The 56,067-nt window shown below is 60.0% G+C and carries 54 protein-coding genes, 3 tRNA genes and 3 pseudogenes (1 of these 60 only partly in view); 38 read left to right on the plus strand and 22 right to left on the minus strand.

Features of this window, described 5'->3' with window-relative positions; translation table 11 throughout:
• Positions 1–70 precede the first annotated feature (70 nt).
• Positions 71–199 (minus strand): annotated as a pseudogene (locus BM317_RS30985) (metal ABC transporter ATP-binding protein); the annotation flags it as partial.
• Between the two features lie 30 nt (positions 200–229).
• Positions 230–2,026, minus strand: coding sequence for a methyl-accepting chemotaxis protein (locus BM317_RS05410; RefSeq protein WP_092164309.1), 1,797 nt, complete (start codon positions 2,024–2,026; stop codon positions 230–232).
• Positions 2,027–2,234: 208 nt separating this feature from the next.
• Between BM317_RS05410 and BM317_RS05415 the strand changes: the two genes are divergently transcribed.
• The 24 genes and pseudogenes from BM317_RS05415 (at position 2,235) to nudC (ending at position 32,920) form a co-directional block, all read left to right on the plus strand.
• Entirely contained in the window at positions 2,235–4,358 is a 2,124-nt protein-coding gene (locus tag BM317_RS05415) for a TonB-dependent siderophore receptor (protein WP_092473384.1), read from the plus strand.
• A gap of 721 nt (positions 4,359–5,079) precedes the next feature.
• Positions 5,080–6,489 carry a circularly permuted type 2 ATP-grasp protein gene (locus BM317_RS05420; protein WP_092164313.1) on the plus strand — a complete coding sequence of 470 codons (1,410 nt, stop codon included), beginning with the start codon at positions 5,080–5,082 and terminating at the stop codon, positions 6,487–6,489.
• A 3-nt stretch (positions 6,490–6,492) separates the two neighbouring features.
• On the plus strand, positions 6,493–7,443 hold the full coding sequence (locus BM317_RS05425; RefSeq protein ID WP_003201699.1) for an alpha-E domain-containing protein: 951 nt from the start codon (positions 6,493–6,495) through the stop codon (positions 7,441–7,443).
• The gene (locus BM317_RS05430; protein ID WP_092164314.1) at positions 7,440–8,237 is read left to right on the plus strand and encodes a transglutaminase family protein; all 798 of its coding nucleotides are present in this window, start codon (positions 7,440–7,442) and stop codon (positions 8,235–8,237) included. The genes BM317_RS05425 and BM317_RS05430 overlap by 4 nt, the downstream gene beginning before the upstream one ends.
• A 738-nt stretch (positions 8,238–8,975) precedes the next feature.
• Positions 8,976–9,146: pseudogene (locus BM317_RS30990) on the plus strand (transposase); the annotation flags it as partial.
• Between the two features lie 191 nt (positions 9,147–9,337).
• Positions 9,338–10,942, plus strand: a complete 1,605-nt coding sequence (locus BM317_RS05440) for a ShlB/FhaC/HecB family hemolysin secretion/activation protein (RefSeq protein WP_092473389.1) — start codon at positions 9,338–9,340, stop codon at positions 10,940–10,942.
• A gap of 17 nt (positions 10,943–10,959) precedes the next feature.
• On the plus strand, positions 10,960–12,759 hold the full coding sequence (locus BM317_RS05445; protein WP_092473391.1) for a DUF2341 domain-containing protein: 1,800 nt from the start codon (positions 10,960–10,962) through the stop codon (positions 12,757–12,759).
• A gap of 10 nt (positions 12,760–12,769) precedes the next feature.
• A complete protein-coding gene (locus BM317_RS05450) occupies positions 12,770–13,195 on the plus strand; it encodes an ExbD/TolR family protein (protein ID WP_003201710.1) in 426 nt (141 codons plus the stop codon).
• A gap of 2 nt (positions 13,196–13,197) precedes the next feature.
• Positions 13,198–13,902 carry an energy transducer TonB family protein gene (locus tag BM317_RS05455; RefSeq protein ID WP_092473393.1) on the plus strand — a complete coding sequence of 235 codons (705 nt, stop codon included), beginning with the start codon at positions 13,198–13,200 and terminating at the stop codon, positions 13,900–13,902.
• 39 nt (positions 13,903–13,941) lie between these two features.
• The gene (locus BM317_RS05460) at positions 13,942–15,633 is read left to right on the plus strand and encodes a putative porin (RefSeq protein WP_092164333.1); all 1,692 of its coding nucleotides are present in this window, start codon (positions 13,942–13,944) and stop codon (positions 15,631–15,633) included.
• 15 nt (positions 15,634–15,648) lie between these two features.
• Positions 15,649–16,296 (plus strand): DNA repair protein, encoded by a 648-nt coding sequence (locus tag BM317_RS05465; protein WP_092164334.1) that lies wholly within the window; start codon positions 15,649–15,651, stop codon positions 16,294–16,296.
• A gap of 22 nt (positions 16,297–16,318) precedes the next feature.
• The gene (locus BM317_RS05470) at positions 16,319–16,798 is read left to right on the plus strand and encodes a YbjN domain-containing protein (protein WP_092473395.1); all 480 of its coding nucleotides are present in this window, start codon (positions 16,319–16,321) and stop codon (positions 16,796–16,798) included.
• Positions 16,795–17,739, plus strand: a complete 945-nt coding sequence (locus tag BM317_RS05475; RefSeq protein WP_092473397.1) for a peptidylprolyl isomerase — start codon at positions 16,795–16,797, stop codon at positions 17,737–17,739. Before BM317_RS05470 ends, BM317_RS05475 begins: the two co-directional genes overlap by 4 nt.
• A 211-nt stretch (positions 17,740–17,950) precedes the next feature.
• Positions 17,951–18,931, plus strand: a complete 981-nt coding sequence (locus BM317_RS05480; protein ID WP_092473399.1) for a LysR family transcriptional regulator — start codon at positions 17,951–17,953, stop codon at positions 18,929–18,931.
• Positions 18,932–19,159: 228 nt separating this feature from the next.
• Positions 19,160–19,657 carry a GNAT family N-acetyltransferase gene (locus BM317_RS05485; protein WP_092473401.1) on the plus strand — a complete coding sequence of 166 codons (498 nt, stop codon included), beginning with the start codon at positions 19,160–19,162 and terminating at the stop codon, positions 19,655–19,657.
• A gap of 97 nt (positions 19,658–19,754) precedes the next feature.
• The gene (locus tag BM317_RS05490) at positions 19,755–20,249 is read left to right on the plus strand and encodes a hypothetical protein (protein ID WP_092164342.1); all 495 of its coding nucleotides are present in this window, start codon (positions 19,755–19,757) and stop codon (positions 20,247–20,249) included.
• A 92-nt stretch (positions 20,250–20,341) separates the two neighbouring features.
• A complete protein-coding gene (locus tag BM317_RS05495) occupies positions 20,342–21,013 on the plus strand; it encodes a DUF3313 domain-containing protein (RefSeq protein WP_092164343.1) in 672 nt (223 codons plus the stop codon).
• Between the two features lie 117 nt (positions 21,014–21,130).
• Positions 21,131–21,631 (plus strand): thiol peroxidase, encoded by a 501-nt coding sequence (gene tpx / locus BM317_RS05500; RefSeq protein WP_018602018.1) that lies wholly within the window; start codon positions 21,131–21,133, stop codon positions 21,629–21,631.
• 191 nt (positions 21,632–21,822) lie between these two features.
• Entirely contained in the window at positions 21,823–23,136 is a 1,314-nt protein-coding gene (locus tag BM317_RS05505) for an MdtA/MuxA family multidrug efflux RND transporter periplasmic adaptor subunit (protein WP_092473403.1), read from the plus strand.
• Positions 23,133–26,228, plus strand: coding sequence for an MdtB/MuxB family multidrug efflux RND transporter permease subunit (locus BM317_RS05510; protein ID WP_092473405.1), 3,096 nt, complete (start codon positions 23,133–23,135; stop codon positions 26,226–26,228). The genes BM317_RS05505 and BM317_RS05510 overlap by 4 nt, the downstream gene beginning before the upstream one ends.
• A gap of 199 nt (positions 26,229–26,427) precedes the next feature.
• On the plus strand, positions 26,428–29,532 hold the full coding sequence (locus BM317_RS05515; protein ID WP_092473407.1) for an efflux RND transporter permease subunit: 3,105 nt from the start codon (positions 26,428–26,430) through the stop codon (positions 29,530–29,532).
• Complete coding sequence (locus tag BM317_RS05520) at positions 29,529–31,004, plus strand: efflux transporter outer membrane subunit (RefSeq protein ID WP_092473409.1); 1,476 nt, start codon at positions 29,529–29,531, stop codon at positions 31,002–31,004. The genes BM317_RS05515 and BM317_RS05520 overlap by 4 nt, the downstream gene beginning before the upstream one ends.
• 266 nt (positions 31,005–31,270) lie before the next feature.
• Complete coding sequence (locus BM317_RS05525) at positions 31,271–32,083, plus strand: crotonase/enoyl-CoA hydratase family protein (RefSeq protein WP_092164352.1); 813 nt, start codon at positions 31,271–31,273, stop codon at positions 32,081–32,083.
• A 6-nt stretch (positions 32,084–32,089) separates the two neighbouring features.
• Positions 32,090–32,920 (plus strand): NAD(+) diphosphatase, encoded by an 831-nt coding sequence (nudC, locus tag BM317_RS05530; RefSeq protein ID WP_092473411.1) that lies wholly within the window; start codon positions 32,090–32,092, stop codon positions 32,918–32,920.
• Here the strand turns inward: nudC and BM317_RS05535 are convergent.
• Positions 32,888–33,667, minus strand: a complete 780-nt coding sequence (locus tag BM317_RS05535) for a TSUP family transporter (protein WP_092164354.1) — start codon at positions 33,665–33,667, stop codon at positions 32,888–32,890. The two genes, nudC and BM317_RS05535, sit on opposite strands and share 33 nt — an antisense overlap.
• Before the next feature lie 391 nt (positions 33,668–34,058).
• Between BM317_RS05535 and BM317_RS05540 the strand changes: the two genes are divergently transcribed.
• Positions 34,059–34,132: transfer RNA gene (locus tag BM317_RS05540), tRNA-Cys, on the plus strand.
• A gap of 194 nt (positions 34,133–34,326) precedes the next feature.
• Positions 34,327–34,413, plus strand: a tRNA-Leu gene (locus tag BM317_RS05545).
• A 98-nt stretch (positions 34,414–34,511) separates the two neighbouring features.
• Here the strand turns inward: BM317_RS05545 and BM317_RS05550 are convergent.
• The 6 genes and pseudogenes from BM317_RS05550 to BM317_RS05575 form a co-directional block, all read right to left on the minus strand.
• Positions 34,512–35,525 (minus strand): annotated as a pseudogene (locus tag BM317_RS05550) (tyrosine-type recombinase/integrase); the annotation flags it as partial.
• 1 nt (position 35,526) lies between these two features.
• Positions 35,527–35,733 carry a DUF4224 domain-containing protein gene (locus BM317_RS05555; RefSeq protein WP_092473413.1) on the minus strand — a complete coding sequence of 69 codons (207 nt, stop codon included), beginning with the start codon at positions 35,731–35,733 and terminating at the stop codon, positions 35,527–35,529.
• Positions 35,734–35,768: 35 nt separating this feature from the next.
• Positions 35,769–35,975, minus strand: a complete 207-nt coding sequence (locus BM317_RS05560) for a hypothetical protein (protein ID WP_092473415.1) — start codon at positions 35,973–35,975, stop codon at positions 35,769–35,771.
• A gap of 37 nt (positions 35,976–36,012) precedes the next feature.
• Positions 36,013–36,297 carry a hypothetical protein gene (locus tag BM317_RS05565; RefSeq protein ID WP_139236015.1) on the minus strand — a complete coding sequence of 95 codons (285 nt, stop codon included), beginning with the start codon at positions 36,295–36,297 and terminating at the stop codon, positions 36,013–36,015.
• Positions 36,298–36,341: 44 nt separating this feature from the next.
• Positions 36,342–36,626, minus strand: a complete 285-nt coding sequence (locus tag BM317_RS05570; protein WP_218190544.1) for a hypothetical protein — start codon at positions 36,624–36,626, stop codon at positions 36,342–36,344.
• A 49-nt stretch (positions 36,627–36,675) separates the two neighbouring features.
• Positions 36,676–37,359 (minus strand): hypothetical protein, encoded by a 684-nt coding sequence (locus BM317_RS05575; RefSeq protein WP_092473419.1) that lies wholly within the window; start codon positions 37,357–37,359, stop codon positions 36,676–36,678.
• 87 nt (positions 37,360–37,446) lie between these two features.
• Between BM317_RS05575 and BM317_RS05580 the strand changes: the two genes are divergently transcribed.
• Positions 37,447–37,947: a hypothetical protein gene (locus BM317_RS05580; RefSeq protein ID WP_139236016.1), complete on the plus strand. Its 501-nt coding sequence runs from the start codon at positions 37,447–37,449 to the stop codon at positions 37,945–37,947.
• Positions 37,948–37,982: 35 nt separating this feature from the next.
• Here the strand turns inward: BM317_RS05580 and BM317_RS05585 are convergent, their stop codons facing one another.
• The 3 genes from BM317_RS05585 to BM317_RS05595 form a co-directional block, all read right to left on the minus strand.
• On the minus strand, positions 37,983–38,585 hold the full coding sequence (locus tag BM317_RS05585) for a phiTE_072 family protein (protein WP_092473423.1): 603 nt from the start codon (positions 38,583–38,585) through the stop codon (positions 37,983–37,985).
• 236 nt (positions 38,586–38,821) lie between these two features.
• Positions 38,822–39,745, minus strand: coding sequence for a DNA cytosine methyltransferase (locus tag BM317_RS05590; protein WP_092473425.1), 924 nt, complete (start codon positions 39,743–39,745; stop codon positions 38,822–38,824).
• Between the two features lie 46 nt (positions 39,746–39,791).
• Positions 39,792–40,568 carry a DUF2786 domain-containing protein gene (locus BM317_RS05595; RefSeq protein WP_092473427.1) on the minus strand — a complete coding sequence of 259 codons (777 nt, stop codon included), beginning with the start codon at positions 40,566–40,568 and terminating at the stop codon, positions 39,792–39,794.
• Positions 40,569–40,766: 198 nt separating this feature from the next.
• Between BM317_RS05595 and BM317_RS05600 the strand changes: the two genes are divergently transcribed.
• Together BM317_RS05600 and BM317_RS05605 are read left to right on the plus strand one after the other, a co-directional pair.
• Entirely contained in the window at positions 40,767–41,954 is a 1,188-nt protein-coding gene (locus BM317_RS05600; protein ID WP_092473429.1) for an AAA family ATPase, read from the plus strand.
• Positions 41,951–42,511, plus strand: coding sequence for a DUF4276 family protein (locus tag BM317_RS05605; RefSeq protein WP_092473431.1), 561 nt, complete (start codon positions 41,951–41,953; stop codon positions 42,509–42,511). Before BM317_RS05600 ends, BM317_RS05605 begins: the two co-directional genes overlap by 4 nt.
• 8 nt (positions 42,512–42,519) lie before the next feature.
• Here BM317_RS05605 and BM317_RS05610 read toward each other — a convergent pair whose 3' ends face one another.
• A complete protein-coding gene (locus BM317_RS05610) occupies positions 42,520–42,822 on the minus strand; it encodes a hypothetical protein (RefSeq protein ID WP_092473433.1) in 303 nt (100 codons plus the stop codon).
• A 451-nt stretch (positions 42,823–43,273) separates the two neighbouring features.
• On the opposite strand from BM317_RS05610, the gene BM317_RS29895 reads away from it, so the two are divergent.
• Together BM317_RS29895 and BM317_RS05620 are read left to right on the plus strand one after the other, a co-directional pair.
• Positions 43,274–43,585: a hypothetical protein gene (locus BM317_RS29895; protein ID WP_139236017.1), complete on the plus strand. Its 312-nt coding sequence runs from the start codon at positions 43,274–43,276 to the stop codon at positions 43,583–43,585.
• The gene (locus BM317_RS05620) at positions 43,582–43,839 is read left to right on the plus strand and encodes a hypothetical protein (protein ID WP_092473437.1); all 258 of its coding nucleotides are present in this window, start codon (positions 43,582–43,584) and stop codon (positions 43,837–43,839) included. Before BM317_RS29895 ends, BM317_RS05620 begins: the two co-directional genes overlap by 4 nt.
• 529 nt (positions 43,840–44,368) lie before the next feature.
• Here the strand turns inward: BM317_RS05620 and BM317_RS05625 are convergent.
• A complete protein-coding gene (locus tag BM317_RS05625; RefSeq protein WP_092473439.1) occupies positions 44,369–44,731 on the minus strand; it encodes an NUDIX hydrolase in 363 nt (120 codons plus the stop codon).
• A 282-nt stretch (positions 44,732–45,013) separates the two neighbouring features.
• Between BM317_RS05625 and BM317_RS05630 the strand changes: the two genes are divergently transcribed.
• Both BM317_RS05630 and BM317_RS05635 read left to right on the plus strand, forming a co-directional pair.
• Complete coding sequence (locus tag BM317_RS05630; RefSeq protein WP_060742221.1) at positions 45,014–45,199, plus strand: hypothetical protein; 186 nt, start codon at positions 45,014–45,016, stop codon at positions 45,197–45,199.
• 86 nt (positions 45,200–45,285) lie between these two features.
• Positions 45,286–45,513 carry a PLD nuclease N-terminal domain-containing protein gene (locus BM317_RS05635; protein WP_047698619.1) on the plus strand — a complete coding sequence of 76 codons (228 nt, stop codon included), beginning with the start codon at positions 45,286–45,288 and terminating at the stop codon, positions 45,511–45,513.
• 33 nt (positions 45,514–45,546) lie between these two features.
• On the opposite strand, the gene BM317_RS05640 is transcribed toward BM317_RS05635, so the two are convergent.
• From BM317_RS05640 to BM317_RS05650, 3 genes are all read right to left on the minus strand, one after another.
• Entirely contained in the window at positions 45,547–45,972 is a 426-nt protein-coding gene (locus BM317_RS05640; protein ID WP_092473441.1) for a hypothetical protein, read from the minus strand.
• Between the two features lie 118 nt (positions 45,973–46,090).
• Complete coding sequence (locus BM317_RS05645; RefSeq protein ID WP_092164357.1) at positions 46,091–46,321, minus strand: hypothetical protein; 231 nt, start codon at positions 46,319–46,321, stop codon at positions 46,091–46,093.
• A 148-nt stretch (positions 46,322–46,469) separates the two neighbouring features.
• Positions 46,470–46,724, minus strand: a complete 255-nt coding sequence (locus tag BM317_RS05650) for a DUF6555 family protein (RefSeq protein WP_060742222.1) — start codon at positions 46,722–46,724, stop codon at positions 46,470–46,472.
• Positions 46,725–46,964: 240 nt separating this feature from the next.
• On the opposite strand from BM317_RS05650, the gene BM317_RS05655 reads away from it, so the two are divergent.
• Together BM317_RS05655 and BM317_RS30995 are read left to right on the plus strand one after the other, a co-directional pair.
• On the plus strand, positions 46,965–47,864 hold the full coding sequence (locus BM317_RS05655; protein ID WP_092164358.1) for a polysaccharide deacetylase family protein: 900 nt from the start codon (positions 46,965–46,967) through the stop codon (positions 47,862–47,864).
• 101 nt (positions 47,865–47,965) lie between these two features.
• Positions 47,966–48,157, plus strand: a complete 192-nt coding sequence (locus BM317_RS30995) for a DUF2188 domain-containing protein (protein WP_092473443.1) — start codon at positions 47,966–47,968, stop codon at positions 48,155–48,157.
• A gap of 188 nt (positions 48,158–48,345) precedes the next feature.
• Here BM317_RS30995 and BM317_RS05665 read toward each other — a convergent pair whose 3' ends face one another.
• The 3 genes from BM317_RS05665 to BM317_RS05675 all read right to left on the minus strand — a co-directional run bounded on the left by BM317_RS05665 (position 48,346) and on the right by BM317_RS05675 (position 51,471).
• Complete coding sequence (locus tag BM317_RS05665) at positions 48,346–50,142, minus strand: DAHL domain-containing protein (RefSeq protein ID WP_092473445.1); 1,797 nt, start codon at positions 50,140–50,142, stop codon at positions 48,346–48,348.
• A 262-nt stretch (positions 50,143–50,404) separates the two neighbouring features.
• Positions 50,405–51,259 (minus strand): prohibitin family protein, encoded by an 855-nt coding sequence (locus BM317_RS05670; RefSeq protein WP_092164360.1) that lies wholly within the window; start codon positions 51,257–51,259, stop codon positions 50,405–50,407.
• A gap of 124 nt (positions 51,260–51,383) precedes the next feature.
• A tRNA-Ser gene (locus tag BM317_RS05675) sits at positions 51,384–51,471 on the minus strand.
• Between the two features lie 124 nt (positions 51,472–51,595).
• On the opposite strand from BM317_RS05675, the gene BM317_RS05680 reads away from it, so the two are divergent.
• Together BM317_RS05680 and BM317_RS05685 are read left to right on the plus strand one after the other, a co-directional pair.
• On the plus strand, positions 51,596–52,267 hold the full coding sequence (locus BM317_RS05680) for a Bax inhibitor-1/YccA family protein (protein WP_025213780.1): 672 nt from the start codon (positions 51,596–51,598) through the stop codon (positions 52,265–52,267).
• Between the two features lie 382 nt (positions 52,268–52,649).
• Complete coding sequence (locus tag BM317_RS05685; RefSeq protein ID WP_092473447.1) at positions 52,650–53,999, plus strand: hypothetical protein; 1,350 nt, start codon at positions 52,650–52,652, stop codon at positions 53,997–53,999.
• Between the two features lie 41 nt (positions 54,000–54,040).
• On the opposite strand, the gene BM317_RS05690 is transcribed toward BM317_RS05685, so the two are convergent.
• On the minus strand, positions 54,041–54,478 hold the full coding sequence (locus BM317_RS05690) for an Lrp/AsnC family transcriptional regulator (protein ID WP_092473449.1): 438 nt from the start codon (positions 54,476–54,478) through the stop codon (positions 54,041–54,043).
• Between the two features lie 132 nt (positions 54,479–54,610).
• On the opposite strand from BM317_RS05690, the gene BM317_RS05695 reads away from it, so the two are divergent.
• Entirely contained in the window at positions 54,611–55,504 is an 894-nt protein-coding gene (locus tag BM317_RS05695; RefSeq protein WP_092164368.1) for a DMT family transporter, read from the plus strand.
• A gap of 15 nt (positions 55,505–55,519) precedes the next feature.
• On the opposite strand, the gene BM317_RS05700 is transcribed toward BM317_RS05695, so the two are convergent.
• Positions 55,520–56,067, minus strand: partial view of an NADP-dependent glyceraldehyde-3-phosphate dehydrogenase gene (locus BM317_RS05700; RefSeq protein ID WP_092473451.1) — the final stretch only. Its footprint extends 1,078 nt past the window's final position; 548 of the gene's 1,626 nt are visible here — the last part of the coding sequence; its start codon lies beyond the right edge, outside the window — the gene reads right to left on this strand; the stop codon is at positions 55,520–55,522.

Here is a 56,067-nt window from a genome sequence, read left to right on the forward strand (position 1 = left end):
ACGCCAGGAGGCCCGTTACGGCGGCAAGGGTGGGCCCAAGTGCTGTTGAATTGAGCTAAACCCAACCCCCCTGTGGGAGCGGGCTTGCTCGCGAAAGCGGAGTGTCAGTTGACGATGATGTCGCCTGATCCAACGCCATCGCGAGCAAGCTCGCTCCCACAGTTGTTTTTGGGGGGCTCAGAATTTGTATGCGCCACAAGGTAGTTGTCTGGCTTGATTCCGCTGTTGATCACTCCGCCAACAACACCGCCGCATCGAAGCCCACCCGCAAGTTGCCCCAATGGCGGCCGCCGAAGAAGAACGGTATGTCGATCTCGGTCATGATTTCCCCGGTATCGCGCAGGTAGGTCTGCAGCAGGAAGCGCTGGACGTTGCCCGCCGCGCGCAGGCCGATCGGGTCGTTGAAGATTCGCTTGTTGCGGCACACCGGCAAATCCACCGCCCGGTCGCCGGTTGGCGGCTTGGAGACCCAACTGTTGTTCACCGGGCAGTAGCCCTTGCTGTCGACAATGAACGAAACCTTGCCACCCGGCGTGCTGCGGGTGAGTTTGTCGCATTCTTCCTGGCAGACCTGGGCAAAGCGTTCGGTGTAGCTGGCCATGTACTGCTTGGGATCGGTACCGGGAATCAGTTGGTAATTCTGATCGAACAGGTTCAGGCCTTCGCGTTGCAGCGCCTCCAGGCGGACCTGGAGCGTGTCGCGGCACTCGCTGGCGCGGGTAATGGCGGCATCCAGCTTGCCGTGGCCGAGCACGAACCGGCCCAGCAGCGCCTGGACCTTTTCGGCCACGCCGGACAGGTCGCGGGTGGCCGTTGCCGAATGCTGCATGCGCTGGTCGATCAACTGGCTGTCGGCGTGAATCTGGGTCACCCGGTCGTTGATCCCGGTGTTGCTGTCGGCGAACTGCTGGATGTGGGTCGCGATGTCCGCCAGCTTGCCGTTGGTGGATTCGAAGTCGACGATCATGCTTTCGAAATGGCCGGAGGCGCGTTCCACCACTTTCTGGGTTTCCCGGGCGCTGTGGCTGATCTGCGTGGTCTGCTCGTGGGTGGAGCTGACTTCCTCGAGCATGGCGTCGATGTTGCGCGAGATATCGTCGGTGGCCCGGCTGACATTCTGCGCCAAGGTGCGCACTTCATCGGCCACCACCGCGAAGCCACGGCCACTTTCGCCGGCCCGGGCAGCTTCGATGGCGGCATTGAGGGCCAGCAGGTTGGTCTGGGCAGAGATCTGCTGGATCAACCCGACAATCGACTTGATGCTCGAGGAACGTTGGTTCAAGGCAGTTACCAGGGTGGCAAATTCACCGAGGTTGCTGGAAATCTCACTGATATTCCCGGTTACTTCCAGTAGCTCGGCGTAGGAGTCGCGGGCCATGCTCAGATTCTGGGCGGTGGTGCTGGAGATGCCCTGGGTCTGGCGCGAGACTTCTTCGATGCGGCCCACGGCGGTGTTGCTCTGGTCCATCACTTCCTTGGCGAAGCGGGCCTGGTGGGTGGCGCTGTCGCTGGAGTCGCTGATGTTCTTCAGCGAGCGGGCCGACTCGACGGCGATGTGCACAGTCAGCGCCTGGACATTGCTGATGATCTCCCTCTGCTTGGCCAGGAATCGGTTGCAGGTGCCGGCCAGCACGCGGATCTCGTCGTGGGTCACCAGTGGCAGGTCCTTGGACAGGTCGCCTTCGCCTTTGGCGATCTCTTCCAGGGCCTTGGTCATGGCGGTGACGGGGCGCACGATGAGGTGGCGGAAATACCAGACCATGAAGCTGATCATGCCCAGCGTCAGGACCGCGCCGAAGAGCAGGGCATGGGTAAGACTGTCGAGCCGGCCTTCGATCTGCCCCAGCAAGGCACCGTCCAATTGCGCGTTGCGCAACAGCAGCAGGATCTCGGCGCGGGCGCTGACGGCCACCCAGTACAGCAAGCCACTGACCAGCACCAACAGGAAAAGACTCGAGAGCTTTTTGGTGAGGGTATCGAAAAACTGCATTTCGATAGACTCGTACAAGTCCTTTAACGTCTGCATGCCGCTGCTCCTGGGCAAAAAAATCTCTTAATGGAATACATTCGACCGCGAGCGGCAAAGCTTTAGGGCGGCGGGGCGATTTGATATCACCTGTGGGAGCAAGCCCCACAGAGGTTTGGGGTGATCATCACTTGATACAAAAGATTTACTGGGAATGATTCTCAAAGTATATTTGCTCTCATTAACGTCCCTTCCATGAGTGCGCGTCTTGAATCGTTCCACCCCCCTCGCAAATCGCAACGTCTTCATCAAGTGTGTGTTGCCAACCCTGTCCTGCTGTTTCATTGCAAGCCCGTTGTGGGCGCAGGACGCTGTCGAACTGCCGGCCACGGATATCCAGGGCAGTCGTGTCACTCAGGACGAGGGTTATACGACGTCGCAAGCCAGCACGGCGAGCAAGAGCGATGTACCGATCAAGGAAGAGGCGCAGTCGATCAACGTGGTGACCCAGCAGACCCTGGCGGACTACCAGGTGCGCTCGTTGAACGACGCGATGAAGTTCGTCAGCGGCGTCAGCCAGGGCAATACCCTGGGCGGCTCGAGGGACTCGTTGGTCAAGCGCGGGTTCGGCACCAACGACGACGGCTCGATCCTGCGCGACGGCGTGCGTTCGAACCTGGGCCACAACTTCAGCGCCACCACCGATCGCGTCGAAGTGCTCAAGGGCCCGGCCTCGATGCTGTACGGCGCGCTGGAACCCGGCGGCCTGATCAACGTCATCAGCAAGAAACCGGAATATACCCCAAGCACCACGCTGAGCGGCTCGGCCTACAGCGAAGGTGGCGGCACCATGGCCCTGGACACCACCGGGCCGCTGGGCGATACCGGCCTGGCCTATCGCCTGATTGCCGAGCGCGGCCACGAGGACTACTGGCGCAACTACGGCGTCAATGAGAGCACGCTGGTGGCGCCGTCCCTGGCTTGGACGGGTGAGCGGGCCTCGTTGAACCTGAGTTATGAGTACAACGAATATTCCAATCCGTTTGACCGGGGTACGGTGTTCACCAACGGGCATCCGGCTGACATCGATTACGACAAGCGTCTTGATGAGCCTTGGGCCAAGAGCGTGGGGATTCGCGAAACGGCGACGGCGCGGTTTGAGTATGAGCTGAGTGAGACGTGGAAAACGCGGGTTACCTATGGTTGGAACAATGATCGGTACAGTCTTTCGATTGCGCAGCCGAGTCTGTCGAAAACCGGTGTTTTTCAGCGAGCCGCCAATGGCGCTCATTACGACGACGAAACTCGTTATGCCAGTTGGGATTTCATCGGCAAGCAGGAGTTGTTCGGCCAGCGTCATGACCTGTTGGTTGGCGTCGATAATCAAGTGTCCGATCAGTTTCGTGGCAAGACCTACCGTGGGGATGCGCAAGGAGGGTTCGACATCACTGCGCCGGTTTATGGTGGGTTGGCAGAACCCAGCAAGCTGAATGCAAAACAGAGCAACCTGAGTAACCAACTGACCTCCAGCTCCATTTATCTCAAGGACAACTGGCATCTGGATGATCGCTGGATACTGGTCTTCGGTGGTCGCTACCAGCATTACGACCAATTCGCCGAACAAGGCATGATCAAGCGAGAGGGGGTTCGCGACGATAATGGCGACGCCTTCGTTCCATTCCTCGGATTGGTTTATAAAGCTGCCGAGACCCTTTCTCTTTATGGTAATTACAGCCGTTCATTCAAGCCCAACGATACCGTCGACGACAACCTCAGCACCTTCAAACCGGAAGAAGGGCGTAGCTATGAAGTGGGTGCCAAATACGACCCGATGCCTGGGCTGAATATCAACCTCGCCTTGTTCGATATCGTCAAAAAGAATGTAGTAACAACCACTGTAGTCGGCGGAAAGAACATCGCAGAAGCCGCTGGCAAGGTGGGCTCCCAAGGCCTGGAGCTCGACATCACCGGCCGCCTGGCCGACCGTTGGGACTTGATCGGCACTTACGCCTACACCCACACAGAAATATTGGACGATCCGGACGACGAAGGTCATCGCCTACCCGACGCTCCCAAACACACCGCGAGCTTGTACCTCACTCACCACCTGAACATTCCAGCCGAATTCGGCGCCTGGTACGCCGGTGCCGGTGCGCGTTACGTCGGCGAACGCGCCGCCAACAAGGCCAACGAATTCTGGCTCAGCAGCTACACCGTCGCCGACGCCTTCCTGCGCTGGGAGGCGCCGGTGATGGGGCACAAGACCTCGTTGCAGTTGAACGTGGACAATCTGTTCGACAAACAGTACTACCCGTCCTCCACCGGCAGCCAGTTGCAGGTCAACGTCGGCGAGCCGCGTACCGCCAAGCTGAGCGCCAGCGTGACGTTCTGATTCTGCTGCACTGAAACACAAAAATGCCCGGGTCCTGCGTCCCGGGCATTTTTTGTACGCCAGCCAGAGGCAACCTGTCCGCGACCTTGAGGGAAGTGGTCTACGCTTCGTGCACAGGCATCTGATTGTTTCGGGGCACCCGCGACAGGTCCCGAGGACGTAGGCCTTTGGAAATCGCCAATGGTTCGATCACCGCCCGGTCCTGGATGAGCTGAGGTGAACGGCCTGGCTGCTTCAAGGTGGGGCGAGGGTATGAATCCGGGCATATTCCTGCAACGTTGCAGTGCGTTCAGGTTTGCGCCACTTGGAGTTGTTCGCGGCGCCTGAAGGATCAGCCGCGGATGAATGAGTAAAAACTTCCCTCTTGTGGGGCATCGTTGTCCCATTTCACCCGCTCAAGGGCGGCTCAAACCAGTGCTCGAGACAAAAGGGCGCCAGCATTGATGTTCATTCATGTCGCCAGATCGAAAAATAATTTCGCCTTTTTGCGGTTTTGCAATACTTCTTCTATCCAGTACGTGCCACCGTCACGCTTAGGCACACCCTTTGCTAAGTATTGAAAACCCGACCTTTCAGGCCAGGACACACCATCCATGAAGAGCAACAGAGGGCAATCCCAGGACCGCACGCAATCAAGCAGGGTTTAAAGCAAGGCAAGGCCGAACCGTCGGAATGACGAAGTGATAAGAAATGCCGTGTAGAACGCGGCTGGGAGTTGGCTATGCCCCACGCTTTTTTTAATGAAATGTATGACGCAAAGGGTGACTGCCGCCCGCATTACCAAGCCTTCTCGCGCTGGCTGGCGGACACCCCGCTTGAACTGCTGGAGCAACGCCGCCGCGAAGCCGACCTGCTGTTCCATCGGGCCGGCATCACCTTCACCCTCTACGGGGACGAGCAGGGCACCGAGCGCCTGATCCCCTTCGATATCATTCCCCGCAGCATCAAGGCCAGTGAATGGCAGATGGTCGAGCGTGGCTGCATCCAGCGGGTCCAGGCCCTGAACATGTTCCTGGCCGACATCTACCATGGGCAGCGCATCCTCAAGGAAGGGATCATCCCGCCCGAGCAGGTGCTCGCCAACGAGGGCTACCAGATCGCGATGCAGGGCCTGAACCTGCACCGGGGCATTTACGCCCATATTGCCGGTGTCGACCTGGTTCGCGACGGTGACGGCAGTTACTACGTGCTGGAAGACAACCTGCGTACGCCCAGCGGCGTGAGCTACATGCTCGAAGACCGCAAGATGATGATGCGCCTGTTCCCCGAGCTCTTCGCCGCCCAGCGCGTGGCCCCCATCGATCATTACCCGAACCTGCTGCTCGACACCCTCAAGAGCTCCAGCCCCCTGGAAAACCCCACCGCCGTGGTGCTGACGCCGGGACGTTTCAACAGTGCCTATTTCGAGCACGCCTTCCTGGCCCGTGAAATGGGCGTGGAACTGGTGGAGGGGGCCGATCTGTTCGTGCGGGATGACCACGTGTACATGCGCACCACCGCCGGCCCTCGACAGGTGGACGTGATTTACCGTCGCCTTGACGACGCCTACCTCGACCCGCTGTCGTTCAACCCCGATTCGATGCTGGGCGTGCCCGGGCTGATCGCTGTTTACCGCGCGGGCAACGTGGTGCTGGCGAACGCGGTCGGCACAGGCGTGGCCGACGACAAGTCGATCTACCCCTACGTCGACGAAATGATCCGCTTCTACCTCACCGAAGAACCGATCCTGAAGAACGTGCCCACCTGGCAGTGTCGCAAGCCCCAGGACCTGTCCCATGTGCTGGCCAACCTGCCGGATCTGGTGGTCAAGGAAACCCAGGGCTCCGGCGGCTACGGCATGCTGGTCGGGCCGGCCGCCAGTGCAGCGGAGATCGAAGATTTCCGCGCACGCCTCAAGGCCCGTCCCGAAGCCTATATCGCCCAGCCGACCTTGAGCCTGTCCACGTGCCCGACCTTTGTCGAGAGCGGCATCGCGCCGCGCCACATCGACCTGCGACCGTTCGTACTGTCGGGCAAGGAAACGCGCCTGGTGCCCGGCGGGCTGACTCGCGTGGCGCTGCGCGAAGGCTCGCTGGTGGTGAACTCGTCCCAGGGCGGCGGCACCAAAGACACTTGGGTAGTGGAGGACTAAGACATGCTTTCAAGAACTGCTTCGGACCTCTATTGGATGTCCCGCTACCTGGAGCGCGCCGAGAACCTGGCGCGCATGCTCGAAGTCAGCTATTCGCTCTCGCTGATGCCCCAGGCCGGACGCAGCGATGGTCATGCCGAGTTGGCGATGTCGCTGCTGGCGGCCGGTACGCTGGACGACTACAACGCCCGTTATGACGCGCTCAACACCGAGCGCATGCTGCATTTCTTCGCCTTGGACGAAACCAACCCCGGCAGTATCTATAGCTGCCTGCGAGCTGCGCGGACCAATGCCCATGCCGTGCGCGGGCGCATCACCGCTGACATGTGGGAAAACATCAACGCCACCTGGCTGGAAATGCGCAACATCGCCAGCAACGGCCTGGGGCGCTACGGTATCAGCCATTTCTGCGAATGGGTCAAGGAGCGTTCGCACCTGTTCCGTGGCGCGACATCGGGCACCATCATGCGCAACGATGCCTACTGTTTCATCCGCCTGGGGACCTTTATCGAACGGGCCGACAACACCCTGCGCCTGCTGGATGCTCGCTATGAAATGTTCGGCGAGGAATCGGAAGAGGTCAGCGACAACTCGGCCCGCGGCTATTACCAGTGGAGTGCCTTGTTGCGCGCGCTGTCTTCGTTCGAGGCGTTCAACGAGATCTACCGCAACGCGCCCAACGCCGAGCAAGTGTCCGAGATGTTGCTGTTGCGGGCCGACGTCCCACGCTCGCTGCATGCCTGTATCGAGGAACTGGACCATATCCTCGCCAGCTTGCCGGGCAACAACGGCCGGCCGGCGCAGCGCCTGGCCGCCGAGCTGAATGCGCGCCTGCGCTATTCCGGAATCGACGAAATCCTGGCGTCGGGCCTGCACCAATGGTTGACCGACCTGATTGGTCAGATCCGCCACTTGGGTCAGACCGTCCATGAGTCTTACCTGGAGGTCGTATGAAACTGTCCATACGCCACGACACGACTTACAGCTACGCCGATGAAGTCTGCACCAGTATCCAGTTCCTGCGCCTCACGCCCCGGGACACTCAGCGCCAGCGCATCTTGCAATGGCATCTGGAACTGCCGCGACTGGTGCGCAGCCAGATTGACCCCTATGGCAACATCCTCCACGTGATGACCATGGACGAGCCCCACGGTGCCTTGGTGCTGACGGCTTATGGCGAGGTGGAAATCCATCCGTCCATCGCGATGGAACCGGACCCTCAGTCACCGTTGCCGTTTCTGCGCACCAGCCGCCTCACCCAGGCGGATGAGACCCTCAGCGCCTTCGCCGTGGAACAATGCGCTGGCCGGCGTGATCGTTCAGCCTTGACCGACCTGATGAACGGCCTGGCCGAGCGGATGCCCTACAGCCCAGGCACGACAGCGGTCAACAGCACCGCCGCCGAGGCGTTTGCCGGTGGAACGGGGGTTTGCCAGGACCATACCCACGCCTTCCTGGCCTGCGCACGCAGCCTGGGTATTCCAGCGCGCTATGTTTCCGGCTATCTGTGCACCGAAGATGAAAGCCACCTGGCAAGCCACGCCTGGGCCGAAGCCTGGCTGGACGATGGCTGGTACAGCTTCGACGTGACCAACCGCCTGACTCTTCCCGATCGCCACCTGAAACTGGCGATCGGCCTGGATTACCTCGACGCCTGTCCGGTACGCGGCATGCGCCGGGGTGGCGGGGCGGAACAGATGCAGGCGCGGGTGCAGGTGAGTTCGATGGTGCAGGTGCAACACCAATAAAGGCACCAGGCCTACTCGCCAACACCCGAGCTCCCACACTGGAATGGGGTGGACACACACCCTGTGTCCACCCGAGAACCCCGGTGGGAGCCGAGCCTGCTCGCGATGACGGCTGCCCAGCTGACATCCCCGCCAACTGACCCACCGCCATCGCGAGCAAGCTCGCTCCCACACTGGAATGGGGGTGGGGTGGACGCAAACCCTGTTTCCACCCGAGAACCCTTGTGGGAGCCGAGCTTGCTCGCGATGACGGCTGCCCAGCCGACATCCCCGCCAACTGACCCACCGCCATCGCGAGCAAGCTCGCTCCCACAAAAAGCTCACTCCCTCCTTACCCTCAAAAATGAAGCTTTCATGACAAAAGTTCGGTAGCACATCGCCATTCCCGTCATGCCTGTGTGACGTGTTCGAGGGGACCTTTCAGGTCGTTTGGAGCCGGGGCGCGAAGCCGGGAGTGAGGCGATGGGGACTATGGAACGTTATTCGAAAGTGGGCATGCAGGAGCTTGACCAACGGCTGTCGAAGATCGTCGAGGCGGCGCGCAAGCAGCCGGTCTCGGTGTATCGCTACGGCGCGCCGTGGGTCTGGATCGTTTCCCAGGATGACTGGCAGGGCGCGCTCAAGGAAGTGTCCAGCTACATTCCGCAAGGCCATTCACTGGTCTTGCTGCGTCCGCAGATCGACGACCTGCTGGATGACCATCGCGATGTGCTGCAGGGCCTCAACGCCGGTGCCCAGATGCTGATCGCACCGCAAACCGCCATGCACATCCTCTTGCTGCAATTGCTCTATTCGGTGCCCAGCGAGCAGCAACTCTACGAACAACTCAATTACAACCTGCTGTTCCGCTGGTTCGTCGGCCTGGACCTGAACCAAAAGGTCTGGAGCTTCAACGTCCTGAGCAAAGACCTCGCCACGCTGCTGGGCGATGCGCGGGCGGTGGGGCTCATCCAGAAAATCATCGGTGAAGTGTTCTGTGGCGCCTTGCTGCAAATGCCGGAGTTCTCCTTGAACTTCGCGCTGCTGCACACCTGGCTGGCCCGGCACGCCACGACATCGACCATAAGTAATTGAGCCGTACTTTGAATTCAGGGGGTGGTGTGGAGCATTTCTTCAAATCGCGGCCGGCGCTGTGGGGCTGGCTGTTGCTGGCGGTCGGGGGGCCTTCGGCCGTTGCCGCCGAAGGCGGGCAGGAGGCCGACGCGGCGCCGACGCGCCTGGTGGACGTGAACGAGTATTTCGTGCGCGGCAACACCGTGCTCGATGCCCGGGCCATCGAGGAAGCGGTGTACCCGTTCCTGGGGCCGCAAAAGGCCTTGAGCGACATCGAAGGCGCCCGGGAAGCCTTGCAAAAAGCCTATCAGGCCCGTGGTTATCAATCGGTATTCGTCGAGCTGCCAGAGCAGAAAGTCGAAGACGGCATCGTCTACCTGCAGGTCAGCGAGACCAAGATCGGTCGGGTACGCGTGGTAGGGGCCAAGCACTATTCGCCCGTTGAAATCCGTGACGACGTGCCGGCGCTGAAGGAAGGCGAGGTACCCGATTTCGCCCGTGTCCAGGCAGAGCTGGCGCAGTTGAACAAGACCCCGGGACGCCAGGTCATGCCGCTGGTGCGCGAAGGCCAGCGACCCGGGACCATGGACGTGGATTTGCAAGTCCAAGACCAGGACCCCTGGCAAGCCAGCCTGGGGCTGAACAACGACTACAGTGCCGACACCGAAAAGCTGCGCACGGTCGCCAGCCTGGGCTACAACAACCTCTGGCAACTGGGCCACAGCGTTTCGCTGACTTTCTTCACCGCGCCCCAGGACACCGAAAACGCCAAGGTCTGGTCGGGTTCCTACACCGCACCGCTGAGCGAACGCTGGAGTGTGCAGTTCTCGGGGTACCAATCCGACAGCAACGTGGCGACCGTCGGCGGCAGTAACGTGTTGGGCAAAGGACATTCCTACGGGGTATCGGCGATCTACAGCCTGCCGTCCACGGGGGCATGGGCCAACAGCTTTTCGGTCGGGGTGGATTTCAAGGACTTCGAGGAAGAGTTGAACCTGGGCGGTGCCAGCGACAAGGCGCCGCTCAAGTACGCGCCGTTCACCTTCGCCTATAACGGCTTTCGCTACACCGAAAACAGCCAGTTGGGCCTCGGCCTGAGCCTGGTGGCGGGTACCCGGAGCCTGCTGGGCTATGGCAGCTCCGACGAAGAGTTCGACTACAAGCGCTATCGCGCCAGCCCCAGCTTCGCGGTGCTCAAGGGCGACGGCAATTACACCTTCATCTTCGGCAACGACTGGCAGACCGCCTCCAAGGCCGCCTTCCAACTGGCCTCCGGGCCGCTGGTTTCCAACGAGCAATTCTCCGCCGGTGGCGCCACCTCGGTGCGCGGTTACCTGGCCGCCGAGCGCACCGGCGACGACGGCTACCTGCTGTCCCAGGAGCTGCGCACCCCGTCCCTGGCCAAGTTCCTCGGCAGTTATGTCCAGGAGTGGCGCTTCTATGCCTTCGCCGAAGGCGCGCAGCTGTATTTGCGTGACGAACTGCCCGACCAGGAAGCCGACTACAGCCTCGCCAGTGTCGGCCTCGGTACCCGCGCGAGCCTGAGCAAATGGCTGTCCGGCAGCCTCGACTGGGGCTATCCGCTGCTCGAAGGGCCGAACACCTCGAAACAGGAATCGCGCCTGCACTTCAACCTGCAAGCGACGTTTTGAACCCAGGAGTCATGTCCATGCAACGCTTATTGTTATCCCTGTTGATCTGCCTGGGGCTGGTGCTTCCGGCGACCGCCAACGCCTGGTGGCAGGACGACTGGCACTATCGCAAACAGATTTCGGTGGACACCACGCCCCAGGGCGCCGCCATCGCCCAGGCCTTGGGCCGCACCGCGTTGCTGGTGCGCTTGCACACCGGCAACTTCACCTTCGACGGGGTCAAGGACGACGGCTCGGACTTGCGTTTCGTCAGTGCCGACGACAAGACCGTGCTCAATCACCAGATCGAAAGCTTCGACCCGCTGATGGGCATGGCGCTGATCTGGGTCGACGTGCCGAGCGTGGAGGGCGGTCAGCGCCAGGACGTGTGGATGTATTACGGCAACCAGAAGGCGCCGGCCACGAGCAGCGGCCAGTTGACCTTCGACCCGGACTACACCGCCCTGTACCACTTCGATGGCGCCACTGGCGTACCGCCCCGGGATACCACGGCCTACGGCAACAATGCCCAGGGCGCGACCGGCGTGAGCATCGACGGCGTGATCGGACGGGCCTTGCAGTTCAATGGCCAGCCGTTGTTGTTGCCGGCCAGTCCGTCGTTGCAACACAGCGCCGGCGCGGCGTTCACCTTCAGCACCTGGCTGCGCCAGGACCAGGCCAGTGGCGAACAGGTGATCCTGGCCCGTCGCGAAGCCGCCACCAGCCTGTTGGTTGGGGTCAACCAGGGTGTGCCGTTCGTAGCGATCAATGACCAGCGCGCGGTCTCGACACAGCCGCTGAACCCCGGTCAGTGGCAGCACCTGGCGTTGACCGCCTCGGGCGACCGGGTCGTGCTGTACGTCAACGGGCGTGAGACCGCGAGCCTGGCAGTGGCGATGCCCGCGTTCAATTCGCCGATCGCCCTGGGTGCCGATGTCTCCGCCGGAGCCTTCGCGCCTTTCAGCGGCGCCATGGACGAAGCGCGCCTGTCCAAGGTCGCTCGCCCGGCGCCGTTGCTGTTGGCCGACGCCAATGCCCAGGGCGCCGAATCGAAACTGGTGGCCTACGGCGTCGATGAAGAGCAGTCCGGCTTCGGTTTCGGCAGCCTGGGGTTCCTGCTCAACGCCGTGCCGCTCGACGCTTGGGTGATCATCGGGGTGCTGGTGCTGATGATGTTCCAGTCGTGGATCATCATGATCCGCAAGAACCGCATGGTCAGCCGTCTCAGCGCGGCCAACGAAGCCTTCCGTGAACAATTCGCCAGGATCGGCACGCGCCTGGAAATGTTCGCCGACGACCGGGACCTCGCCCAGCGCCTGCAACATTCATCGCTGTGGCGCTTGTACTTGGTGGCCGTCAAGGAAATCCGCACCCGTCGCGAGCAAGGCGCCGACACTTCGTCGGTGTCGGCGGCCACCATCGAAGCGATCCGCTGTTCCATGGATGGCGTGCGCACCCGGGAAAACCAGCAGCTCAGCTCGAAGCTCTCGACCCTGTCCAATGCCATTGCCGGTGGCCCGTACATCGGCCTGCTTGGCACCGTGCTGGGGATCATGGTGGTGTTCCTCGGCACAGCCATGGCCGGCGACGTGAACATCAACGCTATCGCCCCGGGCATGGCCGCGGCATTGCTCGCCACTGCCATGGGCCTGTTCGTCGCGATCCCGGCGTTGTTTGGCTACAACCGCCTGATCACGCGCAATAAGGAAGTCAGCGCCGACATGCGGGTCTTCGTCGACGAGTTCATCACGCGCCTGGCGGAGATGCACGGCGAAGGCCAGTCCGGTGAAGCGGCCCATCGCCGCAATCATCACGCCCCATCGTCCGTACCGGCCTGAGGAAATTGCCATGGCTAGCGTAAACGCTTCACACGATGACGACGATGACGCGGCGGTCGACAGCATCAACATCACGCCGCTGGTGGATGTGCTCATGGTAGTGCTGGTGATGTTCATCCTCACGGCCACGGCCCAGGTGTCAGGTATCCAGATCAACTTGCCCAAGGCCAGTGCCTCGGTGTCGTTGTCCGAGGCCAAGACCAAGGCGATTTCGGTGAACGACGGTGGGCAGGTATTCCTCGATGCCTACCCGGTGACCCTGGCCGAGCTGGAAGAGCGCCTGCGCATCGAAAAGGCGCAGAGCCCGGACTTCCCGGTGATCGTGCGCGGCGACGCGACGGTGCAGTACCAGAAAGTCATTGAAGTGCTGGATCTGTTGCGGCGCCTGGAACTGTCCCAGGTCGGTCTCGTGACCGGCAAACCGAGTCAGGGCTGATCATGACCGCCAGACTTCCCATCGATCCGCCCCCGGTGAAGACTTCGCCGCTGCGCCTGCTCAAGTGGGCCGCCGGCCTGCTGCTGGGGGCCATCGCGGCCTGGCTGCTGTGGCAGTGGGCCAATGACATGAGTGGGGTGCGCCGCGAAGCCCCGAAGGTGCCGACCATCATCCCACTGCCGCCTCCGCCCCCACCACCGCCGGAGAAGCCCAAGGAGCCGGAACCCCAGGTCGAGGAGAAAGTGGTCGAGCCAGAGCCGACCCCGGAACCCGAAGAGGTCAAGCCCGAAGAAGAAGCGCCGCCGTCTCCGGTGGATGACCTGGCGAACCCGATGCAAATGGACGGCGATGCCCAGTCCGGCAGCGACGCATTCAACATCGGTGCCGGCAAGGGCGGCGGCATGGCCGGGGCAGGGGGCGGGCGCCTGGGCAATGGCACTTACAGCCAGTTCCTGGCGTTCACCTTCCAGCGTTTGCTGCGGGAAAACCCCGACTTGCGCAGCCTGGCGTTCTCCCTGCAGGCCGATGTCTGGCTCAGCGCGGTGGGGGAGATCACCCGGGTCGAATTGGTCAAGTCCAGCGGCAACCCGCAGGTGGACGAGCAAGTGATTTCCGCCCTGCGTGCCGCGCCCCATTTGAGTGAGCGGCCACCGGCCTCCCTGACGTTGCCCGTGCGCCTGTCCTTGCAGGGACGACGGCCGGGTTAACCGACTATTTGAAAGTTTGCCAACAGGAGTTGTGTGCAGATGATTTCCAATGTGAATCGATTGTCGTGGGCGATCGGCCTGGTGGTCCTGAGTCTGGCCGGCCACGCGGCCGCCGCCCCGGCGCCTTCGGAAAACGCCACGATCAATCTGATCCGCCTGCTGGTGCAGCAGGGCGTGTTGAAACAGGACCAGGCCGATGGCTTGATCGCCCAGGCCGAACGTGAAGCCGTGCAGGCCCGCCAAGCCGCCACGGCAGTCGTCGCGACGCCGGCCGGTGCGCCCGGTGACGTGCGGGTGCAATACGTGCCGAATATCGTGCGTGAGCAGATCCGCGACCAGGTCAAGGCTGAAGTCATGGCCACCGCCAAGCAGGAGAACTGGGCCCAGCCCAACACCTTCCCGGATTGGGTCTCGCGCATCAGTTTCGATGGCGACATTCGCCTGCGGGACGAGTCGCGCTATTACTCTGGCACCAACAGCAACGAAATCGTCGATTTCGCCCGGCTCAATGACAAGGGGCCTTACGACGTCAACCCCAACAGCAGTTCCAGCCTGCCGCCGTTGCTCAATACCCGCGAAGACCGGGAAAACCTGTTCCGCCTGCGTGCCCGCCTGGGCATGAAGGCCGTGATCGCCCCGCAATGGACGGCGGGCATCCGCATCGGCACCGGCTCGGACAACAACCCGGTGTCCACCACCCAGACCCTCGGCGGCGGCTTTGGCAAGAAAGACATCTGGCTCGACCAGGGCTATCTGACCTGGAAGCCTTCGGACGAATTAACCCTCACCGGCGGGCGTTTCGCCAACCCGTTCTTCTCCACCGACCTGTTGTATTCCGGCGACCTGAACTTCGATGGCGTGGCGGCGAACTTCAACCACAAGCTCAATCAGGACTGGGGCGTGTTCGGTACTGTTGGCGCGTTCCCGGTGGAGTACACCAACGACACCAGCACCAGCAATGGCAGCGACAAGGAAGAGAGCGACAACAAGTGGCTGTACGGTGCGCAACTGGGGGCCAACTGGGCCATCAACGACAGCAACCGGATCAAGGGCGCATTGGCCTATTACCGCTTCGACGACATCGAAGGCCAGCGTTCCTCGCCGTGCCAGCCCTGGGCCGGTGACCCAGGCTGTGACAGCGACGGTTCGCGGGTAGCGTTCATGCAGAAGGGCAACACCGTGTTCCTGCTGCGCGACATCACGCCCAACCCCCTCAACCCGTCGACCACGCCACAGCCGCAATACGTCGGCCTGGCCTCGGAGTTCAACCTGCTGGACCTGAACTTCGCGTGGGACACCGATCTGCCCGAGGACCTGAAACTGCGCAGCCAGGCCCATTACGTCCACAACCTGGGCTACGACGAAGGCGAGATGCGCAAGCGCTCCGCGGGGCAGTTCGCCAACAACCTGGACAGCGATGGCGAGGTGGAAAGCGGCGCCAACGCCTGGATGCTCCAGTTCACCCTTGGCAACTCCCTGGAGCTCAAGCGCGAGGGCGACTGGAACCTGTTCGCTGGCTACAAGTACATCCAGCCGGACGCCTTGCCGGACGGCTTCAACGATTCGTCATTCCATCTGGGTGGCACCAACGCCAAGGGTTATTTCCTGGGCGGCAACTATGGCCTGGCGAGCAACGTCTTTGCCACTGGTCGTTGGTTGAGTTCCGAAGCGGTGTACGGCGCGCCGTACGACATCGATGTCTTGCAGCTTGAAATCAACACGCGCTTCTAAGCGCAGGGAGGCCTCATGAAAAGGCGTGCCATCTACCAATGTCCGGCCGCGTTACTGGTGCTGGGCCTGCTTCTGAGCGGCGGCGCCCACGGCGAAGGCCTGGAAGAACGCCTGCGGGCGCAACTGCGCAGCACCACCGCCCAGTTGCAAACCCTGCAAAGCGAACAGGCCCAGGCCAGTGCCGCCCGGCAGGCCGCAGAGAGCCAGGCCAAGGAGGCCCAGGCGCAGATCAAGCAATTGACCGCGCAATTGAGCAAGGCCCAGGCCCTGAATGAGCAACTGGCCGGGCATCAGCAAAACCTGCAAAGCCAGGCCCAGGCCCAGGTGGCGGCCAGCAACGAGCAAATGGGCAAGTTCAAGAAAGCCTACGACGAGCTGCTGGTCCTGGCTCGTGGCAAAGAGGCCGAGCGCGCGCGTCTGGAGGCGCAATTGACCGAACGTGACACACAAGTGCAGCAATGTTCGGTCAAGAATCAGCAGATGTACGAAGTCGCCAAGACGCTGCTGCATGCCTACGAAACCATTGATGTGACCGACATCGTGAAGATCCGCCAGCCGTTCGCGGCCAAGGCCCGGGTGCGTTTCGAAGAGCTGGCCCAAGGGTTCGGCGATGATCTCTACAAGAACCGTTTCGATGCGCCCCAGGCCTCGATCACTCACTGAACAGAACAAGGATGAATCGAACATGACCTCAATGATTGAAAACGTCGGTGCGAAATCCCTGACCGAGTTGTTGCAGGCCGCGGGTTATCGGGTCAACGAAACCGAGCAGAACGGCATTGTGCAACTACTCAGTGCCAGCCAGGGCATCGGCTTTGCCGTGCGTTTCGGCAATCCGGCGGCGATGGCGGGCGAGTACCTGGACTTCACCTTCAGCTGTGCCTTGCGGGTGCAAGGCCAATTGCCGGACGGGTTGGCAGAGCTGTGGAACGCCTCGCGACGTTTTGCCCGGTTGTCGCTGCAAGGCGAATTCCTGGTGATGGAAATGGACGTCGTGGTTGCGGCGGGCGTGAGTGCCGATCATCTGCGCAGTCACCTGGAACTGTGGGACCGCCTGTTGCAGGAGTTCATTGTCTACCTGCGTGAGTACAGCCAGAACGCGGCGCGGGCGCAAACCCCGGCCGAGCCCGTCGAGGCGTTCTTGGAGGAGGCCGTCGCATCGTGAAAAAGCCGACCTTCGTCATCAGCGCCGCCGCACTGGGCCTGATCGCCTTAGCGCTGGTGCTGGGCCTGCGGCCGGGCAGCGATCCGGTCGCCGCGGTACAGACCGCCAGCGTCGTTTCGGCCGACTCGCCGAGTTTGGCCCGATTGGGCAACCAGCAGGTCAGCCCCGAAGAGCTCAAGATCTTGCTGGCCGCACTGGCCCCCGAGGTTCGTCAGCAAATGCGTGGTAATCGGGCTGCCCTGGAGAGCTGGATCCGTGCTCGCCTGGCGGAGAAAGCCGTGTTGGAGCAGGCCGATGCCCAGGGTTGGCGCCAGCGGCCCGAGGTGGAGCGGCAGACACGAGCGGCGGCTGAGCAGATTGTGTTTCGCGATTACTTGCAGTCGGTGAGCCAGGTGCCGGCCGGCTATCCCAGTGAAGACGAGTTGAAACAGGCTTACGACGCCGGGAAAGCCAACTGGACCGCACCGGCGTTGTACCGCGTCAGCCAGATTTTCCTGGCAGCCACCGAACCGCAAACCGTGGAGGCAGTGCGCCGGCAAGCGCTGGAATTGAGCAAGAAAGCCCAGGCCTCACCCGCTGAGTTCGGTGCCCTGGCCAGTCGTTTTTCTCAAGACCGCACCAGTGCCGAGCGCGGCGGTGACAGTGGTTATCAGCCGTTGCAGCAACTGGTGCCGCCGGTGCGCGAGGCGGTGGCACGCTTGAAGGTCGGCGCGGTATCGGACCCGGTGCAGAGCCCGGCAGGGTTCCATGTCATCAAGCTTACCGAGCAACAACCGGCCCGAGAGGCGACCCTGGACGAAGTCCGTGAGCGCCTGACCCAGGCCCTGCGTGCCCAGCGCCAGGAACAGATCGCCAAGGCGTACCTGGACGGCATGCTCGACACGGCGACGTTGAGCATCGATGGCGCGCAGTTGAGCAAGGTGTTGGAGGAGGGGCTCTAGCCTAGGTACTTTGTTTGATGTGAACACCTTTGTGGCAAGAGGATTTACTTGTGGCGAGGGGATTTTTTTGTGGCGAGGGGATTTATCCCCGTTGGGCTGCGTAGCAGCCCCTATCAATATCCCTCAGTGTCAGACCTGATGGATTTCAAGCCAAGGGGACCCACGGGGATAAATCCCCTCGCCACTTCGTACAACCGACAGGGAGTCACCCATGACCTTCATCGAGCCCGCAGGACGCCAGGCTGTCACCGCATACCGCACACCGTTGCGTGCCCCCGACCCGTGGCTGGCCATGGCCGGCGGTATCGAGCCGCAGGTGGCACAGTGCTTCCTGGTCAGTGCCCGTTGCGGCTGCTTCATGCAAGCGGCCCGCAGCCTCAACGTCAAGGCGACCTGGCTGCGCAAGCAATTGGCGCAATTGGAGGCGCGGCTGCAGCGTTCGCTGTTCAGCTTCCAGGGCAGTGCCTTGACCCTCAGCCGCGAGGGCCGGCAGTTGCAGGCGCGCTTGATCAGCCTGGCCCACGAAAGCGCGCCGCCCATGAACGATCAACCCTTGATTCGCCTGGCCGTGGCCGAGTCGATACTGCATGACATCCTGGGCCGTGACCTGATTTCATTGCTGCGACGCAACGCCAGCGTGCGACTGCAGATCATCACCCTGGACAGTGACCTGGCGCTGCAAGCCGTCAGCGCCGACCTGGTGCTGTGGTTGAGCGATGCCCACACGTTGGGGCCGGTGCCGAGTTTCGCCACGTTGCCCGCGGATCGACTGGCGCGGCTGGACTATGTGCCGCACATCGCCAAGCGCTACTCGCGCCCGGCCACACGCCCGGACTGCCTCGACGACCTGAACGACTACATGCTGGTGCAATGGCAGGCGGACCGACACGTGGACGGCTTCGCACCGTGGAACGCCTTGATAGACCAACGCCGGGCCGGCGTGGTGCAGGTGCAGTCCTACGAACTGATGCTGGAAATGATTCGCTGCAGCGCCTGCATCGGCCTGTTGCCGCAGTACATGAGCCGCTTCGACCGAGGCCTGGTGGCGTTGCCGCAAGTGTTCGGCCTGTCGATGCAACGGCACTTGTGGATGGCCGTCAATGCCCAGGCCGAAGGCTCGCCAGAGGTGCAGATGCTGCGTGAGCTGATCCACCACACGCTGGATGAGCGGCGGGATTGGTTCCAGGCCTGACCGAAACAGGAAATAGCATCTCTGTGGGAGCAAGCTTGCTCGCGATAGCGGTCGTTCATTAGACATCGATGCCGGTTGGAAGGGCCTCATCGCGAGCAAGCTCGGCTCCCACATGGGTTTTTGGGCGCCCACAGATTCAGCATCCACCAACAACTCCCACTGGTTCCCGATATAACCTGACGCGGCTTATAGTGGTCGGCCTTGTCGCACCTCCAGGAAGGAGCCCCCATGTCCGAGTCTTCGATCACCCTCGCACGCTTCACTGAAGCCCACATCGCCGGTGTCACCGCGCTCTACAACGACCCGGCGGTGACTCGCCAGGTACTGCAAATGCCTTTCCAGTCCACCGAAGTCTGGCGCAAGCGCCTGGCGACGGATGACGAACGCTTGTTGAAGCTGGTGGCCCTGCACGCGGGTGAAGTCATCGGCAACCTGGGGCTGGAGCAGTTTTCGCGGGTGCGTCGGGTCCATTGCGGCAGCCTCGGCATGGGGGTGGCTGTCGCCTGGCAGGGCAAAGGCGTGGGGTCGATGCTGCTGGCTGCCGCGCTGGACGTCGCCGACAACTGGATGAACCTGCGTCGGGTCGAGCTGACGGTGTACGCCGACAATGAAGCGGCCATCGGGCTGTACCGCAAGTTCGGCTTCGAAAGCGAAGGCGTGATGCGCGACTATGCCGTGCGTGACGGACGTTGGGTGGATACCCTCGCCATGGCGCGGCTGCGCTGAAGGATCAGTCACGCAGGTAAAGTGGCTTTTACGTACGCCGGCGTCTTGGACCTGTCATCATCCAGCTTCGCAGTACTCCCTAATCGAGGAACGGCCCATGGACGATGTACAGCAACTGGGCGAGATGCTTCGTCACTACGCCGACAGCGAAGCGCACAAGAAACAACTGCACCAGGCCCAGTCGGCGGTTTGGGCGCAACAGATCGAGGCGCTGTACGGGCAAATCGAGCAATGGCTGGCGCCGGTCATGGCGCTCGGCCTGCTGGAACTGAACCGTGAGACGTATGTGGCCCACGGATCGAAAGTTCCTGTAGAAACATCCGCTTTCAAGACCGAAAAACTGACCTTGGCCATTACCGGTAAACCGGTGGAGTTCGTGCCGGATGTGATGGGGGTAGGCGGCTTGGTTTCTTTGTCGATCATCGGCCTGGCCGCGACCCGTCACGGTAGCATTTCCCTGGTGTGCCAGCCGCCATCGACGCAATGGCAATGGCGCCGGACCAATGGGTTGAAGGACCCCGACACGTTTGCCTTCGATGCCAACTTTCTCGCCCAACAATTGCAGAGCCTGATACCTCGCGAGCGCGGCTGAATCACTTGTTCTTCTCAGGGCAGGCAAAAAGCTGCCCATTGGCTATACCTGTAGTTCCGGCCCCGCCTCGTGTGGCTTACAGGAGTGACAGCATGAAGTTCGCGTCAATGATTGGCAGCATCTGCATAGCCTCGCTTGCCTTGGCGGGTTGTTCGAGCAAAGTCACCCAGCCGGATGAATATTCCGGGTTCCTGGGGGATTACAGCCGGCTCAAGGAAGAGAAGTCGCCGTCGGGGGCCGAGGTCATGCGTTGGGTCGATCCGAAGATCGATCTGAACAAATACACCAGCCTCTATATCGAGCCGACTCAGCTTTACCCCAAGCCGCAGCCGACCGTGAAGATCCCCCAGGCCACGCTGTCGGGCATCACCGCGTATTACGACCAGGCCCTCATGCGGGAGGCGGGGAAGTCCTTGCCCTTGGCGACCGTTCCAGGGCCGGGTGTATTGGTGATACGGGCGGCGATCACGGCTGTCAGTAGCAAGACCGAAGGCTTGAAACCGTATGAGGTGGTCCCGATTGCGCTGGTGGCGGCCGCTGTCAGCACCGCCAGCGGTATTCGCGACCAGGAAACCACCTTGGGCACCGAAGCGGTTTTTCTCGACGGTGGCAACAACGCGGTGGTCGCCCAGGTGGTGCGCAAGGGCACGGGCAAGCCACTGTCCAACGAATCCCAGGTCATGAAGCCCGATGATGTCAAAGGGGTCATTGATGGCTGGGCGTCGGATTTGCATCAGTCGTTTCTGCAGCTCAAGGCCAAATAGCCATCACCGTCGCCGGGGTGTCGACGCCATGTCTTTTTATGTCCGGCCATAGGTCGCGCGAGCATTTCGTGGTTAACTCCGGCCTCACCATTTTCAACTGTCAGAAGGAATCCGTTCATGGCTCAAGTCACCCTCAAAGGCAACCCGGTCCAAGTCAACGGTCAGTTGCCACAAGCCGGTTCCAAGGCGCCAGCCTTTTCCCTGGTCGCCGGCAATCTGTCGGACGTTTCCCTGAAGGACTTCGCCGGCAAGCGCAAAGTGCTGAACATTTTCCCGAGCGTCGACACACCGACCTGCGCCACCTCCGTGCGCAAGTTCAATGCCCAGGCCAACGAGCTGAACAACACCGTAGTGCTGTGCATCTCCGCCGACCTGCCGTTTGCCCAGGCGCGCTTCTGCGGTGCCGAAGGCCTGGAAAACGTCCAGAACCTGTCCACCTTGCGCGGTGCCGAGTTCATCCAGGACTACGGCGTGGCGATTGCCGACGGCCCACTGAAAGGCCTGACCGCCCGTGCCGTGGTCGTGCTGGACGAAAACGACACCGTGCTGCACAGCGAGCTGGTCAAGGAAATCGCCGAAGAGCCGAACTACGACGCGGCCCTGGCTGTTCTGAAATAAGTGGAATGAAATAAGGTATTTATTACAATTGTTAACGGCCTGGCCCTGCCCAGGCCGTTTTCTTTTGTGCTTCAAGGCCTTAGCTGACTATTCGAAAGGTAAGCCCAACGTAAATTGCCGGTAAAGGCGCTTTGCTAAATACCCGTCAGTGCTTATCGTTCAGCCTCCCGTAAAAGAAGTCCACGCGCCCAATGGTTGATCACTCCATGCAATCGTCTGTTTCCCGCAATTCCCGTCGCTGGCTGCTCGGCCTGTTCGTCCTGTTGGTCGTCGCAGCGCTGGCCTGGAAGTTCTGGCCCGGTGGTCCGGCCCAGAAGCCGGGGGCGGGGGACAAGGCCGCGACGGGACACGTGGGACGCTCGGGCGGCATGCGGCCGGGGTTCGGTGGGGCGACGGGGCCGATCCCGGTGCGGGTGGCGCCGGCGGTGACCGGGGATTTCCCGCTGTACTTCAAGGCGCTGGGCACGGTCACGGCCCTCAACACCATCAACGTGCGCAGCCGTGTGGGTGGCGAACTGGTCAAGATCGCCTTCGAAGAGGGCCAAATGGTCAAGGCTGGGGACTTGCTGGCCGAGATCGACCCACGCCCATACCAGAACGCCTTGCTCCAGGCCGAAGGCACGCTGTTGCAGAACCAGGCCCAACTGAAAAATGCCCAGGTCGACCTTGAGCGGTATCGCGGCCTGTACGCCGAAGACAGTATTGCCAAGCAGACCCTCGACACCGCCGCGGCCTTGGTGGGCCAGTACCAGGGCACGGTCAAGACCAACCAGGCGGCGGTCAACGACGCCAAGCTCAACCTGGAATTCACCAGGATCCGCGCGCCGATTACCGGCCGCGTGGGCTTGAGGCAACTGGACATCGGCAACCTGGTGTCGGCCAACGACACCACGGCCCTGGCGGTCATCACCCAGACCCAGCCTATCAGCGTCGTGTTCACCCTGCCGGAAAACAACCTCGACACGGTACTCACCCGTTACCGCAGCGGGGCAAAACTGCCCGTCGAAGCCTGGGACCGTGGCGACGAGAAGCGCCAGGCCAGTGGCGTGTTGCAAAGCCTGGACAACCAGATCGATGTCACCACCGGCACCTTGAGGTTCAAGGCCCGCTACGAGAACCGCGACCAGTCGCTGTTCCCCAATCAGTTCGTCAACGTCCACCTGCTGGCCGACACCCTCAAAGGCGTGGTCCTGGCGCCGACGGCGGCTATTCAGTTCGGCACCAACGGCACTTTCGTCTACGCCCTGGAGGGCGACAAGAAGGTCACCATCAAGAAGCTGAAGATCGGGGCCAGCGACGGCACGAACACCGTGGTCACCGAAGGCCTGGCCGCTGGCGACCGGGTGGTGCTCGAAGGCACCGATCGCCTGAAGGAAGGCAGCGAAGTGGAGGTGGTCAACGACAGCCAGGAGGTGCCCACCACGCCAACCGAGCACTTGCAGGGCAAGTCTGCGGCGGTGCCTGGGTCGGCTGAGGCCGACAAGGCGAACAAGGGCGGCGCATGAATCTCTCGCGGCTGTTCATTCTTCGCCCGGTCGCCACCACCCTGAGCATGCTGGCGATCATCCTCGCCGGCCTGATCGCCTACCGGTTGCTGCCGGTGTCGGCACTGCCCCAGGTCGACTACCCGACCATCCGCGTGATGACCCTGTACCCGGGGGCCAGTCCCGATGTGATGACCAGTGCGGTCACTGCGCCCCTGGAGCGGCAGTTCGGGCAGATGCCGGGCCTGACGCAAATGGCCTCCACCAGTTCCGGTGGCGCCTCGGTGATTACCCTGCGCTTCAACCTGGACATCAACATGGATGTCGCCGAGCAGCAGGTGCAGGCCGCGATCAATGCGGCCACCAACCTGCTGCCCAAGGACCTGCCGGCGCCGCCGGTGTACAACAAGGTCAATCCGGCCGACACCCCGGTACTGACCTTGGCGATCACTTCCAAGACCATGCTGCTGCCCAAGCTCAATGACTTGGTGGACACCCGCATGGCGCAGAAAATAGCCCAGATCAGCGGCGTCGGCATGGTCACCATCGCCGGTGGCCAGCGCCAGGCCGTGCGAATCAAGGTCAACCCCGAGGCGCTGGCGGCCAACGGCCTGAACCTGGCGGATGTGCGTACGCTGATCGGTGCTTCCAACGTCAATCAGCCCAAGGGCAACTTCGACGGCCCGACCCGGGTCTCGATGCTCGATGCCAACGACCAGTTGACCTCGCCCAAGGACTACGCCGAGCTGATCCTGGCCTACGCCAATGGCGCGCCGTTGCGGCTCAAGGACGTGGCACAGATCGTCGACGGGGCCGAAAACGAACGCCTTGCCGCCTGGGCCAACGAAAACCAGGCCGTGCTGCTGAACATCCAGCGCCAGCCGGGGGCCAATGTCATCGAGGTGGTGGACCGGATCAAGGCCTTGCTGCCGAGCATTACCGATAACCTGCCGGCCGGCCTGGACGTCATCGTGCTGACCGACCGCACCCAGACCATCCGTGCTTCGGTCACCGACGTGCAGCATGAATTGCTGATCGCCATCGCCCTGGTGGTCATGGTGACGTTCCTGTTCCTGCGTCGCGTCAGTGCCACGATCATCCCGTCGGTGGCCGTGCCGTTGTCGTTGATCGGCACCTTCGGCGTGATGTACCTGGCCGGTTTCTCCATCAATAACCTGACCCTGATGGCCCTGACCATCGCCACCGGTTTCGTGGTGGACGATGCCATCGTCATGCTGGAGAACATCGCCCGCTTCATCGAGGAGGGCGACAGCCCGTTGCAGGCCGCGCTCAAGGGCGCCAAGCAGATCGGCTTCACGTTGATTTCCCTGACCTTGTCGTTGATCGCCGTGCTGATCCCGTTGCTGTTCATGGCCGATGTGGTCGGGCGCTTGTTCCGCGAGTTCGCCATCACCCTGGCGGTGGCCATCCTGATTTCCCTGGTGGTGTCCCTGACCCTGACGCCGATGATGTGCGCCCGCTTGCTCAAGCGCGAGCCCAAGGAAGCAGAGCAGGGCCGTTTCTACCGTGCCAGCGGCGCCTGGATCGACTGGTTGATCGCCGCCTACGGGCGCAAGTTGCAGTGGGTGCTCAAGCATCAGCCACTGACCCTGCTGGTGGCGGTGGGCAGCCTGGTGCTGACGGTGGTGTTGTACCTGGCCGTGCCCAAGGGTTTTTTCCCGGTGCAGGACACCGGGGTGATCCAGGGCATTTCCGAGGCGCCGCAATCGATCTCCTTTGCCGCCATGAGTGAGCGCCAGCAGCAGTTGGCCAAGGTGATCCTCGCCGACCCGGCGGTGCAGAGCCTGTCGTCCTACATCGGCGTGGACGGCGACAACGCCACGCTCAACAGCGGTCGCCTGCTGATCAACCTCAAGCCCCACAGCGAACGGGATGACAGCGCCACCGAGATCATTGCCCGCTTGCAGCCACAGCTGGATCGACTGGTAGGCATTCGCCTGTTCATGCAGCCGGTGCAGGACCTGACCATCGAAGACCGGGTCAGCCGTACTCAATACCAGTTCAGCCTGTCATCGCCGGACGCCGAATTGCTCAGCCTCTGGAGCGGGCGCCTGGTCGAGGCCCTGGGCCGCCAGCCGGAACTGACCGACGTGGCCAGCGACCTGCAGGACAAGGGCTTGCAGGTCTACCTGGTGATCGACCGCGACGCGGCCTCACGCCTGGGCGTCTCGGTGTCGAACATCACCGATGCGCTGTATGACGCCTTCGGCCAGCGACAGATCTCCACCATCTACACCCAGGCCAGCCAGTACCGCGTGGTGTTGCAGGCCCAGGCCGGGGAGCGGATCGGACCGCAGGCGCTGGACCAGATCCACGTCAAGACCACCGATGGCGGGCAGGTGCGCTTGTCGAGCTTGGCCCGGGTCGAAGAACGCCAGGCCCAATTGGCGATTGCCCACATCGGTCAGTTTCCGGCGGTGATGATGTCGTTCAACCTCGCGCCCGGCGTGGCCCTCGGGCATGCGGTGGACATGATCGAGAAGGTCCAGCAGGAAATCGGCATGCCGGTGGGCGTGCAGACCGAATTCCAAGGTGCGGCCCAGGCGTTCCAGGCATCGTTGTCGAGTACCTTGCTGCTGATCCTGGCGGCGGTGGTGACCATGTACATCGTCCTGGGCGTGCTGTACGAGAGCTACATCCACCCGATCACCATCCTCTCGACATTGCCCTCGGCGGCCATCGGTGCCTTGCTGGCGTTGATCATCAGTGGCAACGATTTAGGCATGATCGCGATCATCGGCATCATCCTGCTGATCGGCATCGTCAAGAAGAACGCGATCATGATGATCGACTTCGCCCTCGACGCCGAACGCAACCAGGGCATGGACCCGCAGACGGCGATCTACCAGGCGGCGTTGCTGCGCTTCCGCCCGATCCTGATGACCACCCTGGCGGCGTTGTTCGGTGCCATACCGCTGATGTTCGCCTCCGGTTCCGGCGCCGAACTGCGCCAGCCCCTGGGCTTGGTGATGGTGGGTGGGTTGTTGGTGAGCCAGGTCTTGACGTTGTTCACCACACCGGTGATCTACCTGTACTTCGATCGCCTGGGCCGCCGCTTTGCCAAGCCGGAAGGGAAAGAGGTGCGGGTATGACAGTCGGGAGCTTCCGGCTGGACCCTGCGCCGCAGAACTTGGGGCAAGTGCGCTTTTTGTGGCGAGGGGATTTATCCCCGCTTGAGTGCGCAGCGCTCACAAAAGGGGCCGCTACGCAGCCCAGCGGGGATAAATCCCCTCGCCACAAAAGCCCGGTCATTCTTCTCGGTCTTCGGTCTGAAGCCCGGAGCGGCGGCCGATGAACCTCTCCGGCCCCTTCATCCGCCGCCCCGTGGCGACCATGCTCCTGAGCTTCGCCATCATGCTGCTCGGTGGCGTGTGTTTCGGCCTGCTGCCGGTTTCGCCGCTGCCTCAGATGGATTTCCCGGTCATCGTGGTCCAGGCCAACCTGCCAGGGGCCAGCCCCGAGGTGATGGCTTCGACGGTGGCAACGCCCCTGGAGCGTTCCTTCGGTGCTATCGCCGGGGTCAACACCATGAGCAGCCGCTCCAGCCAGGGTTCTACGCGGGTCATCCTGCAATTCGACCTGGACCGCGACATCAACGGCGCCGCCCGGGAAGTGCAGGCGGCCATCAATGCGTCGCGCAACCTGTTGCCCAGCGGCATGCGCAGCATGCCCACCTACAAGAAGGTCAACCCGTCCCAGGCGCCGATCATGGTGCTGTCGCTGACTTCCGATGTGTTGGAAAAAGGCCAGCTCTACGACCTGGCCTCCACCATCCTGTCCCAGAGCCTGTCCCAGGTCTCGGGAGTCGGTGAAGTGCAGATCGGTGGCAGCTCCCTGCCGGCGGTCCGCATTGAGCTGGAACCGCAATTGCTCAACCAGTACGGCGTGGCCCTGGATGACGTGCGCAACGCTATCGCCGACAGCAACGTGCGCCGGCCCAAGGGTTCGGTGGAGGACGACCGGCGCATGTGGCAGGTGCAGGCCAATGACCAGTTGGAGAAGGCCAAGGACTACGAGACGCTGATCATCCGCTACCAGGACGGCTCAGTGCTGCGGCTCAAGGATGTGGCGAAAGTCACCGACAGCGTCGAGGATCGCTACAACAGCGGTTTCTTCAACAACGATGCCGCCGTGCTGCTGGTGATCAACCGCCAGGCCGGGGCCAACATCATCGAGACGGTCAACGAGATCAAGGCGCAACTGCCGGCGTTGCAGGCGGTGCTGCCGGCCAGCGTCAAGCTGAACCTGGCGATGGACCGTTCGCCGGTGATCAAGGCCACCCTGCATGAGGCGGAAATGACCTTGCTGATCGCCGTGGCCCTGGTGGTGCTGGTGGTGTTCCTGTTCCTCGGCAACTTCCGCGCCTCGCTGATCCCGACCCTGGCGGTACCGGTGTCGCTGGTAGGCACGTTCGCGGTGATGTACCTGTACGGTTTCTCCTTGAACAACCTGTCGCTGATGGCGTTGATCCTGGCGACCGGGTTGGTGGTGGACGACGCCATCGTGGTGCTGGAGAACATTTCCCGGCACATCGACGAAGGCGTGCCACCGATGAAAGCTGCCTATATGGGCGCCGAAGAAGTCGGCTTTACGTTGCTGTCGATGAACGTTTCGCTGGTGGCGGTATTCCTGTCGATCCTGTTCATGGGCGGCATCATCGAGAGCCTGTTCCGCGAATTCTCCATCACCCTGGCGGCCTCCATCGTGGTCTCGCTGGTGGTGTCGCTGACCCTTACGCCGATGCTTTGCGCCCGTTGGCTCAAGCCTCACGTACCGGGGCAGGAGAACCGCTTGCAGCGCTGGAGCCAGGGGCTCAACGAGCGGATGGTCCGCGGTTACGCCATCAGCCTGGACTGGGTGCTGCGCCATCGGCGCCTGACCTTGCTCAGCCTGCTGGTGACCATTGGCGTGAACGTCGCGTTGTATGTGGTGGTGCCGAAAACCTTCATGCCACAGCAGGACACCGGCCAACTGATCGGTTTCGTGCGTGGCGACGACGGGCTGTCGTTCAATGTGATGCAGCCGAAGATGGAAATCTTCCGCCGTGCCGTGCTCAAGGACGAGGCGGTGCAAAGCGTCGCCGGTTTCATCGGCGGCAACAACGGCACCAACAACGCCTTCATGCTGGTGCGTCTGAAGCCGATCAAGGAGCGGGGGATTTCCGCACAGAAAGTCATCGAGCGCCTGCGCAAGGAGATGCCCAAGGTGCCCGGCGGCCAATTGATGCTGATGGCCGACCAGGACCTGCAATTCGGTGGCGGTCGCGAGCAGACCACTTCGCAGTATTCCTACATCCTGCAAAGCGCCGACCTGGCGACGCTGCGCACCTGGTACCCCAAGGTCGTGGCGGCCTTCCGGGCCTTGCCGGAGCTGACCGCCATCGATGCCCGCGACGGTGGCGGGGCGCAGCAGGTGACGCTGGTGGTGGACCGCGACCAGGCCAAGCGCCTGGGCATCGACATGGACATGGTCACCGCCGTGCTCAACAACGCCTACAGCCAGCGGCAGATTTCCACCATCTACGACAGCCTCAACCAGTATCAGGTGGTGATGGAGGTCAATCCCAAGTATGCCCAGGACCCGAGCACCCTCGAGCAGGTCCAGGTGATCACCGCCGACGGCGCGCGGGTGCCGCTGTCGGCCATTGCCCATTACGAGAACAGCCTGGAGGACGACCGTGTCAGCCATGAAGGCCAGTTCGCTTCCGAGGGCATTTCCTTCGACATGGCCGAAGGCGTCACGGTGGAGCAGGGCACCGCGGCTATCGAGCGGGCGATTGCCAAGCTCGGGATGCCCGAGGATGTCATCGCGAAAATGGCCGGTACCGCCGACGCGTTCGCCGCCACCCAGAAGAGCCAGCCGTTCATGATCCTCGGCGCGTTGCTGGCGGTGTACCTGGTGCTGGGCGTGCTGTACGAAAGCTACATCCATCCGCTGACCATCCTGTCCACCTTGCCATCGGCCGGGGTCGGCGCCTTGTTGTCGATCTACGCACTGGGCAGCGAGTTCAGCCTGATCTCGCTGTTGGGGCTGTTCCTGCTGATCGGCGTGGTGAAGAAAAACGCCATCCTGATGATCGATCTGGCGCTGCAACTGGAGCGTGCCGGGCAGACGCCGCTGGAATCGATCCGCAGCGCTTGCCTGCTGCGATTGCGGCCCATCCTGATGACCACGCTGGCGGCGATCCTGGGGGCCTTGCCGCTGCTGCTCGGCGCCGCCGAAGGCGCGGAAATGCGCCAGCCGCTGGGCCTGACCATCATCGGTGGGCTGGTGTTCAGCCAAGTGCTGACGCTCTATACCACGCCGGTGGTTTACCTTTATCTCGACAAGCTGCGCCATCGCTTCAACCGCTGGCGTGGCGTGCGCACCGATGCTGCCCTGGAAACTCCGCTATGACCGACCGTTCGCCTTTCAATCTTGCCGCAACGCTGGCGACCGCCCGTGGCTCGCGGGTACTGAGCCTGGTGCTGTGCGTGGCGATGCTTAGCGCCTGCGCCGTCGGTCCGGATTACCAGCGCCCCGAGGCGGCCGCCCCGGTGCAATACAAGGAGGCCCAGGGCTGGCGCCAGGCCAACCCCAGCGATGCGCTGGCCCGGGGCGCCTGGTGGGAGCTCTACGGCGATACGCAACTCAACGGCCTGGTGGACAAGCTCAACGCCTCCAACCAGACCGTGGCCCAGGCCGAAGCCCAGTACCGGCAGGCCCGGGCACTGGTGCGCAATGCTCGTGGCGCGTTTTTCCCCACGGTGGACCTGACTGTTGGCAAGACGCGCTCCAGCCAGGGCACCGGCAGCAGCAGTTCGAGCTTGAGCAGTTCGTCCAGCGGCATTCGCGACACCTACAGCGCCCAGGCCGGCGTCAGTTGGGAGGCGGATGTGTGGGGCAAGTTGCGCCGCACCCTGGAAGCCGACGAGGCGAGCGCGCAAGCGAGTTTCGCCGACCTGGCGGCGATGCGCCTGAGCCAGCAATCGGAACTGGTGCAGAACTACTTGCAGTTGCGGGTGATCGATGAGCAGAAGCGTTTGTTGCAGACCACCGTCGACAACTATCAGCGCTCGCTGAAAATGACCGAAAACCAATACCGTGCCGGCGTCTCCGGCAAGGACGCGGTGGCCCAGGCGCAAAACCAGCTCAAGACCACCCAGGGCGACCTGATCGACCTGATCTGGCAGCGAGCCCAGTTCGAAAACGCCATCGCCGTGCTCATCGGCCTGCCACCGGCGGAATTCAACCTGGCGGAGGTCCAGGACATCCCAAGCCTGCCCCAGATCCCGGTGGCGCTGCCCTCCCAACTGCTCGAGCGCCGGCCGGACATCGCTTCGGCAGAGCGCTCGGTGATGGCCGCCAATGCCAACATCGGCGTCGCCAAGGCCGCGTATTACCCGGACCTGACCCTGAGCCTCAGCGGCGGCTACAGCAGCAGTACCTACGACAACTGGGTGAGCGTGCCGAACCGCTTCTGGTCGGTAGGGCCGCAACTGGCGATGACACTGTTCGATGGCGGCCAGCGTTCGGCGGAAGTCGATCGCACCGTCGCGGCCTACGACCAGACCGTCGCCACCTATCGCCAGACCGTGCTCGATGGCTTGCGCGAGGTGGAAAACTACATGATCCAGCTCAAGGTGCTGGAAGACGAAGCCCGCGTGCGCCAGGAAGCCCTGGACGCCGCCCGGGAATCCCTGCGCCTGACGCAGAACCAATACCGGGCCGGATTGATTGCCTACCTCGACGTGGTCACCGTCCAGGCCACCGCGCTGAGCAACGAACGCAGCATGCTGAGCCTGCAACAGAGCCGCTTGATTGCCAGCGTGCAACTGATTGCGGCGTTGGGCGGTGGTTGGGATGGGCAGTTAAAGACGGATGAGTAAGTCAGAACGAAGCAGGTCCCTGCGGCGAGGGGATTTATCCCCGCTGGGCTGCGCAGCAGCCCCAACTATTTTTGTCACTGCGGTACGTCAGGCAGGATGCAAGAGGGGACGCTTCGCGCCCCAGCGGGGATAAATCCCCTCGCCACAGGGGGCACCTTAGCTTGGTCGGCAGCCAAGTCCCGCTTTTGGCCGATGCACTGCCTACGTCCTGCCGCGATGGCTTGTTATAGTTCAGGCCTCTTTTCAGCCGGTAAAGGATCACTGCCATGTCGCAATACCAAGCGTTCAACGTCGAACTTGCCGATAACATCGCCCATGTGCAGATCAATCGCCCGGAAAAGATCAATGCGATGAACGTTGATTTCTGGCGCGAGATCATCGAGATCTTCCAATGGATCGACGACACCGATGAGGCGCGGGTGGTGGTGCTCAGCGGTGCCGGCAAGCATTTTTCCTCCGGCATCGACCTGATGATGCTGGCCGGTGTGGCCAACGAGCTGGGCAAGGACGTGGGACGCAATGCGCGCCTGTTGCGGCGCAAGATCCTGCAACTGCAAGCCTCGTTCAACGCCGTGGACAATTGCCGCAAGCCGGTGCTCGCGGCCATTCAAGGCTATTGCCTGGGCGGAGCCATTGACCTGATCGCCGCATGCGACATGCGTTATGCCGCCGAGGACGCCCAGTTCTCCATCAAGGAAATCGATATCGGCATGGCTGCCGATGTTGGCACATTGCAACGCTTGCCGCGGATCATCGGGGACGGCATGCTGCGTGAACTCGCTTATACGGGGCGTACCTTCGGTGTCGAAGAAGCGCGCAGCATCGGCCTGGTCAATCGTGTCTACAGCGACACTGCCAGCCTGCTCGACGGCGTGATGGGCATTGCCAGGGAAATCGCCGCCAAGTCGCCGATTGCCGTGACCGGCACCAAGGCAATGATCAGCTACATGCGCGACCACAGCATTGACGACGGCCTGGAATACGTCGCCACCTGGAACGCCGCCATGCTGCAATCGACCGACCTGCGCGTGGCCATGACCGCCCATATGAGCAAACAGAAACCCGAATTTCTGGATTGACTGACCATGACTTCACGCTGGACCACCGCAGTACTCGATACCGATCTTCCTGGCGGCTGGGCCGTGGCCCGTAGCCCGGAAGGCTTTCTGTTCGACGACAACGGCGCGCTGTTCCCCCGCGAGTGGCTCAAGCGCCAAGACCTGTCGATCCTCGCCGAACACGGCATCGGTCACCTGGATGGCGAGCCGGTCTACCTGTTGGAGTTGCACAGCCCGCTGGACATTCCTGGCTGCAACTGGAAAGGCCTGCGGGCGTTCATGCTCGAGGACGACCACACGCTGTACAAGGTGTTGGGCTATGCGGCGCAGATCGGCACCTGGGCCCGGGAGCATCGCTTCTGTGGCAGTTGCGGCAAGCGCATGAGCCAGATTCCGTTGGAGCGGGCCATGTATTGTGACGCCTGTGACCTGCGCCATTACCCGCGGATTTCACCGAGCATGATCGTGTTGATTACCCGTGGCGATGAAGTCCTGCTGGCCCGTTCGCCGCGTTTCGTCACGGGCGTCTACAGCACCCTGGCGGGGTTTGCCGAGCCCGGCGAGTCGGCCGAGGATTGCCTGGTGCGGGAAGTGCGTGAAGAGGTCAGTATCGAGGTGAAGAACATCCAGTACATGGGCAGCCAGTGCTGGCCGTTCCCCCATTCGATGATGCTCGGTTTTCACGCTGAATATGCCGGCGGCGACATCGTGCCCCAGGAAGATGAAATCGAGGACGCCCAATGGTTCAACGTCCACGACCTGCCACCGTTGCCGGCCTCGCGCTCGATCGCCCGCTACCTGATCGACCTTTATGTGGCGCGGCGCTTAGGCCACGCTGAACCAGTGCTGCCAGGCTAGACGCACGGTCAAGCCCAGCACCACGGTGATGAACACCGGTCGGATGAACTTCGCGCCGCCGCTGATGGCGGTGCGAGCGCCGAAGAACGCGCCGATCATCACCGACAGGCCCATGCTCAGGCCAATGACCCAGTCCACCTGTCCGGAAAAGACGAACACCGACAGCGCCGCGATGTTGCTGACGAAATTCATGCTGCGCGCCACGCCGCTGGCCTTCACCAGGTCGATGGGGTAGAGCAGCAGGCTGCTGACCGTCCAGAACGCACCGGTACCCGGCCCGGCCACGCCGTCATAGAAACCCAGGCTGAAACCCTGGGACGACTGCCAGGTCTTCTTGATCGGTGCGTCGCTGTCCAGCGGTGCCTTGGGCGTGCCGCCAAACAACAGGTACAGGCCGCAGGCGAAGACGATCACCGGCAGCATCTTGTTCAGCCACTCGGCAGGCAGGTAATGGGCGACGATGGCGCCGGTCAGGGCCCCGACCAGTGTGCCGACGAGGGCGTGGGTCCATTGCCTCGGGTGGAACAGCTTGCGCTTGTAGAAGGTGAAGCTGGCCGTCGCCGAGCCGAAGGTCGAGCTGAGTTTGTTGGTCCCCAGGACCAGGTGAGGTGGCAGGCCTGCGGTCAGCAGCGCCGGCGTGGTCAGCAGCCCACCACCACCGGCGATGGCATCGATGAAACCGGCAATGAAGGCGACAACGGCAAGGATAGCGAGGGTAGTGAGGTCAACGCTGAGTTCGAAAGGCATGGAATGGGCTTATTTTGGCAGGTCGCAGAAGGACTGCGGGAAGGCCGGTATGTTACCCATAATGGTGCAGGGCTGCGACTGTCTCTAAGGCCTGTGACGTTCCCGTGGCGAGGACGCTTGCTCCCACTGGGTTGCGAAGCAACTCCAAAGCCTGCCACCCTCCACCTGGCACCCCGATGTAGCTGTCTGGCGGAAGCTGGCCATTGGACGAATTTTTTTTGAAATCAAGGGGTTGTCAGCCTAGGCAAATGAGTACATAATTGCGCCCATCGAACGCACTGGGACGTAAAAAATCTCAATGTTTTCAAGGAGATAGCTCTGAGTAAGTGGCTTGTTTCCTGATCAGGTTTGTACCGCGGTTGATGTGGCTGCATTGCATCAAGCGTCTTGAGGCCGAATAGCAAAATGGTTATGCAGTGGATTGCAAATCCACCTACGCCGGTTCGATTCCGACTTCGGCCTCCACTTTTAAAAAGCTCTGTAGATCTATGATTTACGGAGCTTTTTTATTTTCGAAGCATTGAAAGGTTTTGCGTTGAAAAGGGCATAAGCTACCTTGCTTCGCAGAGGAGGGATGTATATATTCCCCCCTCTTGCTGCACCAGCCAGGACTTCGGCCATTGGATTTTGCCGACGTTGCCATGGTTAACCGCGCTACCGCCCGAATGGCGAAACTGGTAGACGCATGGGACTTAAAATCCCCCGCTCGTAAGGGCGTGCCGGTTCGATTCCGGCTTCGGGCACCATCTAAAATCAAGGGTTTGCGAGCGAAAGCTAATGCAAACCCTTGTTCGTTTCTGGTCCGCAATTTTGACGCTGGTCCGCAATTACTTGGTGGGCGATACCTTTTGCCTATCCGGTTCCGAATGTACTGTTCGGTCATTACCACCGTCGTATGCCCGAGTTGATCTCTTGCCTGAAGAATATCACCCGTGGATTCGGCCTTGTCGGTGCCGGCTTTTGCCCGCAGATCCCTCATCTGAAATTCAGATTTAGCGACCTCGGCCGCTTCTCTGGCTAAATCAAATCTCCTGCGCAACATGGCCACTGTCATCGGTGTGCCGTCCTCCGTGACGATCAATCGCGTAGATCGAACCTTGTGGTTCGATTTGCGGGCCATGATCCTGTCTATCACAGCCTTCAGTTCCCCCGTCACTTCGATTCGAAGCTTCGCCTTTGTCTTACCCTGCAGAACCCACAGCTGCCCGTCCCGAACGTCTCGCTCGTCCATCAGCCGGGGGTCTGTCACGCGCTGGCTCGTCAGATAGGCAAGGTCCATCGCATCCCGCAAGCCGGAGTCTGCTTTCTCGTAGACGCGTTTGAACAGCTCATCTTCGACATAGGTGTTCCGGCCGGTTTCCTTGTTGCCCTTGATGCCTGCGCACGGGTTGGCGAGGGCCGTGTAGCCTTTATCCCTGGCGAAGTTCCATATCGCACTGAGCAAAGCCCTCTCGCGGTTCGCCCTGACCGGCGCGGCCTTCCGCCAGGTCAGGTACTGCCTTACGTGAAGGGGCTCGATTGTTTCCAATGGCGCAGGCGGATCATCAAAAAACGCGATCAGGTTTTTCACTTCGCGCTTGTTGTCGAGCTGCGTCAGTTTGCCTTTCGTCGGAACGACGTCGACCATGTATTTCTCGGCGACGTAGCGGAAGGTGATCACCTTCGACACCAGGTCGGTCGCGGTACGATCGCGCTCGAGCTTGGCGTACTCCATGATCGCAAGTCCGTAGTCGCTGCCAAGGGGGATTTCTTTGCGGTCCTTTCCGCCGGTGTCGTAGTAGTAATACACCCGGCCGCTGCGCTTTTTGCGCTCCCGCAGCCGGGCTATAGAGCCAGGTTTGCTCGGTCTTCGTCCCATTTCAGCTAGCCTTGCGTGGTGTCCATACGGGTTTTTCTGTTTCAAAAATGCCAACGGCAGTAACGGCCATGGCCGTAACGCTCGGCCAACCGTTCACCTTGATCGTGTGCCGAATGCCGTTTTTCTTGAGGTTTTGAATTTGCCCTGCCTTGGTCCGCGCGCCGGTGAGCTCGCAAACCTCCTCGTGGGAAAGAAACTGGATGCTCATGAGCTACTCCATGCCGCGTGCGGCGGCGGAAAGGGTTACGCGGGCCGCGCCTTCTGGATGATGTAAATGACGATGCAGCCGGTGGCAGCGAGCCAGACCAGCGAGCCGAAACCCATGGTGATGAGGGCCGCGTCCGTACCGTGCTCGAGCATTCCCGGGACGGCGTAGGCGAACCAGAGGAGGCTGACCAACAGGTACAGCAGCGCGCCGATCAGGACTTCGAACAGTTTTTTTGCAGACATGGGTGTGCTCCATGCCGCGCGTGGCGGCAGAAGGGGGTTATTGGGTGGCTTTGGCGATGGCCTTTGCCAGCCTTACCTGGGTGCCGTTCCCGTTGCCGGACGGCTTGATACGATTGATCACTGCCAGCGCCTCAATGGCGGCAGCAAGTAGTTCTGGCGCCGCGGAAATCAGTCGCGCATCGGCTGGGCTCTGGCAGGCGAAGTAGCCGTCGACGTTTTGGAGGAAAAGGTTTTCCTCGCCGTGCTTGCCGTTGAAGGTCACACAATCCTTCATCCGACGATGAACACCCCAAGGGCCAGGAGTAATTGGTTTTTCGGACATGCAGAGTTCCTCGCCCGCCGTTCACCGGCAGGCTGTGGGGGGGGTTAGGCGCCCTTGAACGGGACGACGTTCTCGAGTTCTTGCTTGACGCCCCCAGAGTCGCGGAACGACTTCCATTCGGTGTGGTGGGCTGGGCAGTAATCGAGGTCGATTCCAACCCGGGCTGAGTGATAGCCGCAGATCGACCGGTCGCAGGTCTTGCCATTGCCGACCGGGAAGTCGCAAAGGTTTATGCCTACGTCTCCGCATTCAGCGCAGTGGGGGCCGAGCTTCCCGCACATGACGCCGATCTTGCGCCGGTCTTTGTCGTAGATCGAATAGCAGGTCATGGCCTTGGCCCTCGATACACCAGCAAGGCCATGTGGAGCACGGGGAGGATCATGGCTGAACCCTCTTGAACTCAACGACCCAGACCCAGGGGTTGGCGGCAAAACTGTCGGCGCCGTTGATCGAGGACCAAAGTCTGGCGAATGCCCTGGCAGCAGTCGTTTCGAGTGGCGATTCCCCATCGTCGGGGCCGACCATGTAGCCAGTGCAGATCGGCCAGCCGTCATCGGGTCGAAAATCGACACCGATGATTCCCTCGGCCAGCGCTTGGGCATCGCGGATGTCCTGCAACCGCTCGACGCGCACGTCGATTATCTCCAGCAGGATGCGGCTCACCCAGCGCGGCATGTGGATGGATGGCCGGGTTTTGCCAGGCGAGATCATCGCGCAACCGGTCTGCCTGACGGCCTCATCTGCCGGGTAGCGGATCGGCTCGCCCTGGCTCAGTTCGCGAGGCGCGACCGAATCAAGTTGAGCGTCAGCTACCCACGCTTCGCGCACCCACAGCCGGTCGCCTGGTTTACCGTAGGGGCAGCACTCGTTGACAAAGTGCTTAGTTACCGGCTTTCCATAGCCGTCCTGTCCGTAGTTGGAATTACCTACGCAGAAATTGCCACTGGCATCGATATGCGGCTGAATCTTGACTGCCCGCCGGGTGACTGTCTTCCGGTCCTCCAGGATGGCGCGCACCATCGGCGCCGAGAACAGGATTGGCCGTTCCTTTATTTGAGACATGAGTCGTCCTTGCCGCTATAGCGGCTGACATTTGAATAGGTTATATCTTTATACTGGAGTGAAAAAATGGAGCAGGAGGGTTGTAAAATGATCTCCGGAACTGATTACGAAAAGCTCAAAAGCTATCTTGATGAATTTGCCAGAGAGTCCGATAGAGGGTGCGCTGTCCTCGTTCTATGTACTTTGGAAGACTTACTTGTTCAGGCGATAAAGAGTAGATTGCCAGAATGTGGTAATGATGAGTTGAGAAACATTGCGCCTCTTGGTCGACTATCGGTCACCATTTCCAATGGTTTGCTCCTTGGGATACTTTCAGAAGATGAAAAGAAAGACTTCTCAATATTAGTTAAAGTCAGAAATAAATTCGCTCATGGTGCTTTTTTGGATTTGAGCTTTGCGCATGCTGACATAAGTCATCTCTGTAGCACGCTGACGCTGTGCGATCGTCTTTCGGAGTTTGTAACCAAGAAGCCTAGGGCACGCTTTATGTTTTCAGCGACTATGCTTTATTTAGTTTTGCATCAGCGTTCCTCAGACGAAACATGGCGATTAGAAGTTAAGGGTGAAACAAATTTCGAAATTGAATGAGTACCTGATAGAAATCGAAGGTGCAGTTTCGCTGATCATGCTGCCTCCTGCTGCTGTTCCTGGCGTAGCGCCTCTTGTACGGCCGCGATGATCCGACACAGGTAGTTCCAAGCGGGATTGGGCTCGACCGCCTTGTCGTCCACCATGTACCACCATTCGGGGCCCAACAGGTCTGTTAAAAGCTCGCCATGCTGGTGCGCATTCGTGATTGATTCGATGTTTCGCAGGTCTTCGATCTGGTCGAAAAGATCGCAAGCGTCCTCGTTGTCGAGGCTATCGCCGAACTCCCAATAACCCTTGCGCATGCGGCGCCGGTCAATGACGGCTTTCCTCGCCAGGTTCAACAGCGCTTCGTTCGAAAATCGCATCGCGCCCTTGCTGGGCGAGAAGTAGCCGATGATGTAGTGCTCATCCAGTCGACAGAAGAACTGAGCTATTGTTAGACCGTCCCACATCCCGCCCCAGTAGGCGTGCCAGCTCTTTTCCCAGCAACTGACGGTGATCTTGCTCTTGCGTGGTGCCAGGTCTTCCAGGAACACCGTGATCGGGTCCAGGCCTTGTGCGCCGGTGATTACCAGCTTCGTCACTGTCGAGCGCTCGACCTTCAGCTGCTCGGCCTGTTTGTTTTCTGCGGGCATGGCTATGTCCTTTGCCGGGGCGTGCCCGGGCGGTGGCGTGCATTAGGGGAAATGGAAAACCCACAAGAGGATCGGGGTTCAGGGGACTGGGAGACTTTTAAGTGACATACACGGACAAGAAAGTCACAACCAACCCCTGAGCTACCGAATGAAAAAAATCATCGCAGAACTGATTTACCAGCTTCTCGTCGAAGTATTGGGCCAGGCACTGACTCGTCTGGCGGAATGGCTTTCAGCTATGCCGCTCGCTTGAGCTCTTCGATGACGATCTTCCCGGCCAGTGGCGGTACCGCGTTGCCAGTCATGTGCATGGTCAGCCGATGATTGTCCGGGCGCTTGGTGTCTGGTCCGAAGGACTGGGCTGCCAGGGCTTCGTCCGCCGACATCATTCGCATCTCGTCGCCGCGCACCAGGGCCCAGCGGTCAAGCGTGGTGATCGTGCCGATGGGCCGATCCAGGCTTCGCCCAGTCAGGCCGGAGCCCGAGCCGTAGTAAGGCATGATGAAGCGCTCACCGAAGCGCTCGCGGCCATTCTTCACACGCAGCAGTGTTGACTCGGCGCGCCCAGGCTTGTCGATCTTGCTCCAGTTGCCGGCGTCGAAGTCCAAGATGTGGCGGGCGGGAACGTGCTGGCAGCGGGGCAGCTGCAGGTGCAGAGGGGCCTTGCTAAGGGAGCAAACCATGAACAGACGCACGCGGTGCTGTGGTACGCAGAGATCGGCACAGTCCACGATGTGCGGCGCCAGCGCATAGCCGAGGCGCTGCATTGCGTAGGCCCAGGCGGGATACAAAACCCAGCCCATGAAATCAGGCACGTTCTCGATTATGGCGAACTCTGGCCGGTTAACCTCCGCGTTGGAGACTGGCGCCCACGCGGTTGAGCGCGATTTGTCATGCTTCGCCTTGCCGTTGTCGCGACCTCGGGCCTTCGTGTGGCCCTGGCAGCACGGAGAGGCCAGCATCAAGTCATGCTTCGGCACCTGCGACCAGTCGGCTTGATGCAGGTCCTGGCAGATATGTTGGGTGTCGGGATGGTTGGCCGCGTGCCATTCCACTGCGTCCGGCCAATGGTTGGCAGCCCAAAGAACCTGCGCGCCGGCATCGCGGGCGCCAGTAGACCATCCGCCGAGACCGGCGAACAAATCGATTGTTGTAAACATGTGTATTCCTGTGTCGGACGTATCCCGGGCGGTGGAGAAGGCGAGATCAGGCGGTTGCGGATAGGGCGAGTGTTTCGTCGCCGCCGCGGGAGATTCCGGCATTCAGATCCACCTGGCGGCCGGCAAGCATCCCCGCAATCTGAGCATTCAGATCGATATCGACATCGCGCGCCTTGCGAGCCTTGCCCACGCCTTTGTTTGCGAGGTACTCGGCTATCAGCGCCTTGTCTTGCGCTTCGACGGCGATGATGTCGCGTCCTTTGCTTGCTGGTGGGGTATCGTCTTCGCCCTTTGGAACAAGGGCGATGAGCTTCCCGTAAACCTCGTTGACCCATGTAAGGGCAAAGTGGTCGCCTGCTGTTTCGGGTGAGTACGTGCTGCGATGCACGCCCGCACGCACCGCTGCGACGTATTGCTTGCGGGCAAATTTCAGCTTTGTCAGCAGCGCCTCGAACGCATACAGCGCGATGTGCTGAGCAGGGGTAACCCCCACGAAGGACGTGCGAGCGATGATCCGATCCTTTTCCTTGCAGTACTGCCGGCCGTACAGGGAGGTGCACCCGAACGCATGGGCAACCGCCCCACTCAAGTTCCGCTCCCAGGTGGGAAGGCGTTCAGCGCGGGAGAATTGAGACTCAACTTCACCGACGTCGCTCAACTTCACATCCATTTCGGTCAGCCGGTACTCGCGCATCAGTGCCTGCGCCTGCCGCAGCGCTGTGGCTGCTTCGTTCTCGTTGGCGCTCTGGGCCAGTGCCAGGCAGTGCTTGATCTCGCGGATCGCGCGCTCGAGTTTCTTTTCTTCGATCTGTTGTGCGGACATAGGAATCCTTGTTGAACGTACGAATTTTGGTGAACTATGGTTAGGTGCCACAGGGAGGACCGCAGTGTTGGTCTGCGCGGTTTCAGCCCATGGAGACTTCTTTGCGTCGTTGGGTCGCCTTTTTGCGCCTGGCAGGTAATAATCACAGGCAGTACTAAATTTGATTTTTTCGGCTCGAGCCGAATACAGGGAGGGGGCATGAAGCTTGAGACGATAAAGGTCAAACGATTTAAAGCACTCTACGACGTTGAGTTAAAGAGACTTCCGAAGTTTGGTGTTTTTATTGGCGCAAATGGTAGTGGAAAAACTACTCTATTCGAAGTTTTTGGGTTTTTACGCGACTGCCTAGTTACAAATGTTCGGGCTGCGTTACAGCGTAGGGGTGGGTACAAGGAAGTAGTTTCTCGCGGGTGTGAGGAGGATGGGATATACATAGAGCTTCAATTTCGTATGCCTATTGCAACAGTTGAGCGGTTGGTTACCTACAGTGTATCCATTAAGCTTGAGGATGGCCGACCGGTTGTTGCAGAAGAACGGTTGAAGTACAAGAGAGCCGCGTTTGGTTCTCCGTTTAACTTTCTTATGTTTCGAAATGGTAGTGGGTTTGCTATTGAAAATGAGGAGGACTTTGATCGTCCAGATGAGGAGTTGACGAGGGAGTTTCAGGAGCTCGAAAGTTCTGACATCTTGGCAATTAAAGGTCTCGGACAGTTTCAAAGGTTTAAAGCGGCGAGCGCTTTCCGACAATTAATCGAAAAGTGGCATTTGTCAGACTTTCATATAAATGAAGCCAGGAAGACGCAAGAGGCTGGGTATGCTGAGCACTTGTCTCCTAATGGGGAGAATTTGGCGCTAGTTGCACAGTTTATGTACGAAAATCATCGCGATAGATTTGATCTCGTGCTAAAAAAAATGACTCAGAGGGTCCCTGGAGTTAAAGAGGTAGAAGCCGTAGAAACTGAGGATGGCAGAATTGTTTTGAGGTTTCAGGATGGCAGCTTTAAAGATCCGTTTATATCTAGATATGTCTCTGACGGGACTATCAAAATGTTCGCGTATCTGTTATTGCTTCATGATCCGGCACCACATCCACTTCTCTGCATCGAGGAGCCGGAAAATCAACTGTATCCTTCGTTAATGATTGAACTTGCCGAGGAATTTAGAGGGTATGCCGAGCGAGGAGGGCAAGTCCTCGTCTCTACGCATTCCCCTGACTTGCTTAATAGAATCGACCTAGACGAGATTTATTGGCTATCGAAATCTGAAGGTAGAACTATAATTAGAAGAGCAAGTGAGAATGAGCAACTGGCTTCTTTGATCGCTGAAGGTGATCTACCTGGGACTCTGTGGAAGCAAGGAGCGTTTCCGGAGATTGATCCATCATGAATCTTATTTTTATGCTTGAAGAACCGTCGATGCGATATTTTATTGATGGCTTCATTCATCGCGTTCTCCCAGAAGGCGTACACGTTCAATATTTAGTTCATGAGGGAAAACAGGATCTGGAAAAATCTATCCCTCGCAAGCTTCGAGGGTGGCGCGTACCTAACAGTTATTTTGTTATAGTTCGTGATAAAGATGGTGAAGAACCCCTAACACTTAAGCAGCGTTTGAGGGAGATGTGCGCCGAAAATGAGCGACCGGATGCTTTAATTCGAATCGCTGTGCATCATTTGGAGAGCTGGGTTTTAGGTGATTTTAGAGCCGTGGCGCTTGCTTTTGATAAGCCGAATTTAGTTTCGCTGTCCGTGAACAGAAAATATCGTAATCCGGATGTGTTAGCTAACGCTTCTGAAGAGATATCGAGGATAATACCTGGCTATCAAAAGGTTAGTGGCGCTCGTGAGGTTTCAAGGTTTATAGACCCTGATAATAATAACTCTCCGAGCTTCAATACTTTTTTGGCAGGTGTTAAAGATCTTGTAAGAGCTTATCACGTTTAACTTTTCGGCTAAGTACTTGTGGTTAGTGAGTTTATCGCTATGGCCGTCCCGTCAAAAGAGTCGATATCCATGCGAGCCTCTAACACTTGGGCAAAGTTGATGGATGCCTTCCAAGTCCAGCGGAAGCCCTTGGTCAAGCCGGTAGAGCGCTCAACGATATGATAGGCGTTGCCCTTGGTCACGACATGGTAGCGAATCTGCTGCGCGGGGGCTTCCTTGCCGATCATCGAGTAGAACTCGGCGGTGGCGATGACTGCGCGGGTGCGGAGGGCCTGGAGCCCGGCGGCGCGCTGCTGCATGAGTGATTGCATGGCGGTTGCCTCGGTGTTGGGTTGCGTTTATTCGTCAACACTCTGGCCGCAGGCTGTTTGCCGTTGGGCGCCGGGGAGAGTGCTGACGGAAAAAGGCAGGTCGAAAAAAGCCCGATCGAGACCGGGCTTTTGTTGGCTTCACACAGACCTCCCTATGTGATCGCCGATTGCCTTCGTTGGAAGGGCTTGGTCTGAGCTATTTCATGATGGTCATCCTCAGGGTTGATTGACGTGGGATGCAGGCGGCCGGCACTGCCCGGCACGTATCAGGCTTGGTCGTTAGTACGTGAACGACCCCGCGAATCGCCTGCACTTCGTTGCAGTCATCCCGCCGCACGCTGCAAGTTGCTCCTCCAGTCGCGTGTCTTTCGGCTTATTCTGCCGCTGGATAACTATTCTTGGCGGTTTTCCACTGCTAATCTCGACGGGTGTGAACTCGAAGGCATATGCCATGGACCCGAAGAATCTCGCGGTACTGTTGAAGCTCAAACATGCCATGGAAGAGGCGAACCCGCCCGCCATCTCCACGCCTTTCGAGCCGTCTCCGCCAAAAAAGCCGGCAAGCGGTTGGATCGTCGCGAATTGCCGTTTCTGCAAAACCACGAAGTTCAGCTACCGGGCTGACTGGGTTAATCCTCCCGTCATGTGCGAAGGCTGTCGAAATGAGCGAAAGACTCGTTACAAGCCCGGTGAAGGCGATACGCTTTATGCTGAAACCAAGGTTTTTCATGGCGGCGGCCCAGGCACCGGAAGGCGCAAATGAGCGAAAAGAAGCCAATCAAAAAGAGCGGAAGCAAAAAGCCCTCTACCAAGGAGAAGATCGCCAAATTGCATCAGCAAATTGAGCGCCTCCAAATTGAGCTTGAAGAGGCGGCGCCGCGGCGCGCGGGGCAGATTGCGCAGCAGCTACGATTGCTTAAGGAAAGCCTCATGAAAGAGCGAGTCCATTTGATATCGAAGCTGGAGCGCGTCAGGCGCGTTAAGGTTTCTGGAAGTTACGGATCAGCTCAAAGGTAAGTACCTGCTCTGCTTTCCACAGGGTCCTTTCGAGGGCCCTCTGGAGAGCATCTGTCTCTGTGAGCTATATGCACAGCCCTGAAAGAGTTATCGTAAGACAGTCCCAAGACCATTCAGTCCACGAAAGCTGGGTGGTCTTGGGTTTCTAAATCAGGCGGTTTGAAGGTTTTCGCAAAACCGATCGACTGCATTTATCGACTGATGCTGCCTGTCGCCATCGACAGTATTGGGTCGTTCCCTGCTGATCAAGTCCGATGAAATCGGTGACCCTTCCGTGTGGATGACCACACCCGAATTTTCCATGGCGATTACTCGGTGGAAACCAGTAGCAACGCTCAATACTGAGCCTGCTCGCGAACTGAGGGTACACATAGAGGTAGAAAAATTTTCGAACTAAAAAATCCCTTTATTTTCAATAACAAAGAGAAAGGTTCGATTCCGGCTTCGGCACCATCTAAAATCAAGGGTTTGCGAGCGAAAGCTAATGCAAACCCTTGTTCGTTTCAGTTCCCCCGCTTGTACCGACTCATCACAACCGCCGGCGAAATGCCTCGAGAATATCCCGCGTGCCCTTTTTCATTTGCAGTTGGGCAATGGCATCCAGCGGGTGCCAGAGGCAATCGCTGATTTCATTCTGTGGCCGGGCCGCCGACGAGTCGCTGACTGAGGCTTCGAACACGTGGTGCTCGGTCTGCCCGTCATGGATTCGCATCAGATAGAGCAGGTTCTCGACGTCCAGGCCAGTTTCCTCCGCCAGTTCCCGGATGGCTGCTCCCGCGTGGGTTTCCCCGCGTTCGACGGTACCGCCGGGTAGCGTCCAGCGGCTATTGGCTTTGCGAACCAGCAGGACGTGGCGATTGTCCTCGCAGATGACGGTCGCTCGAATTTTCATGGTGGTGTTCGATCCGTGACTGTCATTAAACTGAAATATATCTGCAATATTTGAGCCTGGCATTAATGGCTCGTTCAAATATCGATTTTTCAGGGTCCTATCCGTAAGACCACGACGGGGTGGGAACGGCTGAGTTCATTTGAGTCTGTTGTCGCTCCCGGTTCTCCTCCTACCGTCAGCGCCGGGCTTTCGACCGGCTATCGCCTCGAAGGGAATCCGCTTCGAAAAAATGAATCCATGTTGGGTGCAATGGCTGCCCCCGGTAGGGGGAAGGACAGACAGATGACCACCGTTGAAGACTTCAAGATCAAATCCCATGAGCTCCTGGTGGAGCTCGATACGGCAACAGCGGAAATGATGAAGCTCATATGTGTCCATCAAATGAGCGGATCGACTTGGGATGAGGCGGTTCAGCGTCAACATGAAGCCTATGAGCGGTGGGTCGCTTATCTGAATGAGCGGGGGTAGTTGCCATGCACGCGCCATGGGCGAAACTCTTTGAACGGTGCCTGAACGGCTGTGCCTAATCCTTAAACCGACAAGAGGATTAGGCCATGTCTGAATTAGCCAGTTACTTCTGGATCGCTGTCGCGGTGCTGTTGCTGCTCGTTGATCTATGGGCGATCGTCAGTGTCTTTCGAAGCGACAAGTCGGCCGGGACCAAGGCCGGCTGGGCGCTGCTGTTGATCATCCTGCCGGTGTTGGGGCTGATCATCTGGGGCGTAGCCGGGCCCCGTGGCATCAAGGAGGGGCCGTCATCACCGGAGCACAGCAAGGGCTAGGAACGAACAAGCTGCGGTTGACGCGCCGGCCTGTCACTGGTTTTTCCAGTCGCCACCGGTGCTTTCGCAATCTTCCTGGGCCTGCTGTAGCTGCTCGACACCATAGTAGTACCAGTTCACCTTGGCATTATCGGGAAGGTTGGCCGATCCACCGTGTTTGTCTTTGCTGGTTGAGCGTGGGTTGGCCAACGCTTCCTGGGTCAGCCTGGCCTGGCAGGTCGCTACATATCCCTCGGCACAACGCTCGACTTTACGTTTTTGGGTGCTGAGCGTTCCCTTGCTTTCATTGCTGCAAGACCAATCCAGGGTTTCGGCGGGCATGCCTTTGTATTCGTAGCAGCTATGGCTTTCGATCACCGGAACCGACTGGCTCTGGGATTGGGTGATGACGTCGCAGCCTTGGGCCATGACGGCGGCGGGGCTCGCACAAGCGATCAATAGCAGGATTCTGGCATTCATGTGATTCTCCCTTTGCGGCTTTTGCACCGGTGCCTATCCATTTCGAGGTGCAAAAAATGTCCGTGTTCCATCAGTTTTCCAACCGGTAGAACTCAAGGGGAACCTCTGACGTGGCGTGTCAGCGGAACTTGGGCAGCGGCGGCTCGGCGGGCTTGAGTGACGTCAGCGCGCTCTGGATCGACGGGGCGTCTTTTTCGATGTCGTTGAGCCGATCGCGGATACGCACCGCGGTAGGGTGCCCGCCCTGATGGTCGACCCAATCGGCGATTTCCTTGCAGGCTGCCGTGAGCCTGGCCTGACGCGATTCCAGCAGGGTGAGCAGGGTGGTGATGGACTCTTTTTCGGACATGTCACACCTCCATTCAGGGTTGATGAGGCAGCACGAAACCCGCCAGGGGCGGGTCATGCTGCGATTTAAGCGTAGTTGAGTTATTTCGGATCTGTCGAAGAATCCGGCGCCCGGCCAGACAGCCGGCGCCGGAAAGGGCACACGTTATTCAGCCGGACTCCTTGACCCAAGTCGGCGCGACACTCGCCCGCCAGCGTACATCGGTAATGCCGTATTTTTCCGCCAGGGGCTTGGAAACCCGCTTGACCTTCTCCCTACCGAATTTCGGTATGCGTCCGACTCCCGCGTCGCAGCTGGCCCAATGCCAAGCCTCGGAGTTATTCATCACTTCTGCGCGAATAATGAATGACTTGGGTTCGCCATGGAGTATGTAGTCAATGATGTAAAGCGATGGCCCGCCCATAAATCCTCCCTAATATAGTCCTATACGGATGGATGCAAAGGCATTGGGAAAATTCCATCGAATTTCCAGACGGTCAAATTAATACCGTGCAAGCTCAAGTGCGGGGGCCACAAAAAATTTTTCGAACAGCCATTGTTTACAGCAAGGAACCAAACCCGGTTACCCTTCTCCAAGGTGGGCTTCAACACCGTCGGCCAGGGATCAAAGGCGAAGCAACGCGGCATCAATTAAAGGCAAAACATGAAAAAAATCGCCAGGGTCCTGTCCATGGCAGCCCTCGCCATCGGTTTATCGGGCTGCATTGGCGCCCCCATCGAACTGACGCCGCAAACCGAACAACGCTTGCACGAACAACCCCCGATCCGTTTCCTGCTGACATTCGATGATGGTCCCAGCGCATCGTCTATCTGGAACCCTAGCCTGGAGGTACTGGACGCTCTCGCAGACAACCCGGTACAGCCCGGCATCAAGGCCGTGTTTTTTCTCCAGACCCGCGGGCCGCGGGCCGGCGGCAGTGATATCGGCCGCTCAGTGATGCGTCGTCAGCAGCAGGAAGGCCATGTGCTGGCTTTCCATACGGCGACCTACTGGCACACCAATCATCGGTTCCTGAGCCCTGATGAGCTGGAGCAATCGCTCACCCGTGGCGGGAGTGATATTGCCGCCATGACCGGTGCGGCACCGTCCCTGGTCAGGCCACCTTTCTGGAGTTTCGACAGGCGTACCGCAGCGGCCTACCGGCAACATGGTCTGCACATCTTGTTGACCGACCTGAGCGCCAATGACGGCAAGGTCTGGGGCATCACGATGAGCCCTCGGCGGCGGATCAACCTGACTCGACAACTGTCCGAGGTGCGCGAGCGTATCGCCGCCGGGCAGTTGCCAGCGGTGGATGGGGTTATCCCGGTGGTGGTGACCTTTCACGACATCAATCGTTATACCGCCCGACATGCCCGCGAATACCTGCAGATCCTGCTCGACAGCGCCAAGGCGACCGGCATGAGGACCGCCGCCAGGCCGTTCTATGATGATCACCAGGCATTGGAGCGAGCGGCCTTGGCCCGGACGGTCGATCACAGTGCAGAACCCGTCCATTTGCCGGGATTGTGGGACTGGTTGTGGGATTCGGATTCCCACTGAGGATGCCAAGGGTGCAGTCGGCTTCGCGACGTCCGGTCGGCAGCCGTGGGGTATCAGCGTGTATGGTAGGTGATGCACCCTTGTTGAAGTCGGAGGTGATCATGAGTACTGCGATGATGACGAAAATGCACATCAACGGTTATGACGTGCTCAGCGTAAACAGCGGCCCATGGAGAGTCTGTACCCAGGCTGACCGGTTGGGCTCATTTGCTTCCCGGGAGGAAGCGCTGGCCTACGCGGCGGCATTACCGACCCGGAGAAGCCGTAGCGATCGGCCTGGGAATACGAAATAGGTGGGGGCGAGCCTGCTCGCGATGCGGTCAGTACATTCAAATTCTGGGTGACAGCCACGCCGCGATCGCGAGCAAGCTCGCTCCCACAGTTTTTTCCCGGGTGCCCATCAAGAGTGTGCCCACCAGATATCTCCTGTGGGAGCGAGCTTGCTCGCGATCGCGGTGGGTCAGACTGCGTCTTTCGCTGATCAGGCACGCGCCAACTCCAACGGGATCTCCAGGGTAAACAGGGCTCCGTGCCCGGGGCCGTCGCTATGGACATGGAGGCGGCCGTTCATTTCAACCGCCGCCAGGGCGCAGCTGTGCAGGCCAAAGCCATGCCCGTCCTTGCGGGTGGTGAAACCATGGTTGAAGATGCGCGCCAGGTTTTCTGGGGAAATGCCTTCTCCGCGGTCCTTGACGCTCAGGCTCAGGTTGGTTTCGTCGAGGATACGGATCCCCAGGGTCATTTCACGCGGATGTTCGCTGATATGCGACATGGCGAATTTGGCGTTGCTGATCAAGTTGATCAGGATCAGCAACAACCTGTGCTTGTCCCCCATGATCGCGGGTACGTCCTGGTAATCCTTGATGACGGTGACGTGGTGCCGGCTCAGGGCGCCCGAGTTCATGCGCAGCGCATCTTCGAACAGGTCGCTGACATTGAGCGGTTCGATCAGCCTGGCGGCCCCTGCGTAAGTCTGTTGAGTCGTGACGATTTCCTTGATGTGATCAATGCTCCTGGTCAACTGTGCCAACTCATCGATAAGCAGTCTCTGTTCGGCGGCAATGGAGTCGACCAACTCGTTGAAGTAACGCGGCAGTAACCGGCCTTTTTCATCAAGGGTAATGAACCGGCCAAGGTCCTCGGCATGTTCGTTCATCATGTTGACCGCTTTCGTGAGTCCGAGCGTCTTGCTGCTCCTCAACTTGCGGGTCACCAGCTCGGCGGAAATATTGACGCTGTTGAGCACATTGCCGACGTTGTGCAACACATTCGTCGCGATTTCGGCCATGCCCGCCATTCGGGCCGCATCCACCAGTTCGCGTTCGGCTTCCTTCAACTCGCGGGTACGTTCCTGCACGCGCTCTTCCAGGCGCTCGTTGGACGATTGCAACGCTTGGTTGATCTGATTGATCACGGCATAGCTGCGCACCAGGCGCACCGCCAGGTAGATCATCAGCAGTGCCATCAGGCTGGCGCATACAGCCAGGTAGATGTGGTATTGACGGTCGGTTGCGGCGGTCCTGCGCTGTGTTTCGTTCAACAGCTCATTGATGCTGTCCAGTTCCTGGGCAACCGGAATGACGCTGATGCGGTCAAGCAGGTCATTGACCATCGGTTGTTCCTGGACAATGGTCTTGACGTGCTGGACGAGGCTGATGAAGGGTGCCTGAAAGGTGGCGGGCAACGGGTGAATGTACTGCTCCAGTTCAGTCAGCTTGCCTTGTATTTCCTGGGCTTTGTCCGTCGTGACATAAAGCCCGAACTCCAGTGTTGTCAGGGTCAGCTCGAGCACATTGGACGCCACGGTCAGGCGCTCCATGGGGCTGTCGATGTGCATGTCGTTGAGCAGCGTTTGAATCTGGTCTTCGGCCTGCGGTAGCGCATCCAGGGACGTGCGCAGCCGGGCATTGTGTTGTTCGAATTGCTCCACCAGCAAGGTCTTGTTCTTGACGGCATCCACATAACCGTTGCGCCGGGACATCCAAAGCGCCGCCAAGGGGCCGGAGTTATTGAGCCGCTCCAACTGCTGCCAGCGACTGTCGGCCTCCGGGGGCGGGGCCAGTGAAAGGTTGTTGTTGATGCCGATCTTCTTCCTCAGGATCTTGCCGTTCCAGTTCGCATCGGATTGTTTGAGTTGACGAATGAAGTCGCGGGACTCGAAGTAGGTCGATGAGTCGTACGTGTATGACTTGATCAAGAAGAATATCAGTGCGGAAAACACAATAAGCGCGATGGCCAGCAAGGCGGGCCATTTATATTTTTTGATAAGAGTGGTCACGCTACTCTCCTGTCCAGGGTGCTTATCGAATGCGTCGGTGAATTGCCGGGGGGAGGGAGTTGCTCAAGGCATGGGCCGAAGGGGAGGCAAGGTAATCGTCGTAATGTGGGGCGTGTCGGTCTGCTTTTGCCTGGGTACACGTTGAACTCCCTGCTAACGATGAACGTCGGGTTCATTGGCAGTGTAGCGTTCGAGAGGGGCAACGCTTGCTCAGGGCGCTCCGGGATGGAGCTGGCGCGGCCAGGGAGGCCGCGCCTGGGGGTTACTTGATGTCGATAAAGGGCAGGGCGCTGTTCGGCAGCACGGTGGTGGGCAGCACGCCATTCCAGCGTTCGGCCTTGGTCAGTTCCACAAGGTTCTGGTTGCTGGCCAGGGCCTGGGCCCGCGCCTTGATGGCTTCGGCTTCGGCTTTGCCGCGCAGTTCGGTGGCCAGCGCGTCTGCCTTGGCCTGTGCCACTTGCGAATCGGCTTCCGCCTGGGCCTGGGTCACCCGGATCTGCGCCTGGACCTGCTCGGTGGCGAGTTGTTGTTCGCGAGTCTTGACCTGGACTTCCGCGGCCATGCGCGCTTCGATGGCCTTTTCATAGGCGTCGCTGAAGTCGATGTTCTCGACCTGGACGCTGTCGATGATCACCGGCCCGGTAATGGTGGCCTTGATGGCCGTGGAAATATCGTTGACCAGTTGGACGCGGTTCTGCACGGCAGCCACGGCGTTGAACTTGCCAAAGACGTTTTCCACCTGGGTCGGCACCTGGCGGCTGATCATCCGGTCGCGGATGCCTTCAAGGTCCTTGAACTGGGTATAGACCTTCGCCACATCGGAAGGGGCGATATGCCAGGACACGGACACCTTGAGCTGGGCGGACTGTTGATCCTTGCTGTAGGCCTGCAGGTCTTCGTAGGCGGTGACTTGGCTCTGGACGCTGATCATGCGTACGGATTCGATGAAGGGCGTCTTGAAGGACAATCCCGGTTCCACCACCCCGACCAGCGCCCCGTTGCGCAGCAGCACGCCGCGCTCGGTCTCGTCGACCGTGTACCAACTGCCGAACAGTACGCACAACAAGACGATGCCGATGATTGCAGCACCGATGGAGCCGATGGTTTTGCTGGTCACTTTTCTTTCCTTGAGCGGCGGGGCGGGGTTTGCCATAGCGATGTCCAATGCTGAAGCTGCAATAGGCATTCTGAATGCCAGACACGAAAAAGCCCTGAATAATCAGGGCTTTAACGTTAGAATATGGCGGAGGCGATGGGATTCGAACTCATGGACCTGTTACAGTCGACGGTTTTCAAGACCGTTGCCTTAAACCACTCGGCCACACCTCCGTATTGCGTTGCGGGCGCCATAATACCCGAATGAAACACACTGTCAAACTCTCTACGTAGCTTGTTACAGAGCGTCTGTTATGATCCTTGCCACTGAATGTTTCAAAACCGGAGGAGTGTCGCCATGCGCGAACAGGATTACGCAGTGAACAACAGCGTGCAGGCTGAGCAGCTAGAGGTTAGCCGCGTCCTGCGCAACACTTATGGCCTGCTGGCACTCACACTCGCTTTCAGCGGTGTGATGGCCTACGTCGCACAACAGATGCGGGTGGGTTACCCGAATATCTTCGTCGTGCTGATCGGTTTCTATGGTCTTTTCTTCCTCACCAACAAACTCCGTGATTCGGCCTGGGGCCTGGTGTCGGCTTTCGCCCTGACCGGCTTCATGGGCTTCCTGCTCGGCCCGATCCTCAATCGCTACCTGCAAATGCAGGGCGGCGCCGAAGTGGTCAGCTCGGCCTTTGCAATGACCGCCCTGGTATTCGGTGGCCTGTCGGCCTACGTGCTGATTTCCCGCAAGGACATGAGTTTCCTCGGCGGTTTCATCACCGCAGGTTTCTTCGTCCTGATGGGGGCCGTGCTGGCCAGCTTCTTCTTCCAGATCAGCGGCCTGCAACTGGCGATCAGCGCCGGCTTCGTGCTGTTCTCGTCGGTCTGCATCCTGTATCAGACCAGCGCCATCATCCACGGCGGCGAGCGTAACTACATCATGGCGACTGTCAGCCTGTATGTATCGATCTACAACCTGTTCGTCAGCCTGCTGCAGCTGTTCGGCCTGATGGGTCGTGACGACTGATTGCATCCGCGATGAACGAAAAGCCCGCTTCGGCGGGCTTTTTTTCGCCCGCGTTTCGAGTTGTGGCCAATGGCCAACAAAAATTCTGAAACAGATGGCACCTTTGAATAAATGATCTACACCTAGGAAATGGAAGCGTATTGCCATGGGAGGCAAGAAGTGGATCGCTGGGTTACCTACCTGAATTTTCCCCCATTACGTATTCGGCCACCGAGCCCGGTCTGGTCGTGGCCGTTTGTTGGGATTGGGAGGCTATCAAGGCGACTCCGCAGGACCGTGAGCAGGCTTGGGCATCGTGCTGCAGCCTGATAACAGAAGGAGGCCCTGTACATCGGCCAGGAAGTCGATGCAATAGCAGGCGCTTCCCTATAAGGAGATATCGATGAAGCAGCCTCAAGGAAAGATCATCGCGTGGCTGGCCCTGACGGGGGCATTGTCCACCGCAAGCGTCCATGCCGGAGTCTTCCCCGATTTCGGCTACGCCCCGCCCAAGAGTGCATACTCCGGAGCGCCGTTCCAGCTCAGCCAGGATTATCCGAAGGTGGCCCCGGGCGCATCGTCGGTACCGGCATTCTTCCAGCATTTGCCCAAGACATTCTCCAATGACTTTGAAACCTGGCGTCCGTACATGGAGGAAGTGAAAAAATATTGCTTGGAAGGCAATACTGAAATTGGCTGGAAGGTACAGAAGAACAAGATTCGCCCGTGGTATCACATGCCTTGGCAGCATTACGGCCCCAACGGTCGTGAAGGCATCAGCGGGCTGACCAAGGAGGCACCGATTCAGCCCGGGCAATTGGCAAGTACACAGACCGACAGCGGGCAGACCTACGCGGTGGGGATCTATAACGACATAGGGGCCTACACCATCGGCCAGGTCTGGAAAGACCCGGATAATCCAGATCCAAGCTATACCTCCAAACCCAAGAGTTTTGCCAACGGCACGGTGGTCTGCAAGGCGCTGTTCGCCGATATAGACGTCAAGACGGTGCCGTTCCTGGCGAACCCATTGCTCTGGAACGCTTACACCACCGAAACCTTCACCTCGACAAAACGGTCAGTCACCAAGGTGGCGTTGATTCAGATGGACATTGCCGTGCGCGACACCCGCGTGAGCGATACCGGCTGGCTGTTCGGCACGTTCCAATACAACGGCGCCAAGACCGGCAAGGCGAACTGGAACAATCTGGTGCCGGTGGGGATCATGTGGGGCAATGATCCGAAGGTAACCGGCAACGACTTTACCAACCCCAAGCCGGTGGTCACCAAGATCAACCCGGCCCTGAAACAGACCGCGATCAATGCCAACACCCAGGAACTGCCACCGACCCACCTGGGTTGGAACGGACGACTCAATGGACCGGTGGACAACCCCCAGGCGTCCTGCCTGAGTTGCCACATGACCGCCGAGTACCAGCAATTGGCGATCATGAACCCGACGTTCCAGGCCAACCCGCCACCTGTGGGGGGCGATGTCTGGATGCAATGGTTCCAGAACATTCCGGCCGGTCAACCGTTCAGCCCGGGCACGCAAAGCACGGACTACAGCCTGCAACTGTCCGCAGCCCTGGCCAATTTCTATGACTGGAAGTGCAACCACAGCGGCGTCTATGCCGATGGCGTCAATGCCTGCACCAAGCTCCAGACGCTCAAGTTGATCAAAGCAAGCAACGCGCCAGAGGAACAAGTGCACAAAGTGCAGCGCAGTCCCGAGTTGGAAGAGCTCGAATAACACACTTTCCCGGCCTCGGGCGACCCGAGGCCGGTTTCCACTCACGCCATCGGCGGCAACCGCCGCTTGACCGGGGTCTTCTTGACGATGGCCGTATTGGTCTCGGCATGGACATTGAGCTTGTCCAGCAAGGTATCCAGCTGTTCCATCGAGCGCACATGCAGGCGCGCGATGAAGCAGTCGTCGCCGGTGACCTTGTCGCATTCGGTGAATTCAGCGATGGCCTGGATCTGCCGCTCCACTTCCTGCAACTGCCCCGGTAGCGGGCGGATGCGCACGATGGCCTGGAGTTGATAGCCGAAGCATTTGGGGTCCACTTCGACGGTGTAGCTCTTGAGCACGCCGCGTTCCTCGAGCCGGCGAAGACGTTCGGCGACACTGGGGGAGGACAGGCCGCTTAGGTTTGCCAGGGCCTTGAGGGAGCGTCGGGAGTCTTCCATCAGGGCACTGATGAGGACCTGGTCAATGTCGTCAGTCATTTCAGCTCCATTAGGCGAATGCGTGAAGTTGCCTTGATAAAAAAGGTCGAAACGCAGTTTAGCCTTTTTCAAGCCATGGAGAAGGTTCGGGTCGGCTCGGCATACTGTGCCACTTGCTGAAGGAGCCTGAAGATGGACAAGACCTTACGCCGTGGTTCGCTGGAAATGACCGCCGCCATGCTGATCTCCGGAACCATTGGTTGGTTCGTGCTGGTTTCCGGCTTGCCGGTGCTGGATGTGGTGTTCTGGCGCTGCGTGTTCGGTGCCGTGACTTTGTTGTTGATCTGCGCCGGGTTCGGCTTTTTGCGGCCCGGCATCCTCACCCGGATCACCTTCCTGCTGGCGGTGCTCAGTGGTGTGGCGATCGTCGGTAATTGGGTGTTGTTATTTGCCTCTTACTCCCGTGCTTCGATCGCCATCGGCACGGCGGTGTACAACGTCCAGCCGTTCATGTTGGTAGGCCTGGCGGCGTTGTTCCTGGGGGAGAAAATCACTGCGCAAAAACTGTTCTGGCTGGTGGTGTCGTTTCTCGGAATGCTGGCCATCGTCAGTGCCCATGGTGAGCAAGGGCAGGGTGGCGGTGACTATCTGCTGGGCATTGCGTTGGCGTTGGGGGCGGCGTTGCTGTACGCCGTCGCGGCGTTGATCATCAAGCGCCTGACGGGCACGCCACCCCATCTGATCGCCCTGATCCAGGTCAGCACCGGCGTGTTGCTGTTGGCGCCCTGGGCGAACTTCTCGGCGTTACCACAACACGCCCAGGCCTGGGCCAGCCTGTTGACCCTGGGCATGGTGCACACCGGCGTGATGTATGTGCTGCTGTACAGCGCGATCCAGCGGTTGCCCACCGCGTTGACCGGGGCTTTGTCGTTCATCTATCCGATCGCGGCGATCTTCGTCGACTGGTTCGCCTTCGGCCATCGCCTCGAACCGCTGCAATGGCTGGGGGTGGCGGCGATCCTGCTGGCGGCTGCCGGCATGCAACAGGGCTGGGGCATCAAGTGGCGTCGCCCAGCCCTGTCGTAGCCCTCCTGGCGTGGATCAGAAGATGTAGTCCGTGGTCAGGAAGTTGGAATCCCGCTCACGGATGATGTCGCTGATCAACGCCTTGTTGCTGTCCTGGAACTTGGTCGCCACGAGTGTGCGGATGGAAAAGGTGCGCAGCGCATCGTGGACCGACAAGGTGCCCTCGGCCGAGTTCTTCCGGCCATTGAACGGGAAGGTGTCCGGGCCACGCTGGCACTGGGCGTTGATGTTGATGCGGCCGACCTGGTTGGCGAAGGTGTCCACCAACTTGCCGACTTGTGCCGGGTCGGTGCCGAAAATGCTGAGCTGCTGGCCGAAATCGGACTCCAGCACGTAATCGACCACAGTATTGAGGTCGCGGTACGGCACGATGGGCACGACCGGGCCGAACTGTTCTTCGTGGTAGACCCGCATCGCCGTGTTCACCGGGTACAGCACCGCCGGATAGAAGAATGAGTTGCGCGACTCGCCACCGTGGACATTCTTCACCTCCGCACCCTTGGCGACCGCATCGGCGACCAGTGAATGCAGGTAGTCGACCTTGCCCGCCTCGGGCAAGGGCG

Source organism: Pseudomonas sp. NFACC24-1, from assembly GCF_900115235.1.
Taxonomy (GTDB): domain Bacteria; phylum Pseudomonadota; class Gammaproteobacteria; order Pseudomonadales; family Pseudomonadaceae; genus Aquipseudomonas; species Aquipseudomonas fluorescens_AA.

Bases quoted from the DNA above. Each gene is read 5' to 3' on its own strand.
- BM317_RS05640 (WP_092473441.1), bottom strand. From the start codon at position 45,972: ATGAATGCCAGAATCCTGCTATTGATCGCTTGTGCGAGCCCCGCCGCC.
- BM317_RS05510 (WP_092473405.1), top strand. From the start codon at position 23,133: ATGAATCTCTCGCGGCTGTTCATTCTTCGCCCGGTCGCCACCACCCTG.
- BM317_RS05515 (WP_092473407.1), top strand. From the start codon at position 26,428: ATGAACCTCTCCGGCCCCTTCATCCGCCGCCCCGTGGCGACCATGCTC.
- BM317_RS05430 (WP_092164314.1), top strand. From the start codon at position 7,440: ATGAAACTGTCCATACGCCACGACACGACTTACAGCTACGCCGATGAA.
- BM317_RS05455 (WP_092473393.1), top strand. From the start codon at position 13,198: ATGACCGCCAGACTTCCCATCGATCCGCCCCCGGTGAAGACTTCGCCG.
- BM317_RS05490 (WP_092164342.1), top strand. From the start codon at position 19,755: ATGGACGATGTACAGCAACTGGGCGAGATGCTTCGTCACTACGCCGAC.
- BM317_RS05420 (WP_092164313.1), top strand. From the start codon at position 5,080: ATGCCCCACGCTTTTTTTAATGAAATGTATGACGCAAAGGGTGACTGC.
- BM317_RS05645 (WP_092164357.1), bottom strand. From the start codon at position 46,321: ATGTCCGAAAAAGAGTCCATCACCACCCTGCTCACCCTGCTGGAATCG.
- BM317_RS05485 (WP_092473401.1), top strand. From the start codon at position 19,160: ATGTCCGAGTCTTCGATCACCCTCGCACGCTTCACTGAAGCCCACATC.
- BM317_RS05565 (WP_139236015.1), bottom strand. From the start codon at position 36,297: ATGTCCGAAAAACCAATTACTCCTGGCCCTTGGGGTGTTCATCGTCGG.
- BM317_RS05535 (WP_092164354.1), bottom strand. From the start codon at position 33,667: ATGCCTTTCGAACTCAGCGTTGACCTCACTACCCTCGCTATCCTTGCC.
- BM317_RS05525 (WP_092164352.1), top strand. From the start codon at position 31,271: ATGTCGCAATACCAAGCGTTCAACGTCGAACTTGCCGATAACATCGCC.
- BM317_RS05580 (WP_139236016.1), top strand. From the start codon at position 37,447: ATGATCTCCGGAACTGATTACGAAAAGCTCAAAAGCTATCTTGATGAA.
- BM317_RS05465 (WP_092164334.1), top strand. From the start codon at position 15,649: ATGAAAAGGCGTGCCATCTACCAATGTCCGGCCGCGTTACTGGTGCTG.
- BM317_RS05655 (WP_092164358.1), top strand. From the start codon at position 46,965: ATGAAAAAAATCGCCAGGGTCCTGTCCATGGCAGCCCTCGCCATCGGT.
- BM317_RS05605 (WP_092473431.1), top strand. From the start codon at position 41,951: ATGAATCTTATTTTTATGCTTGAAGAACCGTCGATGCGATATTTTATT.
- BM317_RS05410 (WP_092164309.1), bottom strand. From the start codon at position 2,026: ATGCAGACGTTAAAGGACTTGTACGAGTCTATCGAAATGCAGTTTTTC.
- BM317_RS05595 (WP_092473427.1), bottom strand. From the start codon at position 40,568: ATGTCCGCACAACAGATCGAAGAAAAGAAACTCGAGCGCGCGATCCGC.
- BM317_RS05620 (WP_092473437.1), top strand. From the start codon at position 43,582: ATGAGCGAAAAGAAGCCAATCAAAAAGAGCGGAAGCAAAAAGCCCTCT.
- BM317_RS05470 (WP_092473395.1), top strand. From the start codon at position 16,319: ATGACCTCAATGATTGAAAACGTCGGTGCGAAATCCCTGACCGAGTTG.
- BM317_RS05625 (WP_092473439.1), bottom strand. From the start codon at position 44,731: ATGAAAATTCGAGCGACCGTCATCTGCGAGGACAATCGCCACGTCCTG.
- BM317_RS05480 (WP_092473399.1), top strand. From the start codon at position 17,951: ATGACCTTCATCGAGCCCGCAGGACGCCAGGCTGTCACCGCATACCGC.
- BM317_RS30995 (WP_092473443.1), top strand. From the start codon at position 47,966: ATGAGTACTGCGATGATGACGAAAATGCACATCAACGGTTATGACGTG.
- BM317_RS05600 (WP_092473429.1), top strand. From the start codon at position 40,767: ATGAAGCTTGAGACGATAAAGGTCAAACGATTTAAAGCACTCTACGAC.
- BM317_RS05575 (WP_092473419.1), bottom strand. From the start codon at position 37,359: ATGTCTCAAATAAAGGAACGGCCAATCCTGTTCTCGGCGCCGATGGTG.
- BM317_RS29895 (WP_139236017.1), top strand. From the start codon at position 43,274: ATGGACCCGAAGAATCTCGCGGTACTGTTGAAGCTCAAACATGCCATG.
- tpx (WP_018602018.1), top strand. From the start codon at position 21,131: ATGGCTCAAGTCACCCTCAAAGGCAACCCGGTCCAAGTCAACGGTCAG.
- BM317_RS05590 (WP_092473425.1), bottom strand. From the start codon at position 39,745: ATGTTTACAACAATCGATTTGTTCGCCGGTCTCGGCGGATGGTCTACT.
- BM317_RS05555 (WP_092473413.1), bottom strand. From the start codon at position 35,733: ATGAGCATCCAGTTTCTTTCCCACGAGGAGGTTTGCGAGCTCACCGGC.
- BM317_RS05685 (WP_092473447.1), top strand. From the start codon at position 52,650: ATGAAGCAGCCTCAAGGAAAGATCATCGCGTGGCTGGCCCTGACGGGG.
- BM317_RS05560 (WP_092473415.1), bottom strand. From the start codon at position 35,975: ATGTCTGCAAAAAAACTGTTCGAAGTCCTGATCGGCGCGCTGCTGTAC.
- BM317_RS05460 (WP_092164333.1), top strand. From the start codon at position 13,942: ATGATTTCCAATGTGAATCGATTGTCGTGGGCGATCGGCCTGGTGGTC.
- BM317_RS05690 (WP_092473449.1), bottom strand. From the start codon at position 54,478: ATGACTGACGACATTGACCAGGTCCTCATCAGTGCCCTGATGGAAGAC.
- BM317_RS05505 (WP_092473403.1), top strand. From the start codon at position 21,823: ATGGTTGATCACTCCATGCAATCGTCTGTTTCCCGCAATTCCCGTCGC.
- BM317_RS05650 (WP_060742222.1), bottom strand. From the start codon at position 46,724: ATGGGCGGGCCATCGCTTTACATCATTGACTACATACTCCATGGCGAA.
- BM317_RS05450 (WP_003201710.1), top strand. From the start codon at position 12,770: ATGGCTAGCGTAAACGCTTCACACGATGACGACGATGACGCGGCGGTC.
- BM317_RS05630 (WP_060742221.1), top strand. From the start codon at position 45,014: ATGACCACCGTTGAAGACTTCAAGATCAAATCCCATGAGCTCCTGGTG.
- BM317_RS05425 (WP_003201699.1), top strand. From the start codon at position 6,493: ATGCTTTCAAGAACTGCTTCGGACCTCTATTGGATGTCCCGCTACCTG.
- BM317_RS05445 (WP_092473391.1), top strand. From the start codon at position 10,960: ATGCAACGCTTATTGTTATCCCTGTTGATCTGCCTGGGGCTGGTGCTT.
- BM317_RS05680 (WP_025213780.1), top strand. From the start codon at position 51,596: ATGCGCGAACAGGATTACGCAGTGAACAACAGCGTGCAGGCTGAGCAG.
- BM317_RS05610 (WP_092473433.1), bottom strand. From the start codon at position 42,822: ATGCAATCACTCATGCAGCAGCGCGCCGCCGGGCTCCAGGCCCTCCGC.
- BM317_RS05585 (WP_092473423.1), bottom strand. From the start codon at position 38,585: ATGCCCGCAGAAAACAAACAGGCCGAGCAGCTGAAGGTCGAGCGCTCG.
- BM317_RS05635 (WP_047698619.1), top strand. From the start codon at position 45,286: ATGTCTGAATTAGCCAGTTACTTCTGGATCGCTGTCGCGGTGCTGTTG.
- nudC (WP_092473411.1), top strand. From the start codon at position 32,090: ATGACTTCACGCTGGACCACCGCAGTACTCGATACCGATCTTCCTGGC.
- BM317_RS05495 (WP_092164343.1), top strand. From the start codon at position 20,342: ATGAAGTTCGCGTCAATGATTGGCAGCATCTGCATAGCCTCGCTTGCC.
- BM317_RS05695 (WP_092164368.1), top strand. From the start codon at position 54,611: ATGGACAAGACCTTACGCCGTGGTTCGCTGGAAATGACCGCCGCCATG.
- BM317_RS05520 (WP_092473409.1), top strand. From the start codon at position 29,529: ATGACCGACCGTTCGCCTTTCAATCTTGCCGCAACGCTGGCGACCGCC.
- BM317_RS05570 (WP_218190544.1), bottom strand. From the start codon at position 36,626: ATGACCTGCTATTCGATCTACGACAAAGACCGGCGCAAGATCGGCGTC.